Genomic DNA, 57,671 nt, shown 5'->3' with positions numbered 1-57,671 from the left:
GTTGAAAAAGACACGAAGAATGCAGCATTCAAAGGACAGTTCACGCTGGGCTTATGCAAAGAAATTTGTATTCCGGTCAATATTCCATTCGACTTTTCAGATGCAAGTGACAAAACGCCGCTTCCAGCGTCACTTCTCGCTTGGGCGACAGATAAATTACCGAAAAGCAAGCCTCGAAATCTGGAAATTTATGCGCGTGAAGACGGACAGTCTATGACCATAACTTTGAAACATTTAGATGACGAGACGATAAAAGCAATTTTTCTTGATGGAAACAGGGAAGAAATCGGACCTGCCGAAATTGTTAAAAAAAGTGCTCATGAAATGGTATTTTCAGCGCGTATTATTTCAAGAAATAGCAATGCCCCAATGCCTATCACCTATATCGTTGATGCAGAACCTATAGCCTTTACCGGTACATTGGTTGTTGAGAGAAAAAATTGAACAGTATCTAGCGATTTTCATCAACACCCTTACGAGCAAGTTCGTCACAACGTTCGTTTTCGGGGTGGCCTGCATGGCCTTTGACCCAATGCCAGCTTACTTTATGACGCGAACGCGCCTCATCCAATTGCTGCCAAAGCTCGGCATTTTTGACCGGTTTTTTTGCAGATGTTTTCCAATTATTCGCCTTCCAGCTATCTATCCAGCTTGAAATGCCATTCCGCACATAGACAGAATCGGTATAAAGGTCGACTTTACAGGACTCTTTCAATGCATAGAGTGCCTTTATTGCAGCCGTCAATTCCATACGATTATTCGTGGTATCGGCTTCGCCGCCGTAAAGTTCTTTTGTGACCCCGTTCCAACGCAAGAGCGCTCCCCAACCGCCGGGGCCCGGATTACCGGAACAAGCACCATCAGTGAATATTTCAACCTGTTTCAAAGAAAGATCCGCGATTTAGAGTCCGATTTCAGACGGTTTGATGACATCTCTGAAAAAATTCAATTTCCGCCAATATTCGAGTGGATCCTTTTTCACAACCAGACTATTTGCCGGTGTGTTGAACCAGTCATAAAGGCGGGTGAGGAAAAATCTGATCGCTGCCCCACGGGCGAGAACAAGTATATTGTCAATCTCGTTTTGCTGAAGCGGGCGAACAGCACAATATGCTTTGAGCATCGCCTCGCTTTTTGTGACATTATACGAATAATCGCGTTCGAAGCACCAAGCATTAAGGGCAATGACAAGATCATAGACAAGCATATCTGTACATGCAAAATAGAAATCTATAATGCCGGACATATGATCGTTCAGAAAGAAAACATTGTCGTTGAAGAGGTCGGCATGGATGACGCCTTGAGGTAGATCATGCGGCCAGTTGCTTTCGAGATAGTCGAGTTCCTTGTCAATTTCCTTGACAATACCCGATGCCAGTTCTTCCGCACGTCCGCGGCTCAAATTCCATAATGGGCGCCAGGCTTCAATCGAAAGGCTATTTTTTCGTTTAAGCGGAAAATCAAGCCCTGCCAGATGCATTTTTGCCATGCCTTTTCCGACTTCCCGACAATGCTCGACATTCGGTTTTCTGAGCCAGACACCTTCGAGAAAGGAAACAATGGTGGCCGGTCTTCCCACGAGTTTGCCAATCATTTTTCCGTCTTTACGTTTGACGGGTTTCGGGCAGGAAATTCCTTTTCCGGCAAGATGATTCATCAGTTCGAGGTAGAATGGCAGTTCCTCTTTCTTGACACGTTTTTCAAAGAGTGTGAGGATAAAACGTCCAGCTTCCGTATGGAGCATAAAATTCGAATTTTCGACACCTTCGGCAATACCTCTATAGGATTGCAGCGCACCAATCGAATAATCATTTAAAAATTCTGTTAATTCGTCTTCATTGATATCTGTATAAACAGCCATTATCCGCCCCTTGCGAGCAAGTTCATGCTTTCGTCACTTGTCTTTATCGGGAATTCCTTTGCCATTGACAAATTCCATATCTTCCGGCGTCAACACGACTTCCCGCAATTCCCTGTTGACCAAAAAGGTTTCATTTTCAACCGCAGTCTCTGCAATTTCTATAGTGACATCAAAACGTTTTCTGAATGCAGCAATGATTTCATCAACAATTATTTCCGGTGCCGATGCGCCGGCAGAAAGACTTACAGTATGGACATTATCCAAATGATCAAAATCTATTTCGGCTGCGCGTTGCACGAGCAAGGAACGTTTGGCGCCGAAGCGTTCGGCAACCTCTACCAGACGGCGGGAATTTGACGAATTCGGAGCACCGACAATCAAAAACAGGTCACTGCCGGGAGCGGCTGCCCTCACAGCCTCCTGACGATTGGTCGTTGCATAGCAAATCGATTCAGCAGCCGGTGGTTCAATATCGGGAAACCGCCGTTTTAATACAGCGATAATTTCAGCCGTATCTTCCACAGACAAAGTCGTCTGGCTAACAAAACCCAATTTTTGACCGGGCAATGGCTGATAATTTTCGGCATCTTCAACATTTTCAATCAAAGTCACAGTTCCCGGATCAACCTGTCCCATAGTTCCGATGACTTCGGGATGACCGGAATGGCCAATCAGAATGACATGACGCCCGTTGCGCTGGTGACGCATAGCCTGTTTATGCACTTTTGAAACCAGCGGACAGGTTGCATCAAGATAAAAAAGATTTTGCAACCGTGCGGTTTCAGGTACCGATTTCGGTACACCATGGGCTGAAAAAATAACCGGTTGGTTATGATGTTCGACTGGTATTTCATCAAGCTCTTCGACAAAAATTGCACCTCGCGCCTGTAATCCTTCTACAACATAACGATTATGCACAATTTCATGACGCACATAGACCGGCGCACCATATTTTTTCAAAGCGAGAATGACGATCTGTATTGCTCTGTCGACACCGGCACAAAAGCCGCGCGGTCCGCAGAGGCGAATTGTTAATGGTGGTTTCGATATCATAACCTGTCCTTGAGAAGCGCCCTTAACCTAAGGCTTGAAACTTTCAGGCACTCACATGCGCCATTGTGGCTGCATATACAAGAAGAACGAATAGGAAAAGTGCTATAGCCAAACCTTTTGCCCTATGGTGCTGAGCTTTTTTTTGAATTTCTGTAAGTGCTATCTGGTCAAGATGCTTTTGCTCGTCCATTGTCACGCTCCCAAATAGGATATTAGGCGAGTAGCCAGCGATTCTACGAGTAATATAGCAAAGAGAGCCGCGAGATAGATTAGCGAAAAGAAAAACAATTTCTTTGCCTTTGCTACTGTTTGCTCACGTTGTCCGGTTTTCCAAAGCTCGTAAGAATAATAGATAAAAATAACACCTAAAATCGTTGACAAAATTCCATAAGTGATGCCCGCAAAACCTATAAAATAAGGCGCAATACCGCAAAGAGCCATGAGAATTGCGTAAACCAATATCTGATTTTTGGTCGACCGTTCACCCTTCACATTAGGCATCATAGGGATATGCGCTTCCCCGTAATCGGTCGTGACAAAAAGCGAAAGTGCCCAGAAATGCGGCGGGGTCCACATAAATATGATGAGGAATAATATAACGCTCTCGATACTGATTGTGCCTGTTGCTGCTGCCCATCCGATCATAGGAGGAAAAGCACCGGCGGCACCGCCAATAACAATATTTTGCGGTGTCGAACGTTTAAGCCACATTGTATAAATCACAACATAAAAGAATATTGTAAAGGCAAGGAATGCGGCCGAAAACCAGTTGATGAAAATGCCCATTGTGAATACTGACAAGGCAGAAAGCACAAGCCCGAAAACCAGCACTTCTCCGCCAGTTACCTTGCCAGCAGGTATTGGACGTTTTCTGGTGCGTTTCATGATGGCATCAATGTCGGCATCATACCACATATTCAAAGCACCGGATGCTCCGCCGCCAACAGCAATACATAAAATCGCAACAAAGCCTAAAACCGGATTGATAGGTTCGGGGGCAACTATCATGCCGACAAGAGCTGTAAAGACCACAAGTGACATCACCCGCGGTTTTAACAGAATTATATAGTCATTCGCATCCGCCGGAGAAGCAATCGGCATATGCGGTTGAGGCGATTCTTGCTTTGATATAGACATATATAAACCGTTCTTCTACGCACCTTTTCAGGCTACACTTTGTAAATCAAGTTGCAGACCATCTGTTTTTTAACAGGCAAAACAAACCCATTCTATAGAAACTATATTAGCAAAAAAACCAACCGTAAATTTGTTTATTGATATATGGGCATAAATTTCTTCACGCCGTTATTCGCTCGCACTTTTGTGAACTAATCTGATAAATAACAAAAATACGATAAATTTTCGAAAATTCTTATTTGGAAATCATCATTTCAATAAAATAATTCATTGATTGACGGAGTGGCACTGAACGCGAAATTACTTATGGATATAATTTTAACGAGCGGATTTTACCCGCATTTGATACATTTGTTTAAACAGCACGATCAACCAGAATTGCAAGGGCATCACAACTCTCGTGGAGTAGTGACATCTCATGGGGTGGTGATAGTGTTCACTCTTTACCAAAAGCTACCCTTGTATCGGAATAGCAGCAATTGCCGGGATAGTAGACCGTACAAAAAAATTTCACTAATGATCTCGCTATATTATGATCTCGTTATTTTGTAATAACCGGCACTTTTTCCCAGACATCTTTGTTTGGCGGTGACGGCAATTGCCATTCCAATGTCAAAGCCCCCTCGCCCCATGGATTATCTTGTGCTTTCCGTTTCATAATGAAGGTTTCAGCCAAACCAAAAAGAAAAACAGCAACCGAGACAGCAGCGAGAAGTGCACCGAGAGACGAACAAACGCCTAGCGCATTCTGGTTAAAAATAATTCCACCGCTCAGTTGGTTGAGATGTTGAGGCAGGAAAATAGCATTAACGCCGATAAACAATGACCAGAAGTGCACTTGCATTGTGGATTTGCGGCAAATATAGCCCGTCATTTTTGGTAACCAGTAATACCAGCCGGCAAAAATGGCAAAGACTGCACTTAAAGAGAGAATGTAATGGAAATGGGCAACAAAGGCTGACTGGTTCCATTGGTTCGCAGCATTTCCAGTGGCTACAAGTTGCAGCGCTGAAATTTGCCCCATCAGGACGATGAAGACAAAGCCCATTGCCCAGAGCATCGGCGTTTCGAATTCAAACCGGCTTTTTAACAATGTGACCAGCCAGCTCAAGATGATAAACGCTGTTGGCAAAACGACAAAAGGCAGTGCAACCTTGAAATAATGCCCCATGATCTCGGGTTTTTCGAATTGAAAGAGATCGTTCATCCAGAGAACCAGACTGATCGCACCTATAAATATCATCGCCGCAATTACAACATTTTCCATCCACAGGCGACGCTTGCAGAAAGTAACCAGTATTTCACTGACAATTCCGAACGCTGGCAATAAAAGAACATAGATTTGCGGATGGCTGAAAAACCACACCATCATCGATAGCTGTCCGACAGTGGTAGAGCCGCTCATTATCAATTCGGTCAAAGCAGCAAGCATTGCCGGCACCGAAACCAGCCCCAGAAAAGAGGATACAAGTACAGACCATACAAATACCGGCAAACGTGAAAGTGTAAGGCCGGGGGCACGCATTGTAATAATTGTCGTAATAAAATTGACAAAACTGATTATGAATGAAATCGAACCGACAAAAACGCTTGCCAACATTAAAAATTTGAAGCGGCTTTCGTCGCCGATAGATAAAAGCGCCATAAAGCCCAAAACAATCGTGAGAGGCAAAAGTAAAAAAGCCAACAAATTTGCGCGGGGAAATGCGACATTATGAGTACCGATCATTAACGGGATAAACCAGTTGGCAAAACCGCCAACCAGAGCAGGCATAACCATAAAGAACACGAGAATCAGCGCGTGGGCGGTGTTCATGAACGACAACAGGACAGGGTCACTGGAAAAAGAAACCGGAAGGAAAGCCAAACCCGTACCGTTTAAAGCCAGACGCAAAACAAACGAAAATATCGCCCCGATAACACCGGCAACAATAGCAAGCACCAGATAGAGAGTGCCAATAGTTCTGCTATCCGGATTTAATATCGACGAAAAAAAACTTCTTTTTACGTGTTCAGACATCAATTTTGCCAAATAATATCAAGCAATCTGTTGATTGCGGAACCTCTTTTTCATTGCTTTAACAACATTTTCTTATCAAAACAATGCGACAAACAGCCCCAAATAGAAACAGCTTTACGACAATTTTGTCAAATTTTCGCGTTTTTGCCATGTTCTCGCCCAAGAATTGAACACTATGTTATTTCAGTTGTGTATGGTTTATAGTCTAGAGCTCTTGGGCACTTTTCACAAAGGCTGAAGCGCGATAACGTCATGATGATTCGAGCAGGAGTTTCCATGTCACTTCGTCAATTCTTCAAACGAGCTTGTGGCGTTGCCGCGTATTCAGTTTCCATAATGGGGCTTTGTCTTGCCTTAGCACAAGCACAAAACCAGCAGGCACCAAGCCAGCAGGATGTACCTGCTCCGAAAACTTTTGGAGCATGGACAAAAGTCTGTTCTTTGCCGCCGGGGACACCGAATGTTCAATGCGAAGTTGTACAAAATGTACGGGCGCAAAACCGGCCGGATATTGCTTTTCGTGTAACGCTTTATAAGCTGCCGAAGAATCAGGGGACACTTATGCGTGTCTTTGTTCCGATCCGAGTTGAACTGCGTCTGGGCGTGGGCATCAAGATTGATAATAAAGACATGGGCAAGATGGAATATCGGCGCTGCCTTGGCGATAATTGTGTGGCAGAAGCATTCCTGAAAGATGACGATCTCAAATCGTTTCTTGAAGGGAAAATGGCAACCTATTTCATATTCACAACACCTGAAGAGGGCGTTGGTGGTATGATTGATCTCAATGGTTTGAAAGATGCCTATAATTCATTACCCAAAGAATAATGAAGCCGATATTATTCAACCGGAACTTTTCCCGGTCAACAAAGCTTGAAGCAGCCTTTATAAACGCGTTTGTTGTTTTTATATAAACAATGCAAATGGCAGCTTGATAGACAGGAAAATTATATGAAACCGCTGATCGAACAATTCGACGTTGGAGCCAATGATGTCCAATCAATTGTAAAGGACACGTTGAAAAATGCTGATGACGGAGAACTGTTTCTTGAATATCGGGAAAGTGAATCACTCCTTTTCGACAATGGACGACTGAAAAATGGTTCCTTCGATCAGGATAAAGGCTTCGGTTTACGCGCTGTCGCGGGTGAGGCAACAGGTTACGCCCATTCCGGAGAGCTCACAAAAGCGGCATTAAAAAGAGCGTCTGATGCGGCAAAAGCTGTCACCAACGGTTACCAAGGAAATTATAGTGCAGCGCCACGTGGTACCAATAAAAAGCTTTATGACGAATTAAACCCGCTCTCTAAACCTTCGTTTCAAACTAAAGTTGCCCTCCTCCAAAAGATCGATTCCTATATTCGCAATAAAAATGATGCCGTACGGCAAGTCTCTGTATCGCTTGCCGGTTCTTTGCAACAGGTCGAGATTTTACGTGCCGATGGCGAGCTTGTACGCGATGTTCGCCCGCTTGTGCGCCTTGCCGTGTCTGTGGTTGCAGCTAAAGGTGACAGACTTGAAAACGGCTTTTATGGCTGTGGCGGTCGTGAAGCTTTCGACCGCTTTATTACCGAAGACAATTGGCAAATGGCTGCCGATGAAGCGCTCCGTATGGCTCTCATAAACCTTGAGGCCGAGCCTGCTCCGGCTGGCACATTCGACGTTGTTCTTGCAAGCGGGTGGCCGGGTGTCATGTTGCATGAAGCTGTCGGGCACGGGCTTGAAGGCGATTTTAACCGCAAAAAAACTTCCGCTTTTTCAGGTCTCATGGGCCAACAGGTTGCAGCAAAAGGTGTAACCGTTATTGATGACGGCTCGATTGCGGGGCGTCGTGGCTCGCTTACTGTTGATGACGAAGGAACACCTTCCGCACGTAATGTTCTCATCGAAGACGGAAAGCTTGTCGGCTATATGCAGGATCGGCTTAATGCACGTTTGATGGGTATGCGCCCGACCGGCAACGGACGGCGTGAATCCTATGCCTGTGCACCGATGCCCAGAATGACAAATACAATGATGCTAGGCGGGCAATACACACCTGAAGAAGTGCTCGGCTCCTTGAAGGATGGCATTTATGCCGTTTCCTTCGGTGGCGGTCAGGTTGACATCACTTCGGGAAAATTTGTGTTTGAATGTACAGAAGCTTACCGCGTTAAAAACGGTAAAATTGTTGCTCCGATCAAAGGGGCTACGCTTATCGGCAATGGTCCGGAAGCCATGAAACGCATCACAATGATCGGTAATGACCCGAAGCTTGACAATGGCATTGGTACATGTGGCAAGAATGGTCAAAGTGTTCCTGTCGGCGTTGGACTTCCGCATTTGCGTATTAATGCAATGACGATTGGTGGCACTGCCGTTTGAACGGCTTGGTGCAAGCTTGTTTGATAACCTATCGCATTTCTGAAATGCTGAACATTTACCCTGCATTCCGGTCGAATGACCGGTGCAGGGGCATTCAATCATGATGGAGTCGGTTAAATCTTTTAGACCCGCTGTAACCATTATGATTGAAATCCCGATAGCGGAGAGTGGTTTTTAACGGTACCCCCTTCCGGCGCCGGTCAACAAAAGGAAATGCTTATTTTCCACGTCACCCGAATAATCTCCCGCATCTATAACTTATAGCTCTATTTGCTCTTCAGATTTCAATTCAAAATAATTTCTTTTCATATGCAATGATTGCCCGATAACATTGGAGATGACACCCTACCGATCTAATTGCAAAGACCAGCCTTTTATCCAGTTAAAAAATAAATCGGAGAAATTTGTTTCCGTGACGGAATTATCTTGTTTTTTCTGTAGTTTGCGTTGAAAATGGGAAGCAAAATTTGTAGACAAAGTAATGAAATTGCCCCGTGAGGGTTTTCATCATTGAAAGGAATTTCCATGTACACGGTCGTGTCTGGTCAGCCTCAAAAGCTGTCTCGTCATTTTACACTTCCAAAAATTATCAGCGCTTTATTCATTGTGCTTGCCGCGATTTGGCTCTCGGTTGCCTATCGTGTTGAGCAAGGGCTTTTGCTTCTCGTCGGTGCAGCCCTTGGAATAACGCTTTACCATGCGTCATTCGGCTTTACATCGGCCTGGCGCAATTTCATCCTTGATGGTCGAGGGCGAGGTTTGCGCGTGCAGATGCTGATGCTGGCAATTGCCGTCCTGCTCTTTTTCCCGACTTTAAGCCTTGGCGAAGTTTTCGGACATCCCGTCAATGGCTCGCTCGCCCCATTAAGCCTTTCGGTTATCATTGGAGCCTTTATGTTCGGCGTGGGAATGCAACTTGCCGGTGGCTGCGCTTCCGGCGTACTATTTACTCTCGGTGGCGGTAATGCCCGTATGCTTCTGGTTCTCGCATTTTTTGTTCTTGGCGGTTTTGTTTCAACGGCACATGCGTCATTCTGGGCAAATATGCCGGCATTACAACCGGTTTCGCTGGTTAAAACCCTTGGCGCACCATTAGGCATTGTTGTTTCACTCGTGCTCTTTGCAATTATTGCCGCACTAACAGTCGTCATCGAAAAACATCGTCATGGTGCGCTTGAACAGGAAAAGTCGACAACTCATAAAGGTTTACAACGTTTTTTCCGTGGTCCTTGGCCAATGGTTTGGGGCGGCGTTGCTCTGGCACTCCTTAATTACCTGACACTGGTTATCTCTGGTAAGCCGTGGAGCATTGCCGGCGCCTTTCCGATTTGGGGAGCGAAGATCAGCACTGCTCTTGGTGTCGATGTCGCAAGTTGGCAGTTCTGGCAAAACCCCGGCAACGCCAAAAACCTGAGCTCAAGCATATTTTCCAATGTCACTTCGGTGATGGATTTCGGCATTATTGCCGGTGCAATGTTGGCCGCTGGTCTCGCTGGCCGCTTTGCGTTCAAGTTCCGTATGCCGATCGGCTCCGCATGTGCTGCCGTTATTGGTGGTCTGCTTCTCGGCTATGGTGCCCGCGTTGGCTTTGGCTGCAATATCGGTGCCTATTTTTCAGGTATCGCATCTGGCAGCTTGCATGGCTGGCTTTGGGTTGTGGCCGCGTTCTTCGGAAATACGGCCGGGGTTTACCTAAGACCGGTTTTTTATAAAAATCCTCAAACTGCGCCGCAGATCAAATCCTGCTAGAGATAAGCGCAGTTCACATTTCTTAAAGGCGCCAGCCCGGTTTGGGCTTGCGCTTTTTGAGTAAAGCAACTGCCTCGACATGGGGGGACCATAAAAACTGGTCTATTGGCACGAGCTTTTCAATTGTGTAGCCACCCTCAATCAAAATAGACAAATCACGCGCCATTGTGACCGGATTACAGGAAACTGCAACCACACGCGGAATATTTGTTTTGGCAATTTCGCGCGCTTGTTCTTCGGCACCTGCCCGTGGCGGGTCAAAAACAAGCCCATCAAAAGCTTCCAATTCACGCGGCAAAAGTGGACGACGGAATAAATCCCGCTTTTCATAAGTCACAGTCTTCAGCCCGACCGATTGTCGATAGGCGCGATCAAGGCTTTTCAAAGCGTCATCATCATTTTCAACGGCATGAACTTTCATTTTTTCGGCCATGCGGAATGTAAATGTGCCAGCACCGGAAAAAAGATCAGCCGCATTTTTTGTTTTTTTCAAGCCTTGCATGACAAGCTTGGACATAAACTCTTCTGCTTCTTTGGTTGCTTGTAAAAATCCGCCCGGAGCCAATTCGACAGCGGCCGAACCGAAATGGAGTTCCGGCCTTTCTTTTTCTATGATGATCTCGCCGTCAGCCGTCAAACGTATGAACGATTGCTTCAAGCCCTCTTCTACGAGCCGTTGGCGCAATTTCTCGTCATTGATTTTACAACCTTCCAATGCGACATCAATTCCGTTTTCCGCCAGTGTCACATTAATCCGTATTTCCTTCGCGTAGTTTGCCAATAAAGCAGCAACCGATCTGATTGCCCCAAGTGCATCAACAAGCTCCGGACGCGAGACGGGACATTCCTCAATGGCCACAACTTCATGGGATTGGTAGCGATTGAACCCGACAATTTGTCCTTTTGGCGTGACACGGGCAGTTAATATCATACGACGGCGTGTATGGGGCTCACATGGAATAACGGGATCCACATTGGTTGTTATGTTTCTCCCCTCCAATGCTTCGACAACCAGAGATCTTTTCCACATTTGATAGGGTTGATCAGCCCAATGCTGCAAGGCACAACCACCGCAGGCCTCAAAATGTCTGCATTTTGCTTCAACTCTTTCGGGCGAGCGTTTTTTCAAAGCAATAATAGTCCCGTGACCATTTTCGGCGGCGATATTGGCAACTTCTTGAGGAAGCGCAAACGGGACATAGACTGCGCCATGTTTCGTCTTTGCAACACCATCACCAGCGACGCCGACATGGTCGATTACGACCTCTTCAATCATTGCTTTTTTCTCCGAAAAGTAAATATTCGCGATTTCCGTCACCGCCTTCAATCGGTGAAGCAATCAGCCCTTTTGCATGCCACTTATCAAGCCCGTCAAGCCAATTAAAAAGCTCGTGAGCAACGCTTTCTGCACGGGATAGATCTTTGACAATGCCGCCCCGCCCTAAACCTTCGCGCCCGATTTCAAATTGTGGTTTGACAAGAAGCACTGCCTGGGCACCACTTTCAGCCAAACTTAATGCCGGTGGCAGAGCCAATTTTAGCGATATGAAACTCACATCCGAGACGACGAGTTGAACTTGACGATTTTTCAAGTGAGCTTTCTCAAGGTCACGAGCGTTCAACCCCTCGTAAAGGGTGATAGCTGGATGACCGATAAGCGAGGGGTGGAGTTGTCCGTGACCAACATCAACGGCTATGACGTGACTTGCCCCTTTTTCGAGTAAAACTTCGGTAAATCCCCCCGTTGAAGCGCCAATATCAAGCGCGGTTACACCCTCGGTTTTAACCGGAAAATATGAAAGTGCCGCAATAAGTTTCAAAGCGGCACGGGATACATAATGTTGCGCAGGGTCAAAAACGCCGATATCGGCGTTTTCCAAAACAGCTTGCCCTGCTTTTTTCACAACAACGCCGTTGATTGTGACAGTGCCCCGGGCAATGGCATCCCTTGCACGTGAACGTGTTGAAAAGAAATTTCTTTCAACGAGAAGCGTGTCCAATCTCAGCCGTTCCGGCATTTCAGGCCCGAATTTGTGGTGTCACCAATGCTTCGCGCCCGAGAGCGGCAAAGACTGTATTGACAATACCGGTTTTATCAAGCCCAATCTCGGAAAGAATTTTTGATTGCGGGCCATGATAGAGATATTTATCCGGCAATGTCATTGTGCGAATTTTTAGCCCTTTGTCGAGCAGTCCATCCCTTGCGAGGAATTGCAAGACTTGTGCACCGAAACCTCCGGCTGCCCCTTCTTCAATCGTGACAAGAACCTCGTGTTCGAGAGCAAGGCGACGGACAAGATCTTCGTCGAGCGGTTTTGCAAAACGGGCATCTGCAACCGTTGTCGAAAGTCCGGCGGCTCCCAGTTCATCGGCAGCAGCAAGCGCATCCTGCAAACGGGTACCAAAGCCCAATAATGCTACTTTATTCCCTTCGCGAAGAATGCGTCCCTTACCGATTTCGATCAGTTCGCCGCGTTCCGGCAATTTGAGACCTACGCCTTCACCACGTGGATAGCGGAAAGAAATCGGCCCCTGATCATAGGCAGCGGCCGTGCGCACCATATTCATCAATTCCAGTTCGTCTGAAGGTGCCATGACAACAAAGCCCGGAAGTGCCGACAAAAAGACCGTATCATAACTTCCTGCATGGGTTGAGCCATCGGCACCGACAAAACCGGCGCGGTCAATTGCAAATTTCACCGGCAATTGTTGTATGGAAACATCATGCACAATCTGGTCATAAGCACGCTGGAGAAATGTGGAATAAATCGCCACGAAAGGTTTGAGACCTTCACAAGACATACCGGCTGCAAAAGTGACTGCATGTTGCTCGGCAATGCCGACATCAAACATACGGTCAGGAAACTTTTCGGCAAATTTGTCGAGCCCTGTTCCGGAAGGCATTGCAGCAGTAACCGCAACAATCTTGTCGTCAAGTGTCGCTTCTTTAATCAAAGAATCGGCAAATACTTTGGTGTAGGAGGGAGCTTTGCTCTGAACTTTTATTTGTTCGCCGGTCACAACATTGAAACGGCTAACGCCATGATATTTGTCACTCGCTGCTTCAGCCGGTGCATAGCCCTTGCCTTTGCGTGTAACAACATGAACAAGAACCGGACCATTCGGATGTTCGCGGACATTTTTCAAAACCGGCAGGAGATGCTCGATATTGTGACCGTCGATCGGTCCGACATAGTAGAAACCCAACTCTTCAAAAAGCGTACCGCCGGTTAGAAAACCACGCGCAAATTCTTCCCCGCGACGGGCTTTATCCCAGAAAAATTTGGGAAGCTTTTTGCTCAAAGCTTTGGCGCGTTCACGCAGATTACGGTATGAAGGGCTTGAAACCAGCCGTGCAAGATAGGCACTCATCGCTCCGGTTGGCGGAGCAATCGACATATCGTTATCGTTGAGAATAACAATGAGACGTGCGTCAAGCGAACCGGCATTGTTCATTGCTTCATAAGCCATGCCAGCAGACATTGCGCCATCACCGATAACGGCAACAACATTACGCTTTTTTTCGTGCTTAAGTTCACTGGCAACAGCCATACCGAGGCCTGCAGAAATGGACGTTGAAGAATGCCCTGCCCCGAACGGATCATAAATGCTTTCGCTGCGTTTGGTAAAACCTGATAAGCCCCCTTCCTGACGAAGGGTACGAATACGATCCCGCCTGCCAGTCAGTATTTTATGAGGGTAAGCCTGATGACCGACATCCCAGATGATGCGGTCCTCGGGTGTGTTAAACACATAATGCAAAGCGACAGTAAGTTCTACCACGCCAAGCCCCGCGCCCAAATGTCCCCCTGTTACCGATACGGCATCAATTGTTTCAGCCCGCAATTCATTAGCGACTTCTGTCAAGGCGCTCTCCGGCAAGCGGCGCAGATCCTCCGGCAGATGTATCTTGTCCAACAATGGTGTTGATGGTCGCGACAAATTATTTTCCTTAGTTGTTTTCAACTGTTCCACATTTTCCTGATTGCCAAAGCTTTACAGCTTTTAACGAATATTTGCACCTCAAAACTCAAAAATTTTAATCATTTAACACCTGACGCCTATCAAATTGTGATGATTGTCTCCTCCTATCCGCTCAAAACCGTCGACAAGACATAATTTTCAAGCTTTATGATGCGCTTGATAACAAATAAAGATGCGCCATATGACCAAACCAAAGGCAGCTTTTTTTCACTGTGGTTATAAGATTAGCGTAAGTTAGATGATAGACAATGGTTGAAGAATATTTACAACATTGGATTTCGCAATATGGTGCGTTTGCCTATTTTTTCATCCTTTATTTCGAATCATTTGGCGCTCCTGTCCCGGGAGAAAGCGGCCTCATCGCCGGCTCTCTGCTTGCCGCTGCCGGAAAGCTCGATTTGTTGCCCATGTTGCTTTGTGCTTTTACAGGAAGTGTACTTGGCGATTGCACCGGTTATGCTATAGGCCATTTCGGCGGCGAAAAACTTCTATTGCGCTACGGACATTACGTAAAACTCACACCGGAACGGCTCGAAAAATTTCAAAATATGCTCGACAAAGGTGGCTTTTTCTTCGTTGCTACAGCCCGTTTCATTGTAATTTTGCGCCAATTGAACGGTCTTATTGCCGGTTCCGGAGGAATGGCTTTTCCAAAATTTCTGGTCGCCAATATCATCGGGGCAGCCGCTTGGACGCTTGTTTGGGGCGGCGGCCCCTATCTTGTAAAATTTTTATTCTAAATTCCGCTTATTGTTCGGCATCAAGCGGTTCCAGTCCTTCCGGCTCTCCCTCGCGCGACAAACGAATTTTATCAACCTTGTTTTCAGCTTCTTTCAAAAGCGTGTCACAATGTTTTTTCAAAGCTTCGCCACGCTCATATATACGAATTGTCTCATCAAGCGCGACATCGCCGCGCTCGAGTTTTTCAACAATTTCTTCCAACGCGCCGAGTGCTTTCTCGAAACTCATTTGAGAAACATCGGCATTATCTTTCTGTTCTGCCATTCGAGCCTCACAAAATATCTGTTTTTTCTATATGGATACCAAACCCTTCAAGGCCAACATAATGGCGCTCGCGCGAGGCATAAAGAATAACCGAGGTAATGCCAAGGCTTTTGAGAATTTGCGCGCCAAGACCGATCTGGCGCCATTCTTCCTCACGCTCGACAGCCTGTGCATGTGTCTCGAGCCCTTCCATAGCCATTTCGCGATCGCGATTCTCATCAGCAGAACCAACACCCACAGACCCGGCTCTGAGATAGACAAAAACACCGCGTTTTTCTTTTTCAGCCATAAGTCGCAGCACAGATTCAATTTCGTGTTTTTTACCAAAAACATCGGAGACAACATTTTCACGTTGCAAACGGACAGGAATGTTTTCGCCATCACGGATATCACCAAAAACAACGGCAACATGTTGCATCGGCTCCCACGGCAATTGATAGCTGTGGGCAACAGCCGGTCCGACAAGTGTATCAACTTTCATCTCGTCAACATGTTCGATGAGCGTTTCTTTACGTTGGCGATAGGCTATAAGATCGGCCACTGTCACGACATGAAGATTATGTTCTTCCGCAAATTTTCTTACCTCGGGACCGTGTTTGACAGTTCCGTCATCATTCATCAGTTCGCCAATCACGCCAACCGGAGGAAGATTTGCAAGTTTGCACAAATCGACAGCCGCTTCTGTGTGACCAGAACGCATCAACACACCACCTTCACGGGCAATAAGTGGAAATACGTGTCCCGGACGGCTGAAATCGGACGCACTGGCGTTCGGATTTGCGAGATTCCTCACTGTCAACGTCCGGTCTTCGGCAGAAATACCTGTTGTCGTACCATGCAGAAAATCAACCGTTACAGTAAAGGCTGTGTGATGAGCCGAATCATTATTTGAAACCATAGGGGCAAGATTGAGCCGTTTTGCTTCCTCACCGGTCATCGGCGCGCAGATAATTCCGGACGTATTCCGCACAATAAAGGCCATCTTTTCTGGTGTGCAATGAACGGCTGCAACAATAAGGTCACCTTCATTTTCACGGCCGTTATCATCTGTAACCGCAACAATTTCACCGCGCTCGAATGCTCTTATAGCGTCCACGACCGATTTCTGGTTGAATGTCATAATAGTCCTTTCAGATCCGGCCTGTTTGGCCGCGATGTCTAAGATAATGGTCGGCAATGGCACAAGCCACCATCGCTTCCCCTACTGGTACAGCCCTTATTCCAACACAAGGATCGTGCCGCCCTTTTGTCACTACATCAACATTATTGCCATCAACATCTACCGAACGGCGCGGTGTCAATATCGATGATGTCGGTTTGACTGCAAAACGCGCAATGACCGGTTCGCCATTGGAAATACCTCCCAGTATACCACCGGCATGATTGCTTAAAAAAACCGGTCTTCCATTTTCCCCATGGCGCATTTCGTCGGCATTTTCTTCCCCCGTCAAGCGGGCAGCGTTAAATCCTTCACCGATTTCAACGGCCTTGACTGCATTGATTGACATAAGGAAGGATGCAATATCCTGATCAAGTTTCCCGTAAATCGGTGCGCCAAGCCCGGCAGGTACATTGTCTGCAACAATTTCTACTATAGCACCGATTGACGAACCTTCTTTACGAATTTCATCAAGATAAGTTGCGAATTTTTCAGCAGCGATCTTATCGGGGGTAAAAAACGGATTATTATCAACCTCATTCCAATCCCAACGGGAACGGTCAATATCGATTGCGCCAATGGCAATCACTGCCCCACGCACACGAAGATTCGGAACAACTTTTCGGGCTATTGCGCCGGCAGCAACACGCGCTGCAGTCTCACGTGCCGAAGAACGCCCGCCACCACGATAATCGCGAATGCCATATTTGACATCATAAGTATAATCGGCATGTCCGGGACGATATTCGCGGGCAAGATTGCCATAATCTTTCGACCGCTGATCGGTGTTCTCGATCATCATCGAAATCGGCGTTCCGGTTGTGATCAATTCTTTCCCGTCATCACAAGGTAACACTCCCGACAATATCTTGACCTCATCAGCTTCACGGCGCTGGGTCGTATAACGGGATTGTCCGGGTTTGCGTTTATCAAGATAAGCTTGCACCTCCGCCACCGAGAACTTTATCCCCGGAGGGCAACCGTCAATAACGCAGCCCAATGCAGGCCCATGGCTTTCGCCCCATGTTGTAACGCGGAAGAGTTTACCGAATGTATTATATGACATAAAACGCCAACCCAACTTTTCACCATTGTTTGTTCTATTGAGCTTTTGGTTCGTGGTCAAACAGTGAAAACCAAGATTGAAGCAATTTTGATCAATAACGGGATTTTTTCCACATTTCCGGCCATTTACATTCAAAGAACCGCATATCAAGACAAAAATGCACACGTTTTACAGGAAAACCATTATGTGATTTTGTATATTCTATTTTTGATTGACCAATGGCTATGGTTTCGACACAATCACCTGACATTGATTTGCAATGATTTGGTTTTGCCAAGACTTGAGCTTGCAACGACTTGAATTTGCAATAACTGGCAGTTTTACAATTGACGATTTTGAAAGGGCTAATATGAGAAAACTGGTTTTTGCGGGGATACTAGCAACATTTCTTTTCCCAGCCTTAGCTTTTGCCGATGACGTCAAAGGAACAATAACAGCTATCAATCAGGATAATAATACAATCGAACTCGACAATGGGAAAACTTATAGTTTACCGGGTGAATTCGATTATTCTGTTTTGAGTGAAGGCATGAAAGTCATCGTATTTTATGACACCGAGGGAAATGATCGCTACATTACCGATATCGAGCCACAAGAAAGTTGATGATCGTTCCCGACCGGCAGTTATTTTATTAAATAAAACGCGCAAAACTCCGCAATTGCACACAAAATCCCGCAGTTACGCATAAATCCCACGGTTGCACACCAATTCCTTTTGACGAATTTGGTGTGCATATAATTGTTTTGTCATAAGGTCGGACGGTAATTTAAAGCCATTCCAGCCCGTTTTCATCAAAACGTAAAATGCGGTCCTGATCGACCATAAAATTGGCGGCTTCCGGTTCGCTCAACCCGCCGTAAATATGCATGATTGACCGTAAGCACCCGCCATGGGTGACACAGACCGTATTGCCTTCAACCTTTTCGACCCAGTCTTTTACACGTTTGGCAAGCATGGCATAGCTTTCCGCCTTTTCACCGGGGGGCAAAAAATTCCACTTGTCTGCAACACGGGCAGCAATGAGTTCAGGGTGGACTTTGGCAATATCATCCTCGGTTGTTCCCTGCCAGTCACCGAAATGCATCTCCATTAACTGTGGATCGGTGCGATAGCCGCGAATATCAAGCCCCATTTCACCACGAATGATTTCCATCGTTTCGCGTGTTCTACGCAAAGGGCTTGCAACAAAATCAAAGCCTTTGGCATCGCCCAATAATTCTTTTAATAAACGGCCATTACGGGCAGCCTGCTGGCGCCCATATTCGGTAATATCGCGATCTATCTGGCCTTGTATGCGTTTGGTAATATTCCAATCCGTCTGACCGTGACGGGAAAAATAAATAAGCGGACGCTTGGACACTTTATCAATCCTTTACAACAGAAATATCCGGTGCATCGACTGCTTTCATGCCGATAACATGATATCCGGCATCAACATGATGAACTTCGCCGGTTACCGAACGGGACAAATCCGAAAGAAGATAAAGCGCAGAATCGCCAACTTCATCAATCGTGACCGTCCGACGAAGGGGCGCATTGTATTCATTCCATTTGAGAATATACCGGAAGTCACCGATTCCCGAAGCAGCCAATGTTTTGATCGGGCCAGCCGAAACAGCATTGACACGAATTTTTTTAGGTCCGAGATCAACTGCAAGATATTTGACACTTGCTTCAAGAGCGGCCTTGGCAACGCCCATAACGTTATAGTTCGGCATAACTTTTTCCGAGCCATAATAGGTCAATGTCAAAATCGAACCGCCATCGGGCATCAATTTTTCTGCCCGCTGGGTAACTGCAGTGAGAGAATAAACAGAAATATTCATCGTCATGTTGAAGTTTGCTTCAGTTGTATCAACATAACGCCCCGTCAGTTCGTCCTTGTCGGAAAAGCCGATTGCATGAACGAGAAAGTCAATTTTTCCCCATTTCTGTTTTACCGCATCGAATGCTGCATCAATTGACGCTGCATCTGTGACATCACAATGGCCACAAACAAATCCCCCGACCTCTTCTGCAAGCGGTACAACACGTTTTTTCAGTGCTTCCCCCTGGTAGGTAAAAGCAAGCTCGGCACCCGCTTTGTGTGCAGCTTTTGCGATACCCCATGCAATTGAATGATTATTTGCAAGCCCGAGAATTAAACCGCGCTTGCCACGCAACAAACCGTTACTGTCACCCATTGGTATTGCCTCATAATTGCTTGATATCAGTTTTCGCTTTTTGCCCTATGACATAGCTCGCACTTTTCTTCAAGTAATTGGTGCAATTTGTTCGTGAAACCAACAATTATGCAACGCAAACGCAGAAAAACTTTAAAATTCGCTTTGTTTTTCGTTTTTGAAGACCGAAATCCGTTCATTCCTTCATCCATTTCGGTTGAAGAAAAGCGATCTTGAAAAATGTGAATGGGCACCTTGCAAAAACCGGTATGAACCGTTCAATTCAAGTGTTCCGGTTAAACAAGTAACAAGGAAGTCCCATTCATCAAACTGGAAAAGTGGCCGGTCTTTAAAGATTCCCTGACGTTGGTCTTATCATTTCTGTTCATTTGAGCAGAACAGCAGAAGTGAAGTGGTCAACCGGCTCCAGCTCATAAATAAGATAATTGTAGCGGGAAAGAACTACGGTAAAACGGCATTATCAAACATCGGGATCGGGCTATTCATCAATATGGCCCTGACCGATCGCCAAATATTATAATGGCTTAAAAAAATTGCAGAACTGCAACAATCAGGGATTATCCGGTTTATCGTCTTTAATTTCGATTGCGAAATTGATTTTGACATCGCCATTTTTTTCAAAGTGCAAAACAGCCGGAACGAACTCGCCATCGCGCAATTCATCCTGACAGTTGAAAAACATGAAATGATAATCACCGGGCTTCAATTCAAGATAGCCGTTCGGTTCAATGGTAAGAGGTTCCTTGAGCTTTTGCATCTTGACCTTACCATATTGTTTGATTGTTTCGTGAATAACCACATGATCGGAAATGTCGGAGGTTATTGACACCAAGCGATCTGCATTAAATCCGCCGTTATGAATGAGAGCGAAACCTTCTGCACGTTTTTCACCCGTATCGGACTTTTGCACCCACGGGCTTTCGACAGTAATATCGCCTTTCGTGAAATTTTCGGCCAAAGCTGATGAACAAAAAACCGTCAGCAGAAAAAAAGCGAGACAAAAATTGAACCTCATGACAATCCTCGTTCCCGCTTTTATTCCTATAGCTTACCCAATCAACCCGTTTTATGATCTTCAAGATTGCATTTTGATAAATTGTTCAAGTCCGGCATCTCCACCTTCCGGCAGCATAATACGGACATGAACATAAAGATCATCCCGGCCACCTGTTTTGAGAGGTAGTCCTCTTCCTTTCAAGCGCAAAACCTTGTCGGAGCTCGACCAGGCCGGTATCGTCAACATAATGCGGCCGTCAAGCGTATCAACCGGTTTTTTGGCACCCAGAACCGCATCTTTGAGAGAGACCGGCAAATCAAGATGCAGTGCTCTTCCTTCAATGTGGATGTGGGGATGGGGCTTGATGTGAATTGTCACCAATGCATCTCCGGCCTGACCATAAGGAACAGTTTCACCTTGCCCTTTCAGCCGGATTGTCTGGCCATCCTCGACATAATCGGGAAGTTTGATTTTAAGCTTTTTACCATTTGGAAAAATGGCTTCTACTTTCTCGGCTCCGACGAGCTGCTCTAAAGTTACATCCAGTCTTGCATGGATATCAGCGCCCTGTTGGCGCGCTTGCGCACGGCTGCGGCTGCCAAAACCGGAAAAACCTCCGCCTCTATTGGCTCCATTTCCTGCACCGAAAAGATCTCTGAAAATATCGCCGGCATCAAAGCCCGCCTTTCCGCCACCAGACCTGAATTCGAAATGACTGGCGCCGTTGCCGAACGGATTGCCGCGGCCGCCAAAGCCCTGTCCGCCGCCAAAGCCCTGTCCATTGCCAAACCCTTGACCACCACCGGCAAAGCCTTGAAAAACAGGCTTGCCTTCGGCATCAATCTCGCCACGATCAAATTTTTCTTTTTTGTCTTTATCGCCAAGAATTTCATAGGCTTGATTGACTTCGGCAAATTTATCCTGAGCAGTCTTGTCGCCTTTGTGAAGATCAGGGTGATATTGTTTTGCCAGTTTTCTGAATGCAGATTTAATCTCTTGCGGTTTGGCAGTGCGCGCCACACCCAGAACCGTATAGGGATCACGCATATTTATCCTCTTTCCAGCCGAAAAAGGGCCTTCCCTCAAGACGGCTTTATAAAAATCTGTTCCACCTCGAAGGGCAGAAAAATACCTCATTCTCTATATGCCTATGAAAGAGCGAAAATACCAGATCATTTCATGTTTTTTTAAGTGGTTTTTGAACAAGTCGAAGAAGGACATTAATGAGCCATATCGAAGCTGGTCATTGTCCAGACATCGGGAGCCATTTCACAGATTTCACCGTGATAGAGATTTTCTCCGTCATAAGCCGAACGGGTTGCCTTGAACTTGCGGCATTTACGGCCCTTATCTTTACTTTCGACAATCGAACTGATTGTTCCTTCGCTTCCCGTTATGGTATTATCCCACTTTACTTCTTTAGGAGAAGCGTTCACGTTTTCAATAGCCTTGATCTCGTCGCGAATAACAAGTTGGTCGGAAAGAATGATCGGGTCGCTCGTCAATGTTGTTTGTGAGGCCACCGAACCGGTCATCATCGAATAATCGACGGAATTTTCCGGCGTTGCAGTGGCGCCCATTTTATCAAGTTTGTCACCTGATATGATACAGCCTTGCAATAACCAAGTGATCGTGACAAAAATGACAAAACGACCAAGCCGGCTTATCAAATTAAAAAAAGCTTCCATAGTCCACTTTTTTCCGCGTCGGCCAGGTAGTTTGACAACACGCTATTATACAGAAAACACATAACTCGGGTGCATTATGACAGATGAAACGTTAACAAGTGGTGACTTTGTCGAGGCAAATGAACCTTTTGCACTTTTTAAAATTTGGATGGAAGATGCAACAAAAAGCGAAATTAACGACCCGAATGCTATGGCAGTTGCTACAGTGGACCCGACAGGCCTTCCAGATGTCCGTATGGTCCTTTTGAAAGCTTTCGGTTCGGATGGATTTGTCTTCTATACAAATTATGAAAGCAATAAGGGACGGGAAATTCTTTCATCTATGAAGGCAGCGTTATGTTTCCACTGGAAATCGTTGCGCAGGCAAGTGAGAGTACGCGGACTGGTTGAAAAGGTAAGCGACGAAGAAGCTGATGCCTATTATCAATCACGTGCACGTGGCAGCCGCATCGGTGCCTGGGCATCAAAACAATCCCGACCACTCGAAAGCCGCTTTGCTTTGGAAAAAGCTGTTGCCGAATACACGGCAAAATACGCCATCGGCAATATACCCCGTCCACCCTACTGGTCCGGCTTCAGAATCAAACCGCTTTCAATCGAATTCTGGCACGACAGACCGTTCAGGCTTCATGACCGTGTAGTTTTTTCCCGTCCTTCGCCTGATGCAAAATCGTGGGAAAAACACCGTTTATACCCTTAAGCATTCTCTTTAATCGGCAAAATTTTTCCGTTAAGCCGGACGGTTTAAATCCGGCTTTTAAAAAGCTCTGCTTCGCTTATCGGCGATAGTTATTCTTAGAAATAACGTACCGCTGCTCCAAGAACGAGGCCGAGGAAGATTAAACAGCCGACTGTCGAATTCGATTTGAACAGTCTCAGGCACTCGCTATTATTATCGATATCAATTGTGATAATTTGATAAAACATGTGGATAGCCGCAAGTAACAGGCCAAGATAGGCCAAAGTCGGCACACCAGCCAAAAGAAATGCAGCAAGGCTCAATAAAATAAATCCGCCATAAAGAACGATGAGTGCGGCTTTGGTTTTTTCACCAAAAAGTCTTGCAGTCGAGCGCACACCGACAATTGCATCATCTTCTTTATCCTGATGGGCATAGATTGTGTCATAGCCTATCGTCCATAAAACCGAGCCGAAATAAAGGCTCAAAGGTGCATAATCAAGACGGCCGTAAATCGTAGCCCATCCCATCAGAGCCCCCCAATTGAAAGCAAGGCCTAAAAAAAACTGCGGCCAGTATGTCACGCGTTTCATAAAGGGGTAGATTGCGACAATAACAAGCGATGAAACACCTAAAATAATGCTGAACAGATTGAATTGCACAAGCACGAGAAGCCCGACAAGACATTGCAGCCCCATAAAGATTTTCGCCTGAAGGCGGCTGACCTGCCCCGATGGCAAAGGCCTTGAGCGCGTGCGTTCCACTTTATTATCGATTTTCTGGTCAACAAGATCATTCCATGTGCACCCCGCGCCGCGCATGGCTACAGCACCAATAAAGAAAAGGAAAAGGTACCATATTGCCAAGGCAACCGGATAGGGATGCAGGTGAGAATCAAAACCTTTTGCATCCATTGCCAGAATTAACGACCAGAAACACGGCCACATAAGAAGTTTCCAACCGATTGGTCTGTCCCAACGTGATAACTGGGCATAAGGCCACAGAGACCGCGGCAACAAACGATAGACCCAATGCCCTGACGGCGCGTCAAAGACACGTCCTCTCACGCCCTGTTGCTGAAGTGCTTCATGAGTGCTCAAGCTTTCGGAAGCAATATTTTTGTTGTTTACCATTTATGACAGCACACCTTTTACCTTGAAGCTAAAGCATTTCGTTTCTATGACAAGAATAAGGGTTTTAACATCTTCTTCAACAGGAGCAAGTAATGAACGTTCTTCTCATCGGTTCAGGCGGACGCGAACATGCATTGGCATATAAAATTTCGTCTTCCCCGCTTCTTGGCAAACTTTTCTGTGCTCCTGGAAATCCCGGAACCCTTGCATTGGGCGATAATATCGAGCTTGATGTAAAAAACCATAAGGCTGTTGTCGAATTTTGCAAGAAAAATACTGTGGAACTTGTTGTCATCGGACCGGAAGCTCCACTCGTCGACGGCCTTGCAGATTCCCTTCGGGATAATGGACTTCTTGTTGTCGGGCCAAGTAAACTCGCCGCGCGGCTTGAAGGATCCAAAGGTTTTACCAAAGACTTGTGCGCAAAATACAATATTCCGACCGGCGCTTACCAACGCTTTAAAAATGCAAACGAGGCCAAGGATTATATCAGGAAAAAAGGCGCGCCGATCGTCATCAAAGCCGATGGTTTGGCTGCCGGTAAAGGTGTGACAGTCGCCTTAACAATAGGTGAAGCGCTTGATGCGGTTGATGCATGTTTCGATGGTGCCTTTGGAAAAGCCGGAATTGAAATTGTTGTAGAAGAATTTCTTGAAGGTGAAGAAGCGAGTTTCTTTTGCCTTTGTGACGGGAAAACAGCCATTCCTTTCGGCTCCGCACAAGATCATAAACGTGTTGGTGATGGCGATAAGGGAGCCAATACCGGAGGCATGGGAGCCTATTCACCGGCCCCTGTCATGACCGACGATATGACAAAGCGCGTTATGAATGAAATCGTAAAGCCCACCATTCGTGGCATGGCCGATCTTGGTTGCCCATTCAGCGGCGTATTGTTTGTGGGGTTGATGATTACAAAAAAAGGCCCTGAACTGATCGAATTCAATGTCCGCTTTGGCGACCCTGAATGTCAGGTTCTGCTGATGCGGCTAAAAAGCGATCTGCTCTCGGTACTCTATTCCGTTGCAAAAGGTCATCTCGAAGGTATCAAACTTGACTGGACAACCGATAAAGCTTTGACTGTGGTTATGGCAGCGAAAGGTTATCCGGAAGCACCCCAACGTGGCAGTATTATTTCCGGCATAGAAAAAGCGGATAAATTACCTGACGTCAAAGTTTTTCACGCTGGTACCGCTTTGAAAGACGGAAAAGTCATCGCCAATGGCGGTAGGGTTTTGAATGTTACTGCAACAGGAAAAACGGTAAAAGAGGCGCAACAGAAAGCCTATCAGGCAATAAAATTGATTGATTGGCCGGAAGGCTTTTATCGCCATGATATCGGCTGGCGTGCCATTGAACGGGAAGAATCTAAAGCAAACTGAAATTTCAGCACTGGGGAAACGATAAATCGAACGGTACTTCCTGCGGGCAGCGGTTTGTTTGGTCGTCCCTAAGCCGAATTCGAAAAATCGAATGCATCGCATCAAAACCGATAGTCAAGTTTTGTGCCGAATAGCTTTGTGGGATAATCATATCTGTCTGAAATTCAAAGCGAACCGGACGTTCATTTTATAATCAGCGAGAGGAGCGTTTTCCAAAAAACATCCAGAAAATTCGAGGGGGAGGATTTGTCCGAGACCGGCGAGATCTTAAAACGAATTTTTCGGACTTTTATACTTTTTCAGATTTTATAATTTGTTTTTGACAGGCACGTTTTTGCCGATAATCGGCAGAACATGCTCTTAATGCGCCGGTTCCTGACATTTTATACTATCTGTCAGTTGGCCTTTGAAACTTTTTAAAAAACCGAAAATCTATTTTTCTTCAGCCGCTATTTCGCGTTTAAAAATGTTGCGCAAATCTTCCAATTGCTCGTCATTTATGGGAGCTTTCGGCAATACGTTAAATTTCTTGGGCGAGATGTAAAGGGCAATAAAAGTCGGATATTCTCGCCAGCCGGAAAATAAACGGAACGGGTATGTCCCTCTGATATAGGAGCTCTTTATTGCTACTGCATGGTCATCCCATACCCATGTTTGTTCAAGCCCGATCTGCTTGTCATTTTTCACCAATTGTTGGACATGGTGGGGGATAAGCACAAAATAGTTCAATGCCCAGATAGCAATGATAATCGCAGCATAAATGGCTGAAATACGATAAAGTGAATGACCCCAATTCTGATACCAGTCGGCTCCGTCGATCATAACCAGAACCGCCGACATCAAAGCAACAGCGACAATCCACAGCAGCAGAAGCCGGATCAATGTCAGTCTTGATAGCGCATGATCGCGATAATAGGCTTTGAGCGCCTCAATCGCATCCTGCTTCTCAAGTATAAAAACAATCTGCCGCGTCATTCAATCCTCCGGACATATCTTGCTGGTAAGCTTAACACCGGTCCATTGTCAAATGGCAATAAAATTTGTTAGAGAAAATTTCGTTGGGGAAATTTATTCAGAAAAATTTCCATGTATTTTTTATTGGAATAGCCAACCGAATATTCTGAGCTATAACCGGCTTCTGTGGATAAGCTTGCAGGAAAAGAGCTTTTTCCCAAACGTGATTTTCGATTACGAATTCCGCGTTTTCCGCAAATGGTTCAAGCAAAGCAAAAAATGCGATTGCTTCTGGCTCTTACTCTAACAGTTACCGTTAGCCGCAAGAAGTGCCCCCCTCTTCCAAAAAAATATTGCAAGAATAGCCTTATCCAAGCATGACCTGATTATTGATAACCAGTCTTATTCCCAAAGAGTAGCCGCGGCATCTCAATAGAAAGTTTTTCCGCTTGTTCTCATGCGGCTTTTTGCCGAAAAAATGTTCGAGCGGCGACCGATCCTTGACGGGGATAACCGTTCCATCGTCATTAACCAGCAACATTGGAAGATCATAAATATCTGCCCAAAGGCGCCAATCGAGGAGCACATCATCAAGATCACGCGAAACCAGAAGCGGTATACAGGCTTCATGATTTCGATGCAAGAGTTCAAGTGAAACTGCTTTTTGCCCTGAAGAGGTCCTGACAGCGCGCGCTGCAACGCCTCTGAATTGATGGGCAAGTACCAGACGCGACACACGTGAAGTGCTGCTTCCATTTTCGATTTTTAATGCCGCACCACGCTCATTCAATGAACAAACAACAGTTTTGCCTTGCACATCGAAAGAAACATATTGTGGCAGATGGCAGGGATCCAGCCTGAGTTCAAGTCCTGCTTTTGCCTGATTAGCCCATTGAGTGGCCATAGAATTCGTCCCCAATATCCTCGTCAATTCAATCGGGAATCACCATAGCGGGGTTTGTTAATCGGTTTGTTAAAAGGTTAGGTTAAAAAATTATTGGTTTGTTTTTTGGTTATCGAATTACAAACAGCACTTTAAGTTATTATTCACCAAAACTTATAGCATTTTTCCCGGATTCATAATGTTTTTCGGGTCGAATAGCTGTTTGATCGACCGCATGAGAGAAAGCGCTACCGGAGATTTGAAGGCAACAAGTTCCTTGCGCTTTAATTGTCCAATCCCATGTTCGGCCGAAAATGAACCATTATAGTTCATAACCAATGTATGGATACGGTGATTCATTTCGCCCCAAAGGGAAAGATAGGCTTGTTTGTCGGCGCCAACCGGTTGCGACACGTTATAATGCAGGTTTCCATCGCCCATATGACCAAAGCAGACAATGCGGGCGCCGGGCGAAATCGTTTCAATAATTTTTGCCGCCTCGCTGATAAAATCCGGAATAGAGGCAATCGGAACCGAAATATCGTGTTTGATCGAACCGCCTTCCAATTTCTGCGCGGGTGACATATCTTCGCGAAGCCGCCAGAATTCTTTCTGCTGCCCCACCGATCGGGCAATGGATGCATCTTCTATAATTCCCTGTTGAAGTGCATCTGCAAGAATATCTTCCATCGTATTATTCGCTTCACCGTCACTATGGGAAGACGAAAGGTCAAGAAGCACATACCATTCACTTTCATGTTCGAGTGGTGCACGAGCTCCTTTGACATAGTTTAGAGACATTTCCATGCCGACCTTGGCCATAAGTTCAAAACCGGTCAACATGGAACCGGCTTTTTTCTGGGCAAGGAGCAGAAGCTCTAACGCTTTTTCCGGACTTTTCATGCCTGCATAGGCAACCGCTTTTCCTTGCGGTTTTGGAAAAAGCTTCATAACGGCAGCGGTGATAATACCAAGCGTTCCTTCTGCGCCGATAAACAGGTCTTTCAAATCATAGCCGCTATTATCTTTTTTGACATAGCGCAAATCGTCGAGAATGCGGCCATCCGGAAGGACAACTTCAAGCCCCAGACAGAGTTCGCGCGTGTTGCCGTAAGCAAGAACACCCGTGCCACCGGCATTGGAAGAAAGATTTCCGCCAATCTGGCAAGAGCCTTCCGAGCCAAGTGACAAAGGAAAAAAGCGCCCTTTCTCGTCAACTTTTTCCTGTAATGTATGGAGAACCACTCCGGCTTCGACCAATGCCAGATTACCTTCGACATCAATCGAGCGGATCCTGTTCAACCGCTCCATAGAAACAATAATCTCGTTAGCAGTTTCGTCCGGTTGTTGTGCTCCAACAAGACCGGTATTTCCCCCTTGTGGAACAATGGGCGTCCCGGTTGCGCTCGCAAGCTTCATAATTTCCGAAACTTCTTTTGGAGAGGATGGGCGCAATACAAGAGGGGTACGCCCATGATAAAGACCGCGTTGTTCGACCAGATAGGACGAAATCACATCCTGATCCACCAAAGCGTGATTGACACCGACAATTTCTATAAAACGTTCAATCAGCTTTTCGTCTATCATTTCTATTTCCTTGGTGCTGCCGCGCGTTGAAGCCGGTCATTGATAGCCTCGCCCAAGCCGGTAAAAGGTATCGGTTCGACAGCTATACATTTAACATCTTTTCTATCAAGTTCCTTTAAATAATGGAACAGATTGCTGGCCGCCTCCTCAAGATTGCCCTCTTCGCTCAAATTGAGCGTTGCCACAGCACTTCTGGCATTCAAGGTTTGTTGTTTTCCGAATGCTAAAAGTGCTTCTCCGTTTTTCACGTCTTTAGCGTCAAGTCTCACAAATGCATTGGGTGCATAATGGGATTTCAACATGCCCGGAGCTTCAATGGCCGCTCGCTGGTCTACCCTTTCAAGCTTGATCCCTGTTCGTTTTTCAATTTTCTCGGGCGCAAGCCCACCCGGACGAAGCAGATAAATATGGTCGCCCACGACCTTGATAATGGTGGATTCAACACCGACACGTGTCGGACCGCCATCAACGATAAGCGGCACTTTTTCGCCGAACATATCGGCAACATCCTTCGCAGATGTGCTACTCAAACGGCCGGAAATATTTGCGCTCGGGGCTGCAACCGGCCGGCCGAGTTCTTTTACTATTGTTGCGAATATACCGACAGGATTGCGAACGGCGAGCGTCTTCAAACCTGCACTGGTAAGAGGGTCTATCGAAGTTTTATTTTTGAGCGGTAAAACAAATGTTAAAGGCCCCGGCCAGAAAGCGTCCATCAGCTTTTTTGAAATATCATCAATCTCGACAATATCTTCCGCCATATCCATACCGCTGACATGCGCGATCAGCGGGTTGAACTGCGGGCGTCCTTTGGTTTTGAATATATTGGCAACCGCTTTTCCATTTGTAGCATCGGCCGCAAGCCCGTAGACAGTCTCGGTCGGTAGAGCCACGAGCTCCCCTTTATCAAGATAGGAAACAGCTTTTGAAACAGCGTCTTTTGACGAGGCAAGAATAATCATCATATCAACCCTCTAGAATGCGCCTTTAATCGGGGCAAAACTGAAGCGATGCAATCTTTTGACAGGCCCTTCATGTTCTATTGCCGCGCGGTGGAATGCTGTTGCATATCCGGCATGTTTTTCAAAACCGTAAGCAGGATAAACTTCCCCCACTTTTTCCATTAGCCGGTCACGCGTGACTTTTGCTATAATGGATGCCGCCGCAATAGATTGGGAGCGCCCGTCACCTTTTATCAGTGCCTGAGCGGGATAAACAAGTTTCGGGGGAATATCCCGCCCGTCAACCAGTACATAATCCGCTTTGACAGACAGACAGGAGACGGCTCGTCTCATGGCTTCAAGAGCAGCTTTTCTGATATCTGTGCGATCAATTTCACTTGCCGACAGGCTGCAAATGGATACGGCCAATGCCGAACGCAAAATCCTGTCATAAAGTGCTTCCCGTTTCTTTGCCGAAAGCTTTTTGGAATCATTTAAGCCTTCGGGTATGTTATTCCGGTCAAGAATGACTGCAGCTGTCACCACAGGACCGGCCAAGGGTCCCCGCCCGACTTCGTCCACTCCGGCTATATTCTGATAGCCTTTTGCAATAAGACGTTCCTCAATTGCATAATCGGGCATTGAAGGAATATCGTGGAATAGCAGCAAATCATTGTTTTTGTGAGACATGGACAATCTAATCGCATTACAAAGGTTTTTGCGCAAGTCTGGCAATTCGTAAACGTTCAGAAAAATGTTTATCAAATTTTGTCGTCAAAAAGAAATGACAACTGTTTTGCTACCTTCAACGGCGGTCTGAAAAGCCCGATCTCGAGCTTTTGGTGGCGTTCATGCAACCCCAGTCTCTGTCGTGCCAGACGAAAACGGTCGGCAACGAGTTTGGCAAACGGCCCCTCGCCGGACATACGCGTTTTCCAATCCGCATCATAATCCTTGCCACCGCGCATATCACGCAGAAGCTGCATAACCCGCCTGTAACGGTCGGGATATTCGCGCAATAACCAGTCTTTAAAGAGCGGAGCAACCTCATAAGGTAATCTGAGCATAACATAACCGGCGTCAATCGCACCGGCCTCTTTCGCTCTCGTCAAAACATTTTCTATTTCGTGGTCATTCAATCCGGGAATAACCGGCGCCATCATAACGCTTACGGGCACGCCCTTTTTTGTCAATTCCTTGATTGCCCATAAACGTCGCTCCGGTGTTGCAGCACGCGGTTCCATGAGGCGAGCAAGCTTTCTGTCCAATGTAGTGATGGATAAAGCCACACGGACAAGCTTTCGCTCAGTCATTCTTTCAAGAATATCGCAATCCCTTACAATAAGTGCCGATTTCGTTGTGATACAAACCGGATGGTTGCATTTATCCAATACATCAAGAATTTGTCGCATAATCTGCCATTTTTTTTCGACTGGCTGATAAGGGTCTGTATTGGTTCCGATAGCAATTGGCCGAACTTTATAATCAGGTTTTGATAATTCCCGTTCCAGAAGTTTTGCCGCGTCGGGTTTGGCAAATAATTTTGTTTCAAAATCAATTCCCGCAGAGAGCCCCATATAAGAATGGGTCGGGCGTGCAAAACAATAGATACAACCATGTTCGCACCCGCGATAAGGATTGATCGAACGATCGAAGAAAATATCGGGCGAATCATTGTGCGTAATAATCGTACGGGCTTTTTCAGTTTCCACAGACGTTTGAAGCGGAGAAAGCTGTTCATCCAAATCCCAACCGTCATAAAACCGTTCGCCTGACTGTTTCTCGAACCTTCCGGCAGGATTGAGCGCTGCTCCCCTTCCCCTTGTTTGTTGAGCCTCTGTACGAAGTAAAGATTGATCAAGCAACATTCTTCCACCATCGGTCGACATCGCGTTGAAAGCCAATTGGTCGGCCTTTGCCATGACATTTACCAGATGTTGATTGATCGCTGCTTTTCCCATCCTTCCCATCTATCATGTTAATAGGAACAAAACAAGAACATAAATTTGCGTGCTTTTGCAAGAATAATGCTTTAATTGAAACAATATGGTTAGTGTAATTATTCACGCGAATGAAGATATTGATCCTCTTGCCGATACACTAGCAATGCTTGTATCGGGGAGCGTTTTCGGTCTTGTTAGCGAGGTTATTCTTTGGTCTGAAAATCACAGCAATGTCTTGCAGACTGTTGCGAATGATACCGGCTGTCGCTATCTCCCCAAAAGCACACTAGGCGAAGCGATCATGGCGGCCAAAAGCAAATGGTTGCTTTTTCTCACACCAGGTGCACGGTTACTCGACCAATGGCGTGAAATTTTAAGCCGTTATGTCGAGAAGGAGACAAATCCTGCACGTTTCCGCTCTGTCGATTTATCAAAAACATCACTCCTGCCCAAATTTTTCAAAAAGACCCGTTTGATGGAATGCGGCTTAGTTGTGTTGAAAGAAAAGCTTATTGACAATGCCGACAATGAAACAGCATTAAAAAAAGCGATAAACAGTCTTAGACCAGTGGTTTTACCGATTCAGATTTCTGTCCCCACGAAACAAAAATAAACGGCTCTTCTGTTTTTTAAAAGAGCCGTTTTTCATCAATAGCTTACAAACAAAATCGTTCGTTTTCTTATCGTTCTGTCAAGCGCGGCATAAGCATCACCAGATTATGCGGGCGCTGGCGACTATCAAGCTCACCTTTCAATATATTATCCCACGCATCCTTGCAGGCACCTGTTGAACCGGGCAGGCAAAAAACAAATGTTCCATTGATAAGTCCTGCTGTTGCACGTGATTGGATTGTCACCATGCCGATTGTCTCATAGGAAACTTTATGGAACATAGCCGAAAATCCGTCCATCCGCTTGTCAAACAGTGGTTCTATTGCTTCCGGTGTAACATCGCGTCCGGTAAAACCAGTGCCGCCCGTTGTGATGATAATCTCAACGTCGGGATCAGCCGCCCAATCAACAATTTTTTTACGGATTTCAGGAATCTCGTCGCGAACGATATCGCGTTTTGCCAAATTATGGCCTGCGGATTTGATACGTTCTTCCAGAACATCTCCCGACCGGTCATCGCTAGAATTACGTGTATCCGACACTGATAAAACCGCAATATTGAGCGATTCCATCTTGGCTTTTTCATCAATATGACTCATGATTTTCATTCCTGATTATTCGTCTATTTTGCCCGTTGTCTCGACTGCTTTTACAAACCAGTCCGGTTTTTGTGATTTTATCTTTCTTGCCGCCTCTTCCGCTCTCTTGATATTTTCGTAAATGCCGAAACACGTTGCACCTGATCCTGACATGCGTGACAAAAGAGCGCCATTCCTATCAAGTAGCGCCAGCACATCATCGAGCTCTGGTGCAAGCGAGCGCGCGCATTCATAAAGATCGTTATGTGTTTTGTTGAGCTCATTCACAAGTGAATGAAGATTGGACAAATTTGAAACATCAATATCGAGCGCTGCGCTTTTCCTGTTACCCAAAAGTTTAAAAATTTCCGGTGTCGAAATGGACTGCCCGTGATTGACAAGCACCATCGGAATTCTACAACAATCAACCGGCTGAAGTTTTTCGCCGATACCCGACACACGAATCGATTGACGATTTAAAAAAGCCGACAGGCACATCGGCACATCGGCCCCCAATGACAAACCGAGTTCAAAAAGTTCTTGATCGGATGCTTCGATTTGCCATTGCTGTTTTAAAAGCGCAAAGACACCGGCAGCATCGCCGGAACCACCGCCGATACCGGAAGCAACAGGCAGATTTTTTTCAAGGATGAGCTGACAAGGTTCGGACTTCGACGGGAACTTTTTAACAAAAACATCGCGCGCTCTTGAAACCAGATTGTCCGCATCTACCGTGAGCGCGACAGATTGAGGCCCAATAATGGAAAAACTATTTGTTTTGGCAGGTTTATAAGAGAGAACATCACCTTCAAAGCTGAAACAGACCAGACTATCAAGAAGGTGATAACCATCGTTGCGCTCCCCCACCACATGGAGCGCCAGATTGATTTTAATTGGTGTTACAATTGTTGCGGATTTTGCAACCTTGAAAGGCACGTTTAATCCCGTTCAACGTAATATTCACCCGTTTCGGGATCTTTCACCAATGTACCATTTGCACCTGTCCGGCGTTCATCCTCGGCATGTTTTACACGCAAAGCGACGCGTTCAGATTCGCGCTTGAAAGCACGATAGGCATAAAGTGCTGCTGCACAAATCAGACCATAAATAACTAATCTCAACATTTTCACCTTTAGCTCCCATTTCATTATTTGATAATTAATGAGCGCAAATCAAGTCTTGAAACGACTATTGTTATATCTTCCTTTAAGAATTTGTCTTTTTAAAGTCCATAGCGCTGCCACAAAGCCCTCTCTTCTGCCGACTGGATAAGACCATCAACAGTTGACGAGACCAAACCCGCCGAAATTGCCGGAGTTTTGCGCCCTAACAAGCTTCTCGAAGCTGAAACAAGACGCATTTTGGCATCGTGCCCATAACGTTGTTTGATCAAAGAACGCAAATCGGAAAGTTCATCAACAAGGCCAAGCTCCTTGCCCTTTTTGCCCGTCCAGAACATGCCGGTAAACAAGTTGGGGTCATCGGCAAGTTTGGAACCCCGACTTTCCTTTACGAGATTGATGAAGGTTTCATGAATTTCGAGTTGCAGAGCTTTCAAGTGATCAACATCCGCCTTTTTTTCGGGCTGGAACGGGTCAAGCGAAACTTTGTTTTTGCCGGCTGTATAAACGCGGCGTTCGACACCGATTTTTTTGAGCAATTCAGGAAAACCGAAGGATGCCGAAACCACGCCGATCGAGCCAACGACCGAAGACGGATCTGCAAAAATTTCGTCTCCGGCACAAGCAATCATATAGCCACCGGATGCAGCAACATCTTCAACAAAAACCAGAACGCGTTTATGCTTTTCTTCCGCAAGGTCACGAATGCGACGGTAAATCAGGCGCGATTGAACAGGAGAGCCACCCGGAGAGTTGAGAGAAATAGCGACAGCCGGAGCTTCTTTGTCTGAGAATGCTTTTTCAAGAGCGTTTGCACAAGAACTCAGTGATAAAGTTTGACGCAAAGGGGAAGAAGCTTCCATAATCATCCCTTGCAGCCGCACAACCGGAATCTCGACAGCATTGGAACGAAAGCGGCGTGGAATAAAACGTTTGAAAAAGCCTGACAAAGTTTAAACTCCTGACAAAAATCTGCTTTAATGGCTTAAAAAAATGCACCATTGTCATTTAAGATGTAAATGGCAAAAGGCAATATTTTGTTAAAATTTCGCTCAAATACTCTGCCAAATACTCATTTTACCATTATTGATTGCATCGACGAGCGGCGAAAAAGCATGAAGATCATCATCATGAATGTAAAGTGCTGGCATCAGAGAAAGCGGTGCTTTGCTTGCTCTCTTGGCGTGAACGAGAATGCGAATTGCCGCGCCGTTTTTGCGCGAATGAACCGGAAATACCAGAACATCACCGAAGCGCCCCTCAAATGCTTTGAGAATTTCTGCCAAAGATTGTGGCCGCGCAATCAACCCCAAATAACCCGAAGGTCTTATGATTGCCGCAGCAGTGCGAATCCAGTCTTCAAACATATGATCAGACATAACATGCGCTTCGGCTTTCAAATTGTCGGGTGTTTTACGGTCAAAAGGTGAATTAAAAGGCGGATTCATGATTGCAAAATCGAAAGCATTGTCAGAAAGCCCCGCCTCTTGTCTTTGCTTGCCCCTTAAAGTTACATCGGCCAAAATAACATTGATCCGTGGCGCAATTGCCGCGTTTTCCGGAAGTGCAATGCTTTTTCGCGCAAAATCGACCATTTCCGCAGCGCGTTCAACGAGAGTAACCTCGACATTTTTACACCGGGAGGCAACAGCGAAACCGGCAGCACCGGCACCGGCGCCGAGATCGACAATTTTTCCCTTGAAATCGGTTGGCACGAGCCCGCCCAGCAACATTGCATCCATGCCTGAACGATGCCCGCCACTTTTGGGCTGAACCAAATAAAATCCGCCACGATGGAAAACATCGATTGTTTCGTTCAAGGACGAAGTATTTAATTTATTGTCTTTGTGATAGTTCATGGGCCAAGCCTGCATCTACCATAATTTGCCTTGCTTCTTCAGCATCTTCTTCGCCAACCAGAAATCGCCGTCTGATCGCTCCGAGAGACCCTTCTGCGACACTGGTATTCTGATCGGTCACAAAATAAAGTATGCCTGCCGATTTCATAAGACTTTCGACAAATGAAATGAGCACAATATCATTGGTGGCAAATAGTTCGATCATAAAGTCAAGTCACCTATTTTTTATCGGCATGACATGCAATTATACGAGAAAATGGTATTTTTCCTTAAATAATTTTTGAAACGCGCTATCTCAAGCAATATCACGCTTGAGTTGATGAGCTTGGTTTATTAAGGTGCAGGCAAAAATCAAAAGATTTTTCAGGAGAATGGGCATTGGTTGTTGAGAACAAAACAGGTCAAAAAGTCGAATATCAGGCGTCTATAAAGCCGCTTATCGATATTACAAAAGATGATATGCAAAAAGTAAATGAACTTATCATTGCTATGGCCGGTTCCGATGTGGAAATGATTCCTGAAGTTTCGAACCATCTTATTTCTTCCGGCGGCAAGAGATTGAGACCGATGTTGACCCTCGCTTCTGCACGCTTGTTCGGTTATCAGGGGTCGGGGCATATCAAGCTGGCAACAGCGGTTGAATTTATGCACACAGCAACTCTTCTTCATGACGATGTTGTCGATGATAGCGATATGCGTCGGGGAAAATCCACCGCCAGAATGATCTGGGGCAATGAGGCAAGTGTTCTCGTCGGCGATTTTTTGCTTGGGCAAGCATTCAAGATGATGGTTGAAGTCAATTCGATGGACGCTTTGTCGGTGCTCGCAAATGCTGCGGCAATTATTGCAGAAGGTGAAGTTATGCAGCTTGCGGCTGCAAAGCATCTGACGACAACAGAAGACGAGTATCTCAAAGTTATCAATGCCAAAACTGCCGCGCTTTTTTCTGCAGCAGCAGAAGTCGGCCCTATCATTGCGGGATGTGGGGAAAAAGAACGTCAGGCTTTGAGACATTACGGGACTTCGCTCGGACTTGCTTTTCAGCTTGTCGATGACGCACTTGACTATGGCGGCAATTCCAAAAATCTGGGTAAAAATACCGGAGATGATTTCCGCGAAGGCAAAATTACCATGCCGGTTATTCTTTCCTATATTCGTGGAGACGATGAAGAAAAAATCTTCTGGAAACAATCTCTCGAAGAGGGAAAAAATGACGATGATGCGCTAGCCCACGCGCTGAAACTCATGAAACAACATCATAGTCTTGAAGATACAATCAAAGCAGCGCGCCATCATGGCAATGAGGCATTGAAGGCTCTTGACGGGCTTAAACCCGGCAAGGAAAAAGCAGCATTATGCGAAGTGATCGAGTTTTGTATTTCCCGGGTGAATTAACTTCGCACAAAAACAGCGTTCTTATAAATTCTTATAAAAATGACGGGGAATTGATGGAATTTTTAAACAAATTGGCTGGATATATCCTATAAAGGTTGCCAACCTGTTTTATGTTGGAAAAAGGATCTTTTCTATGCAAGCCGCGAAAATGACTCGCCTGATTGCACTTTTGACTGCCGGCACAATTTTGATGACAGCCTCCGCTTTTGCAAAAAAGGAAGAACCTCTCAAAGCGGGGTCGTTTGCCGGAGCTTATTTGGCAGGTCGCATCGCAGCGAGCGACAACAATGTCGATCTTGCTATTTCCTATTTCAAACAGGCCCTCGGTTTTGAACCGGATAACGTATCCATGCAGCAGGATATGCTTTTAACCCTTTTATCTGCAGGCGAGTTCAAAGACGCTGTCAAACAGGCAAAACGGCTCAAAGGCAATGCTGATGTGGAACGCTATGTCAGGCTTACACTTGCAAGTGATGCCTTTATCAGAAAAAATTACATTGGCGCAAAAAGTGAGCTCGAATTTTCCGATCCCTCCGACATGGATAAACTTTCGTCCGGATTGATGGGAGCATGGGCAACATTCGGACGAGGAAATACAAAAGGCGCCATTCAAGAAGTCAAAGATCTTCTCGGACCGGTTTGGTATGATTTGTTCTTGAGTTATCATATGGCGCTGATGAACGATCTTGCCGGACATAAAGATGAGGCAGAGCGCTATTACAAGCAGGCGTTAAACGACCGCCAAGGTGGTGCAGCCGCACCTGACACCTATGAGCGCATCATTATTTCTTATGCATCGTTTCAATTGCGCAACGATAAACACGACGAAGCACTCGCCACCTTACGTGAAGGCGAAAAAATGCTTACCGGACGCGATGCATTGAAAAACATCCGTCAGCGGATTGAAGACGGAAGTTCTCTGGATATGGTGGTCAAAACGCCGCAAGAAGGTGCGAGCGAAGTGCTTTATGATCTCGGCACAGCCATTAACCGTGGGGGTGCCGAGGCGTTTGCACGTATTTTTCTTCAATTGTCTGAAGCGCTCCGTCCCCACAATGACGCAACACTTTTCCAGCTTGCCGATATTTCTTCCAAACTGGAAGAAAACAACCGCGCGATCGACATTTATCAGGAGATACCGGTTAAATCACCTTATTATCGGGATGCGGAGTTGAGACTTGCGCTTATTCTGGCTGATACGGGAAAGAGCGAAGAATCCATTCGTCACCTTTCGGCACTTGAAAAAGATTTTCCGGAAGACCAACGCATTTCAATGGCAATGACTGGCGTCTATATGCAAGACAAAGCTTATGACAAGGCCGCTGCTGTGATGGATCGTGCAATTTCCCGCATTCCCCATCTTGAACAAGAAAACTGGCTGATGCTCTATCAACGCGGCATGGCGGAAGAGCGGTTGAAAGAGTGGGATAAGGCCGAACCGGACTTTCGAAAAGCGCTGGAACTCTATCCTAACCAGCCGCAGGTATTGAACTATCTTGGCTATTCATTAATCGATCGCAATGAAAAACTTGATGAAGCTTTGAATATGGTCAAGAAAGCAGCCGAACTGCGGGCACAAGATGGTTATATCGTCGACTCTCTCGGATGGGCCTATTATAAACTCGGTCGCTATGACGAGGCCGTCAAAACATTGGAAAACGCGGTCAAATTACGCCCCGAAGACGCAACCATCAATGATCACCTTGGTGACGCTTATTGGATGGTCGGACGCAAACTTGAAGCCACATTCCAGTGGAATCATGCAATTGCCGGAAAACCCGAACCGGAAGAATTGACAAAAATTCAGGAAAAGCTGAAATCCGGTCTAAAAACACCTGCATTGGAAAAATCTGCTGAAAAAACCGATAGCAAACAAAATTAAACGGGCAAAGCTGTCGCTATATAACTGTTTTGATTTGTCTCGTCTCTTGACCATAGGGGCGTGAAAGCATAGACATTTTTCATGCCGGAATTTCCCTTTCCGGATATGTTTTTATCAATCTCAAAAGGGTAATATCGTGAGCCTGCCCGAATATCTTGATCCGAAATGCTCTTTTCAGGGTCTTATCCTGACGTTGCAGAATTATTGGGCGCAATATGGTTGCGCTGTTTTGCAGCCATATGACATGGAAGTGGGAGCTGGTACTTTTCATCCGGCGACAACCTTGCGGTCACTGGGACCTCGCCCATGGAAAGCTGCCTATGTACAACCTTCGCGCCGTCCGACCGATGGTCGCTATGGTGAAAATCCGAACCGTTTACAACATTATTATCAATTCCAGGTTTTGCTCAAACCTTCACCGGATGATTTACAGGACCTTTATCTCGGATCTTTGCGGGCTATCGGACTTGATACAAATCTCCATGATGTGCGATTTGTTGAAGATGACTGGGAAAGCCCGACCTTGGGGGCATGGGGGCTTGGCTGGGAATGCTGGTGCGACGGTATGGAAGTATCGCAATTCACTTACTTTCAGCAGATTTGCGGCATTGAATGTTCTCCCGTTTCGGGAGAGCTAACCTATGGTCTGGAACGGCTCGCAATGTACATCCAAGGCGTTGACAATGTTTATGATTTGAATTTCAACGGACGCGAAGGTGACGATAAAATAAGCTACGGAGATATATTCCTGCAAGCAGAGCAGGAATATTCGCGTTTCAATTTCGAATTTGCCGATACCGAACTTTTGCACCGCCATTTCATTGATGCAGAACGCGAATGCGCGGCTATTCTGGAAGCAGGAAAACCTCAAGAAAAAGGCGGACTTCATCTTTGTGTCATGCCGGCTTATGACCAATGTATCAAAGCCAGTCACGTCTTCAATCTTTTACAAGCGCGCGGTGTCATCTCCGTTACCGAAAGGCAAAGCTATATTTTGCGCGTGCGTGATCTCGCACGCCGTTGTGGCGAAGCTTTTCTGTTAACCGACGCCGGTGGCGCAAATTACAAAGGAGAAGCCTGATGCCCGACCTTCTTCTGGAACTTTTTAGTGAAGAAATCCCCGCCCGTATGCAGCGTAAAGCCGCAGGCGACCTGAAAAAACTCGTTACCAACGGACTTGTTGACAATGGTCTTGTTTACGAGGCAGCGCGCGAATATTGGACACCACGGCGCTTGACACTCGATATCAGAGGTTTGAGTGCCCGTTCGAAAGACGTTCATGAAGAACGCAAAGGCCCAAGCGTGAAAGCTCCCGAGCAAGCCATAAACGGTTTTTTACGCTCTGCCGGATTGAGCAATATAAGCGAGGCAGAAGTTAAAACCGACCCCAAGAAAGGGGATTTCTATATCGCCCGAATTACCAAAAAAGGGCGCAGTGCCGAAGAAATTATTGCCGATATCATGCCCGATATCATTCGCAGTTTTCCTTGGCCGAAATCCATGCGCTGGGGCAAGCAATCAACAAAACAGAATGCTTTGCGCTGGGTCCGTCCATTGAAAAACATTTTGTGCGTTTTCGGGCCTGAAAATGATGCAACGGAAGTCGTTCCTTTCGAGGTTGCAGGACTTAAGAGCAACAACATAACCTATGGCCACCGTTTTTTGAGTGATGGCAAGCCGATCGAAGTTCGTCGTTTTGAAGACTATGTAACGAAGCTCGAAAACGAGAAGGTCATTCTGGATGGCGACCGCCGCAAAGAAATCATCCTTGCTGATGCACGCAATCTTTGTTTTGCCAAGGGGCTTGATCTGGTCGAGGATGAGGGACTGGCCGAAGAAGTTTCAAACCTTGTTGAATGGCCGGTCGTTCTTATGGGTGAATTCGAGGAAAGCTTTTTGCAAATTCCTGCCGAAATCATCCGGCTCACCATCCGCATCAATCAAAAATGCTTTGTCACCCGCAAACAAGGGGAAGAGCAAAAACTATCCAATCACTTCATATTGGTATCCAATATTGCTGCACCTGATGGTGGCAAAGAAATAGCACGAGGCAATGCCAAAGTTGTGCGGGCGCGTTTGTCGGATGCCTTGTATTTCTGGCATACCGACCAGCACAACCTGCCCGATCTTTCCGTGCTCTCTCTATCGGCGGAAAAACTTGGCCTTGATTTGAAGAAGCCGCTTGACCAACGTATGGCGCGCCTTGACCATTTGAATGTAACCTTTCACGCAAAACTCGGCACACAAGGAGCAAGAGTCGAGCGCATTACCGCTCTTTCTTCAATCATCGCTCCGCTGGTTGGCGCCGATGCCAAACTTGCCAAACGCGCTGCACTCCTTGCAAAAGCCGATTTGCAAACAGAAGCCGTTGGAGAATTTCCCGAACTCCAAGGCGTCATGGGGCATAAATATGCTCTTCTTCAAGGCGAAGACCCAAGCGTTGCTGCAGCTATCGAAGAACATTATAAGCCTCAAGGACCAACGGACAGCGTTCCGCGTGCCCCTGTTTCAATTGCCGTTGCCCTTGCCGACAAGATTGACACTCTTGTAGGCTTCTGGCTTATCGACGAAAAGCCGACCGGTTCGAAAGATCCTTTTGCGCTGCGGCGTGCATGTCTCGGTGTCATCCGCCTGCTCCTTGCGCGCGATTGGACAATCCATCTTATGCCGATTTTCAAACAGGCAATCGGTCTTATTTCACGCCACACGATAGAGCGTGCTTTAAGCCTTTATGAATCCGGTTTGCGTCATGAAAACGCAAAAGAAACCGATGCCGCAGAAGATGTCGATAATGCACTTTCAATGGAGGAAAAGAAGCTCGAGAAGGAAGTGGCTGCAAAAACCGAGCCGGTACTCGCCGATCTTTTATCCTTCTTCCATGAGCGCCTCAATGTTTATCTCAAAGACGAAGGTGCCCGCTACGATGCTATCGATGCAGTCATGCAAGATGATGACGATGATCTCTTGCAGGTTACCCGTCGCGTCGAGGCCTTGATTTCCTTCATTAATACCGATGACGGAAATAATCTGATTGCCGGCTTCAAACGTGCTTTCAATATTCTGGAAGCCGAGATCAAGAAAAAAACCCGGATTGCTGAAAATGTTGATCCCGAGCTTTTCATTGAAGAAGAGGAAAAATCACTTTTCAAGGCTATCGTTGATGCCGAAAACAAGGTGAAATCCCACATTGCTTCCAATGATTTTTCGGGAGCTTTGCTCGTGCTTGCGGGATTACGTCAGCCTGTTGATGCATTTTTTGAAAAAGTACTCGTCAATGACAATAATGACGCAGTAAGGGCAAACCGGTTGTCGCTCTTGCAGCGCATCACAACAGTGACTGGAAAGGTGGCCGATTTTTCCAAACTTGCCGGTTGAAAGTTACAAGGGAATCCGCCTGATCAAGCCCCGATTTGAATTGTTTTCAAAATCGGGTTTGTCGGGCGGTGCCCGCACTTTATTGCCCTCAAACGGCCACAAAGAATATTATAAAATTTAAGAGTTGCCGGTGATTAGATATTGTTTTACCGGCAGCGGAGAATGAAATGATTATCCGTAAACGGCCGGGTTTTTTGCGGCTTTTTTTCGTATTACATGGCTCTATTCTTCCGGCCATTGCGCCACAACTTGTCGCAATTCTCATTCTTTCAACAGCCTTGGTATTAGCCCACCATTTTTATCCCCGCGTTATACCGACCTATAATAACGGCACCGCGTTCATGATGCTTGGCATTGCGCTGTCGACCTTTCTGGGCTTCCGCAACAATGCCTGTTATGACCGGTGGTGGGAAGGACGGAAAGTTTGGGGAAAAATTATTTCCGGCTCCCGCGATCTCATTCGCCAAACCGCTGTATTGACTGAACATGAAACCGAACGGAAAACTCTACTGGAGCTCACGTCCGCATTTTCCCACAGCCTTGTTGACCATTTGAAGGGTACGTCTTCTCTCCCCTCATTGGTTTCTAACTATCCGGAAGAATTTGTTAAAGCCTATCAGGAAAGTCATAATAAGCCTTCGTTCATCCTGAACGAGATTTCAAAGTGCCTTGCAACTTTGCATCGACAAAAAGCTCTGAGCGATATCCAATATCAAATGTTTGATAAAAGCTTGACCGAGCTCAACGAAAACCAGACTTCATGCGAGAGATTGAATAATACGCGCGTACCCTTCGCTTATACGCTTCTCCTCCATCGCACGGCTTATATATATTGTTTTCTCATTCCGTTCGGTTTTACCGATATACTCGGTTGGTGGACACCGGTTGCAAGCCTCCTTGTTGCTTATACGCTATTTGGCCTTGACGCGCTGAGCGACGAGTTGGAAAGACCATTCAGCAATATCGATAATGTCCTTCCGATTTATGCCATGGCAACAATCATCGAGCGTGACGTTTGCGCAGCTTTAGGCCTTCCTCTTCCAAAACCTGTTGAACCGGTCGATTTCATATTAAGATAGGAACACTATTCGAGGTCGGAACGCTATTGATTGGTAATCGGGCTAGTCCGGCCAAAAGTAATACGCGGGCTACAGGGATTTGATTTGCGACCGGCAAAACGATGTAAAATGATGTAAACCGACACAAGAAACGGGCGTATAAAATACCGCTTTAAAACGTAACGATTGCTTCAATCAAAAGAAGTTTCAAAGCGGTTTTGCAAAAATTCAAAACGGTTCTTTAACAAACCGGATACTTTTATCGGCATAAATCTAGACAGACTTCTTATCGGCTTTTTTTGCGGCCTTGAATGTGGCCATAGCCCTGCCATTTTCTTCAATTTTGATCTTGCTTTTATTCTTTGAAGATTTGCGCTTCTCTCCCTCGTCCACAAGCTCAAGCGTGTCTTTGCGGAAAATTGCCGTCTTCAAATGTTCATCTTTGAACCATACGCAAGAAATTTTGCTATTATTGACTTTATCGACAGTCATTTTAGGACCGCCGGATTTTAACCGAACAATATTGCCAGCTTTAAACATTTTATATCCCTCTAAACGCTCCAATTTTGACAACCAACGTCACAAAAGCTTCAAACTTTTAAAAAGGTTTTACTATATATAAGCTCTAACCAGAAGATATTTTAGCTTTGCTTTCCATAATTTGTCCATGAGGCAAAGAAAAATATTTAATTGTTCGAAAACGCCATGCAAATTTCCGGAAGCTTGGGGAAAAATAGAGATATAGCAATCGGGAGAGATGTCGTTCTACAAACTATCAACCACAATTGCGAAATTGCTTACCCCCGACTTGAAAATGATAGGAACGTGAAAAATAGAGTTCCTTGTACCTATTTTCACTTCCACTCGGGCATTTTCTCTTTCCGTTTCATTTCTAAAACTACCTCAGCTTGAAGTTTCCAAACCGGAGCTATCAAATGCAATTGAAAGAGATTTGATAACGGGCAGTCAATTACCGAAAATTGGATAGCCCCCCTTCAAGGCTTGAAACAAAAATTTCAATCATTTTCCGGCTCCTCGGTCTGGCATTATAGCGCAAACTATATTGCCGTTCCCGTTTCCGTTTTTCGCAGCTATCGGCTGCATTAAACGTCACGCTTCAGCAACGGTATTAAACTTCGTGCTTTATCGGCATCATTAAGCGTCACACTTTATCGCTGGCATTTAGCTTTGCTCGTTGTCCGCTCGCATTAAACTTGACGCTTTACCGCCAGCATTAAACTTTGGACTTCATCGCCAGCATTAAACCTTGCTCTTTATCACCAGCATTAGGCTTGGTGCTTTACCATCTGCATTAAACGTCACGCGTTATCATCGGCATCAAACACCCGCTCGGGTGTGCGTGCCGAAAACGCGAAAGGGCTCAACAAGAAAATGGATTACCGCGGAAAATGCGCTTCGCACGACTGCCGTCTTAAAACGAATAACAATGGAGCTATTTTTCCAAGCCTGAAAAACTTTGTTGTCAAAAGGCACAAAAAAACCACGCATTAAGCGTGGTTTTCAGTGATCTTTTCGCCCTGTATTCAAGACGGAATTTTAATTAAGGTGGGCTTTGACATCAGCTAGCGAGTCCTTAATAAGACTTGCCGATTTTTTATCGTCAATTTCCTTGACCAGCATTTCTTTTGCCGCAGCGACAGCAATATCAACGACTGATGCTTTAACGGCGTCGATTGCTTCCGATTCCGCATGGGCAATTTTTTGTTCTGCCATTTTGTTACGGCGGGCGACATAATCAGCCATTTTCTGGTGAGCATCTTTTGCAAGCAGTTCTGCTTCACGTTTTGCGGCTGCAATAATCTCTTTTGCTTCCTTTTCCGCCTGTTCACGTTTGGCCTGATAAACAGCCAGAAGTTCCTGAGCTTCTTCACGCGTGCGACGTGCTTCATCAAGTTCACTGCGAATGAGTTCGGCACGTTTATCCAGAAAACTATTAAGAAGTGCAGGCACTTTGTAATAGACAAGAACGGCGATAAAAAGCAGCAATCCTATCAGCGCCCAGAACGTATCTGTCATCATGACTTTTTACTCCAAACCGCTTACTGCCTTGACCGCTGCCGTTGCAGCCGAAGCACTGACCTTCTTTCCGATCAGTTCTTCAACAATCTCTGCTGCTGTCGTCTCGGCAATCTTGTTAACATTACCCATAGCGTTGTTTCGGATTTTTTTAATTCTCTCTTCGGATTCTGCCAGCTTTTTATCAAGCTCGGCTTCCGACTTTTTACGTTCTTCATCAACCTTGTTGCGAATTTCATCGGCGGAGCTTTGTGCAATTGCAATAGCACGAGAGCGCGCTTCAGAAAGCTCACGTTCATAGGAAGCAATGGCGCTTTCACGCTCCATATTCATACGTTCCGCTTTATCATGGTCGGAAGCAATTCTATCCCGTCGGATTTCAATTGTACCACCAATACGCGGAACAATGACCCTGGATATGAATATATAAAACAGGCCAAAACAAATAATGAGCCAGAATATATGCGATTCGTAGTATGAAAAATCAAAAGGCGGAAAAACACGCCCTGCATGTTGTGCAGCTTCGCCCGCATGTTCTACTGGCGTTTCGACAGTTTGCGCAAGTGCGCTAGATAGAAACATCCCGTTTTACCCTCTCACAAGCTCCAATGCTTTTGAAAAACAAATGGTAACAGCCTTGCGGCAGCTTAAGGTTTTTCTTTTTGCTTTTGGCTCTAGCTAAAGAGCGTGTGGCAGGCTTTACGCCTGCCTCGCCAAATGCAATAGCCAAAGGCATTTACTTATCAGACAGCGAAGAGAAGCAGAATAGCAACGAGCAACGAGAAAATGCCCAGAGCTTCTGTAACAGCAAAGCCGAAAACCAAACGTGCAAACTGACCATCGGCAGCAGACGGATTGCGAAGAGCACCCGAAAGATAGCTACCAAAAATGTTACCTAGGCCGAGAGCTGTACCTGCCATACCAAAGCAGGCGAGACCAGCGCCTATATATTTTGCTGCGAGTGCTAATTCCATATCATTCTCCTTTGAAGCAAAATCGCATTTAAAAGCGGTGGAAGCCCACCAGTTTCATCAATGTCCGGGATGCACCGCATCAGCAAGGTACATACAGGTTAGAATAGTAAAAACATAGGCTTGAAGAAACGCCACAAGAACCTCGAGTGCAGTGACTGCAACAGTCATTATAAGAGGCAGGATCGAGCCACCGATGCCGGCCGCCCCCAAGCCTATCATAGAGACAACAAAACCGGCAAACACTTTCAGTGTAATGTGTCCTGCCAACATGTTGGCAAAAAGACGAACGGATAGGCTAATCGGACGAGACAGAAACGAAATAACTTCGATTATTGTCACCAGTGGCAAGATGATAACCGGCACACCGGACGGAACAAACAATCTCAAAAATCCGAACCCGTTCTTGATAAAACCGTAAATAACCACGGTAAAAATGACCAGCATCGCAAGAGCAAATGTAATGGCGATCTGCGATGTGACGGTATAGAAATAAGGGAAAAGACCTAAAAAGTTGGCTACAAGCACAAATATGAATATCGAAAACACAAGCGGGAAAAACCGCATTCCTTGTGCCCCCGCCGAACCGCGCAACATATTGGCAACAAATTCATAGGTAATTTCCGAAATTGATTGCATTCGGGTCGGGACAATTCCACGACTTGAAGAAGATGCAAACAGGAACATTGAGGAAAAAACCACTGTTATTGCCATGAAGAGCGAAACATTGGTGAATGATAAATCCATATTTCCGAAAGAAATATTGATCAGCTTAGACATCTGAAACTGATGAATAGGATCTGGACCGCTCGCTGACACCTTAACCTCTTTTACTCGGGCTTATTAGGCCCCTCATCTTGGCGCGATGCGCCGTTTTTGCCAATTTGACTGGGAGCCACAGCCCCCACCGACCGTAATATATTCAATACTCCGGCAGAAAATCCAAGGAAAAGAAAAATAATCAATCCCCACGGCGATGTTCCTGCCAATTGATCAATACCTAACCCTAGTATAACACCAACCACAACACCAGCCAAAAATTCACTGGATAATCTGATTGCTTGTGCCATCCCCTTTGGCGGTCCAGATTCCCCCTCTTCATGATCCGGTTTTTTGGCCGAGTTATAACGCGCCAATTTTTCTTGCAGATTTCGCCTGCGTATTTCCAGATCCGAAGGTTCAGGACTACTCCCCTGCTCCGGTATTCGAGTACCTCTCTCAGGCTTATCAGGTTTATCACCTTTCGCCATATTTGGCCCCTTAATCCCAAATGCAAAGTAAAGGTCTGACCTCTAGAGTTTGGGCGCAACATATTGTTACGAGAGGCATTCGTCAAGCCGCCATTCCCCAAGATCAAAAGGAATTTTCTTTAAACGGGAAAGTAAAGGCTTCCGTTAACTTCATTTTGTTCGCAACGAAATCGGAAGAATATTCACAACTTATTGTTTTTTAATGTTTTTTCATGATAAAAGAATAAGTTTAATATCAAATCCAGCCGCCATAGCGGGTGCGATAAAAAATATGCAAGCCGATTTTGTCCACTTTTATCATTGTGCGTGCCCAGCGGGGGCGAACATAGACGGCATGATAGTGAGTAGCCGAACCTACTTCGGGAAACCATATCTGACCAGCCGAAACAGCACGCGCAACTTGCTGGGCAACAGTCCATTGCGCTATTTCGGTTACTCTGTGCTTGCGACCATCACAAGCAAATGAAAACTGGCAATGATTGATCCAGTTGGTGTTTTGGTAAACGACTCCACAAATCGTATTCGGATAGGCCGGATTTCTCACTCTGTTCAAAACAACCTGAGCCACAGCCGCTTGTCCCTTTATTGATTCTCCGCGGGACTCGAAATAAACAGCTTCTGCCAGACATTTCTGCTCTTTTGCCGAAAAAGCCTCGGGCGGCAAAGGTGTGGCAGCCCAGGCATGATCATTACGCCCGATCGGCGGAATAAAGCGACCATTACGGTCGATCTGGGAATGTTTTTCCGTTAGCACACTATCGAATGCGCTGGTATCGACCTTTGCGTTGGCAGGAGCATAGGCAAGAGCCATCACGTCAGGATTGTCGTTGGTAACAAGGTTCTTGAGAATCTTCGGAACCGGAAGTTTCGCGACCGGTTTTTTTTGAGGAATAACGAGAGCTATTTTTGCCCCGGATTTTTGATCGGCGTTATCTTTCTTCTCGACATCATTTTGTGACGCGTCATTTTCAGGGGCTGTTCTTTGAGCCATCTCGAATGAACCGACCTGTTGGAAACTTTCTGAAAACGGCGTAATTCTGCCGCTGTTCAAGAGCCATTCCGGTTCGTCACTATAGGATATATTGTAACTTTCGTCCTCTGCATGTTCTAAAGCTTTACTCTTTTCCCGTTTGACATCAGGATTGGAAGCATCATTGTCGGAAGCGAGGTCAATTTTTTTCTGGCTCAACGAATCTGGCCGGACATTTCCGGATAATTCGATACCGGAAGCCTTCATCGGCTCAACAAGCGAAGAGGCATTGATCGATTTATTTCTCGAATCATGAGCCAAAACCGATTTTTGAGATGAAAAGCCCCCATCCATATCAAGCTTGTGAATGGATGATGCTGCTAAAACCGAAAGGCTTGCTCCAAGAAAAAGCGGCAAAACACGGAATTTCCGTTTTTCTTGCTTCAGAATGACAGGCGCTTCGTAGAAACGCCCCTCTGGCATGTAATAAGAGGATGCGGTGCGAAGCACATCACTCCGCTTTCCTTTGTTACCATGACGGCGCAAAGACGGTATGAAAGATACTTCAAACACCACATCACTCCAACGCAAATACGCTTACGCAAAACAAAAAGAAAAACTTGTTTTCTGTGGGTGTGAAGATAGCCTGACCAACCTTTATTTATGGTTAACAAAAACCACCTTATTCGTTGATTTTATTGATTAATTTTTCATTAATTTACGAAAATGGTTAACGTCGAAATTGTGCGTTTATCGGCGTTTTCGAAAGTCACAAAGCCGATTTGTTAATATTCCTGAATAATGTGCAAACGAAATTTTTTTAAAAACGACTCAGCGTTTTTTAGCCCGTCCGGCAAACGGATTGTCAGAGGTGGTCATTGTCAGCCTTATCGGAACGCCCGGCATGTCAAAAGAATCACGCAAGCCGTTTACAAGATAGCGCAGATAGGACTGAGGCATAGCCTCCGGTCGCGAACACGAAACCACGAAGACAGGTGGACGGGTCTTGATCTGTGTAATATATTTCACCTTTAAACGCCGTCCGGAAACAGCCGGTGCCGGATGATAGGCTGTTATTTCCGCAAGCCACCTGTTGAGCTTACCGGTGGATATACGGCGATTCCAGATACGGTGAACCAGCTCGACGTTTTCCATGAGGCGGGCTATCCCATCACCTCTTTCGCCGGATACAGGAACAGCCCTCAAACCCCGCACTTGAGGTAAAAGCCGCGCACATTCCTCGTGTAATCGCGCTAGCGTTTCCTGCCTGTTTTCAATCAAATCCCATTTATTAAAAGCAATGACCGGCGCACGACCCTCGCGAATTACAAGATCGGCTATTTGCAAATCCTGTTTTTCAAACGGGATTGTCGCATCAAGGACAATGATAACAACCTCGGCAAAACGGATGGCGCGCAATGTTTCGGCTACAGAGAGCTTTTCGAGTTTTCCCTCGACTTTCGACTTCCTTCGCAAGCCGGCAGTATCATAAAGTTTGATCTCGCGATCTTTCCAGTGCCAATCGACTGAAATCGAATCACGGGTAATTCCTGCTTCGGGACCGGTCAACAAACGGTCTTGACCAAGCATTGTATTGATGAGCGTTGATTTTCCGGCATTCGGTCGGCCGACAATTGCAATACGCAAAGGTTTTGTCGAATCATAAGCCGGTTCATCCGCTTCAGGGTCGTCAATATCTTCGCCAAATGTCGTTTTGTCCTGACGAAGCTTTTCGTCTTCAAGAGTTCGAGCAAAGGCTTTTTCTTTCCCCACAGCTTCGACTATAGCGTCGCGCAAATCCGGAAGGCCGAGCCCATGTTCGGCAGAAATCGGACATGGCTCGCCAAGGCCGAGAGACCATGCTTCATAAAATCCTGCTGTTGCCTGTTTCGACTCCGCTTTATTGGCAACCAATACAATCGGCTTACCCGACTTGCGAACGAGTGAGGCAAAATTCAAATCATTGGACGTCATGCCACTTTTTGCATCAAGTACAAAAAGAACAAGATCAGCTTCATCAATGGCCGCTTTGGTCTGGGCACGCATACGCCCTTCCAGTGTATCGCTTTTGGCTTCTTCGAGGCCTGCGGTATCAATGACATCAAATCGTAAATCCATCAGGCGAGCAGCATGGCGCCGTCGATCTCTCGTCACACCTGGTGTGTCGTCAACAAGAGCCAATTTTTGTCCGACAAGACGATTAAACAGTGTCGATTTGCCTACATTGGGACGACCGACAATTGCAATGGTCAAACCCATTTTCTATTCCTTGGCTATAGCACCTGAGCTTTGCATAAGTTCAAGCATAAGACGCGAACGTTCTGTGGCTTTGAAGCCGTCCATGCCTTCATCGACAATCTTCTGGAAATAATAACGGGCATCGTCCATTTTTCCGGCTTTGTAAGCTGAAAGCCCGAGAGCTTCACGAGCCATAATGCGTGTTGAATCCACATCGGTTGCAAGATCTTTCACGCGTTTTTCGACATCTTCGAAAGAACCATTGTCGACAAGAATATAGGCTGCCCGAATTTTGGCAACTTTTTGTAAAATTTCGGGAGCGTTTTTATTACCGGCAACCTTGTCAAATTCGGCAACTGCTTTGGTAGCGTCGCCCTGTTTCATGAATATTGCCGCTTTTCTTAAAGCCGCCAAAAAAGGATAATCGCCAAAACCGGATTTCTCAACATCATCGAGTTTTGTCAATGCTTCATCAAAATTACGCTCGTCAGAAAGGTCGAAGCTTATGAGCAGTGTATCCCCGATACGTCCGGCTTTCGACGATTGCCAGTGGTCATAAATTTGATAAATGCCAGTACCGAGCACAAGAATAACAGCTGCCAGTATAAGATAAGGGCCATAATTCCCCCACAAGGCTTTCGCCTTCTCCTGACGGATCTCTTCATTCACCTCACGAATAAAACTTTCATTCGACATTATCTTTTCCTGTCAAAAACGGCGTTCTAGGGCTTTTAAGCATAATTTAACAAAGATGGTAGTCCTTATCATGAAAAAAGGTCACAATAAGATCACCCCCTTCTTTTTTACAACTTTTTATCTTTTTCTTCATCGGCAAGAAGAGCTTCGGCGCGTTTACGTTCAGCAATTTGCTCTCTCACGGCGTCAAGAATTTGCTTTTTCCGGTAAGCGGCAAGACGATTTCTCCTTGTCCTGCTTTTATAGAAACGTGCAAGTGTCGTTTCTACCATTTCAATGTCAATCACGCATTCGCGCCATGTCAATGAGGCTTCGGCTCTGCCTGAGCGATCCGGAAATACAAATTCTTGCCCCAATTTTGCTTCGCCAGCAATAAAATGACAATTTTCGACAATGAGTTTTAGCGCCTCTATCAGCCATTCGGGTGGCGCTTCCCGCCCTTTGCGTATCGCGTTTACCATGGCCTCACAAAAAAGAAGCGACGAAGCGTAAAGTCTGATGCCTGACTGATCGTAGCGGGCAGAAAGTGAAACGACTTCGCGTGACGATAATCGTCCGCGCAATGTCCAACGGGCATTCGAGCGCGCTACGTCAATTGCTCCGATTAGCCCGATCAGTGCCGAATGGGTACGGCTGCAACTCTTCATTGCTTTGATAGCATCCGAAACATCGTTTCTCTCAAGCGCATCGGCTGCGAGTGTGAAATTCAAAGCCACTTCTTTAAAAAACCGTTCCACTGCCAAATGCAGGGTTTTCAGTGGATCGGGCGTAAACAGGATTTGGCTGAAAATGAGACCTATCGACGTTCCGACAGCGACATCGATCGCGCGGGTCCAGCCGGCAACATCTGCTCCTAACGCAAAAACCATAACTGCCGAAATGCCTGCCTGAATAATAATGGCGGGAACAATGGAATAAGCCGATGCAATCGTCATCCCCGCAAATCCCACAATAGCAATACGCACTTCGGTCGGCATGGGAGGAAGGAGCAATGTCAATTCTCCGACTGCCACACCTGTCAACACGCCGATCAATACATAGATTGCCTGACGCCCATGGCTGGGGACCCCCGGAGCCAAGCAGATAAGTGCCGTCATTGCCGCATAGATCGGGTGTTCATGGTCAAGAAAATGGACCGAGATAAACCATGCAAGACCGGCAGCAAGGCCAGCACATAGAGCATCCTTCCAGCTCAACCTGACCTGATTGAGTGCTTGCTTAAACTTGAGCTTAAAACCGATGGTCATCATGTAAGCGGCCACACCCACATCAACATCGGAACTGAAACCACCGCTATGAGAAAACTTAAAGGCGCACCAAGCCGTGGATAATCGCTGAAATGATAACCACCCGGCCCCATAACGAGCATATTACACTGATGACCAATGGGGGTCAGAAAATCACATCCCGCACCAATGGCAACAGCCATTAAAAATGCTTCCGGTTTGAATTGAAGCGATTCGGCAAAGCTCGTTGCAATCGGTGCCATAACCATGACCGTTGCCGCATTATTAAGAAATGGAGTAACGAGCATTGCGGCAACGAGAATAACCGCGAGTGCACCTGAAGGCGGCAGCGATGATGCAAACATACTGAGCCAATGACCGATAATTTTTGTGCAGCCGGTTTTTTCCAATGTCTCGCTCACCGGTATCAGCGCTGCAAGCATAACCAATATCTGACCATCAAGTGCCTGATAAGCATCTCTTGCGGGTATGACCCGAAAAACGATCATGGCAACGGCTGCCGCAAAAAAAGCAAGTGCCACAGGAACAATTTGCAATGCTGTGGCCACAATTGCAATAAACAGGATAGTCAAGGGCACCAGACCATGCCGCAAACTGCCGAACATGATGTTACGCTTGGCGAGCGGAAGGCATTTCAATTCCTGCAACAGATCCGGAATAATATCATCACGTCCCTGCAAAACAATCACATCACCAAGCCTGAAAACAATATCTCCCAGTCTTTGCCTTACACGTTCCTGAGGGCGACTCAAGGCTAACAAATTGACATCGTAACGATCAAAGAGATTAAGTCTTTTTGCATTAATACCTATAAGGGGCGAATTGTCGGTGACAACTGCTTCGACAACATCTATCTGTCGCAATTTGTCCCCTGTCTGGACATCACGGCCTTTGGCAATATCAAGTTTTGCAGCATTGATGACCGAATCGAGACCACTATGCGTGCCTTCAAGAACAACTGTGTCTCCCTCGGCAAGCGCAAAATCCGGCAATGGAGAGATCAGTGTCTTGTTTCTGATGATTTGTAAAACCATGGCATCTCCTGCCGCCGGTTTGACGAGATCGGAGATTTGTTTACCGATCACTGTCGAGCCGCTAACGACACGGGCTTCCGAGATATAATCACGGCTTGCCGGACCATTGGCAGGCGAAGCGGATTTACGCGCGCGTGCAGGCACCAACCATGAGAAAAAAACGAGATAAAGGACACCGACAGCGGCAACAGTTGCCCCAACCGGAGTAAAGTCGAACATGGTAAAACTTTTTCCGACAAGATGCTCCCGCATGGCAGAAACGACAACATTGGGCGAGGTACCGATCTGCGTCATCAAGCCCCCGAGCAAAGCACCAAACGACATTGGCATAAGAAAAATCGAAGGCGAGACATTGGAGCGGCGGGCGAACTGGAATGCAATCGGCAGCATAATAGCAAGGGCACCGATATTTTTGACAAAAGCTGAAAGGACCGTGACCACAATAACCAGAAAACAAAGTTGCAGCCGAACAGATTTAACATCCGGCCATACGCGTTGGATGATAAGTTCCATTATTCCGGAACGAGCGACCCCTGCACTGACAAGTAAGGCACTTGCAACGATAATCACGATGTCGTCGCTAAATCCCTTAAAGGCCTCTTTCGGACTAACAATACCGACCGCACAGGCAAGCAATAACGTCAAGACTGCTACAACATCGTAACGAAAGCGATCCCATATGAAGACTGCCATCATGAGACCAATGATGGAAAAAGCCATAATCTGATCTGCTGTCATAATAAGATGCCACCCACCTCTTTTATTCATCTCCTCGGCCGACCTGTTCCCGAAAGTGGCCTATGGCTTTTTTAAAATCTAGCTCTTCACATGTCCGGCGACAAGATCTCCTGCATTGTGTTTCAAGCGTAACAATCCCCATAATGGCAGGAGGCTTATAAAAGCAACGATAAAAAATGCTAGTTTGAATGGTAGGAGGGACATTTCAAGTTCGGCACCGGTTATCTGAGCGGCGGCTCGCAAACATATTGCGCCTAAAGCAATTCCAAGACCTATGTTCAATTGGAAAATTGTTGAAAACAATGTGTTGGCACCGTTCATTTCCTCGGCTGGAACATCGGCAAATGCAATTGTATTCAAAGCCGTGAACTGGATAGAACGGAACACGCCACTCAACGTCAGCACGACCACCATCAATGAAACCGGCATTCCGCGTGAAAAGGTTCCACAAAGGGCAATAAATAACGCATTGAAAAGACAATTGACAACGAGTGTGCGCTTGAAACCGAAATAACGCATAAGCGGAGTTGTAAACGGTTTGATTGCAAGAGTACCGGCAAAAATCGGCATTAATAGAAACCCAGCCTCGGTCGATGTAAAACCCATCGCCAATTGGGCCATCAACGGCAGGATAAAGATCACAGCATTGGATGTCATCCTGAAACCTGTCCCGCCATATATCGAGACGGCAAATGTTTGATAAGACAGAGCTTTTAACGAAACAAGCGGTGCCTTGGCATGTTCAAGATGAAAAATACTCCATGAAAGCAGTGTTACACCAATAACAAAACAAGTGATAACAAGTGGTGTGAGACCATGGCTATCGCCCACTTTTTCTGCGGCAAAAAGCAGGGTCGCAAGTCCTATGCCCGTAAGCAGGAACCCCAAAAGATCGAAAGATCGCGGTGCTTCACTTTTTTCATCAGGGAAGATTTTTAAACTGAAAAGAAGGATAATAAAACCTAGCGGAATATTGAGATAAAAAATCAGGCTCCAGTGAAAATATTGGGCGATAAAACCACCGAGCGGCGGCCCCAAAATCGGTGCGACCAATCCCGGCCAGGTGAGAAGAGCAATTGCTTCGACAAGCTTGTTCTTCGGGGTTTGACGCAAAACAACGAGGCGACCGACCGGAACCATGAGTGCACCACCCATGCCTTGCAAGATGCGGGCACAAATGAAAAAAGTCAAATTGGGCGATAGTCCGCATAATAAAGACGCAAAGGTAAAGGTGAGAACGGCTAATGAAAACATGGAGCGCGAACCGAACCTGTCTGTCAGCCAACCGCTTGCAGGAATAAAGACACCGAGTGTGAGCATATAGGCACTCATGCCGGTGTTTATATTTACAGGATCTGTTGCAAATGTTTTGCCCATTGCAGGCAATGCCGTTGCAATAACGGTTGCATCAAGATTTTCCATGAAAAACGCAGCCGCAACGAGAACAGCGACCCAACGGGCTTGATGTGTCATTCCGGTTTCATGAGCTTGTTTTTCGGATATCCGCATGTGTTACACTTCCGTTGCATGCATTTTTCGCAAAAATAATAAATATGATATTATTTTCATACTGTGACGTGCCATAAACTTTATGTGAGTAAAGGTATTTTTGTCTAAATAAAGTAGATCGATAAAAACAACCGTGCTATGCATCAAGAAATACTTTTTCCCAAATCATTTTGTGTTAGATCATGGCGCGATCCAAAAAGGCTGTCGATACCTTATCCTTTAGCGAGCTTTTCCAGCCAAAGCTTGTAACAGTCTTCCGCGAAGGCTATCATCTTGCCGATTTTCGCGCCGATGCCATCGCCGGTCTTACCGTTGCGATCGTTGCTTTGCCTCTTTCAATTGCTATCGCCATTGCCTCCGGTGCTTCACCTGTACAAGGATTATATACATCCATCGTAGGTGGCTTTTTTATAGCTCTTCTTGGCGGAAGCCGTTTTCAAATCGGTGGCCCCGCCGGCGCCTTTATCATTGTCGTTTCGACAACCGTCGCCGAGCACGGGATGGACGGGTTATTTCTTGCGACAGTGATGTCTGGAATTATGCTGATGGCTGTCGGTTATCTGCGGCTTGGCACTTATATCAAGTTCATCCCCTATCCTGTTACTGTGGGGTTTACCGCGGGTATTGCTGTCATTATTTTTTTAAGCCAACTGATCAATATGCTGGGGCTTAATCTCACTGAAAAAGAGCCGGGGCCAATTTTAGAAAAACTCCCTTTCATCTGGCAAAATATCGAAACATGCAGCTTCCTTTCTATCGTTTTCTGCGCGGGGACAATCATTTTTATTACGGTTTTAAAAAAACTATTGCCGAATTGGCCCGGCATGGTGCTTTCAATCATTATTGGCGGCGCCATAACAGCTTTTTTCAATCTCGATATTGTCACCATAGGCTCGAAATTCGGTACTATGCCATCTGCTTTACCTCATCCGCATCTGCCCGATTTTACTTTTGAAAAAATCAAAGCCGTTTTCCCCGATGCGATGACATTTACATTACTCGGGGCAATTGAATCGCTTTTGTCGGCAGTTGTTGCCGATGGCATGACGGGGCGCCGCCATCGGTCGAATTGCGAGCTTGTCGCACAAGGCGTGGGAAATATAGCCTCTGCCCTATTTGCCGGTATTTGTGTAACGGGAGCTATTGCACGTACCGCCACCAATATTCGCGCAGGAGCAAGAAGCCCCATTTCCGGTATTTGTCATTCAATCTTTTTGCTGTTGTTTCTCGTTGCATTGGCACCTCTTGCCAATTTTATTCCGCTGGCATGTCTTGCGGGAATACTTGCTATTATTTCCTGGAATATGATTGACAAACGCGCAATTGCACTTCTTC

The 57,671-nt window shown here is 46.1% G+C and carries 56 protein-coding genes and 1 pseudogene (2 of these 57 running past the window's edge); 15 read left to right on the top strand and 42 right to left on the bottom strand.

Annotated elements, in window-relative coordinates:
- Window positions 1–444, top strand: partial view of a protein-disulfide reductase DsbD domain-containing protein gene (locus BBC0178_RS03605; protein ID WP_188317765.1) — the 3' portion only. The gene continues 366 nt to the left of window position 1, outside the view; 444 of the gene's 810 nt are visible here — the last part of the coding sequence; its start codon lies off the left edge, out of view; its stop codon occupies window positions 442–444.
- Window positions 445–451: 7 nt separating this feature from the next.
- Here the strand turns inward: BBC0178_RS03605 and rnhA are convergent, their stop codons facing one another.
- The 6 genes from rnhA to BBC0178_RS03580 all read right to left on the bottom strand — a co-directional run bounded on the left by rnhA (window position 452) and on the right by BBC0178_RS03580 (window position 6,071).
- Entirely contained in the window at window positions 452–886 is a 435-nt protein-coding gene (rnhA, locus tag BBC0178_RS03600) for a ribonuclease HI (RefSeq protein ID WP_078039239.1), read from the bottom strand.
- 15 nt (window positions 887–901) lie between these two features.
- Window positions 902–1,861: a homoserine kinase gene (gene thrB / locus BBC0178_RS03595; protein WP_078039238.1), complete on the bottom strand. Its 960-nt coding sequence runs from the start codon at window positions 1,859–1,861 to the stop codon at window positions 902–904.
- A gap of 33 nt (window positions 1,862–1,894) precedes the next feature.
- Window positions 1,895–2,914: a 4-hydroxy-3-methylbut-2-enyl diphosphate reductase gene (gene ispH / locus BBC0178_RS03590; RefSeq protein ID WP_078039237.1), complete on the bottom strand. Its 1,020-nt coding sequence runs from the start codon at window positions 2,912–2,914 to the stop codon at window positions 1,895–1,897.
- Window positions 2,915–2,957: 43 nt separating this feature from the next.
- Entirely contained in the window at window positions 2,958–3,104 is a 147-nt protein-coding gene (locus tag BBC0178_RS11815; protein WP_188317764.1) for a hypothetical protein, read from the bottom strand.
- Between the two features lie 2 nt (window positions 3,105–3,106).
- Window positions 3,107–4,051 carry a heme o synthase gene (locus tag BBC0178_RS03585; protein WP_078039236.1) on the bottom strand — a complete coding sequence of 315 codons (945 nt, stop codon included), beginning with the start codon at window positions 4,049–4,051 and terminating at the stop codon, window positions 3,107–3,109.
- A 541-nt stretch (window positions 4,052–4,592) separates the two neighbouring features.
- Window positions 4,593–6,071, bottom strand: a complete 1,479-nt coding sequence (locus BBC0178_RS03580) for a cbb3-type cytochrome c oxidase subunit I (RefSeq protein ID WP_078039235.1) — start codon at window positions 6,069–6,071, stop codon at window positions 4,593–4,595.
- Between the two features lie 276 nt (window positions 6,072–6,347).
- Here BBC0178_RS03580 and BBC0178_RS03575 point away from each other — a divergent pair, with 276 nt between their 5' ends.
- The 3 genes from BBC0178_RS03575 (at window position 6,348) to BBC0178_RS03565 (ending at window position 10,184) form a co-directional block, all read left to right on the top strand.
- Window positions 6,348–6,899: an invasion associated locus B family protein gene (locus tag BBC0178_RS03575; RefSeq protein WP_078039234.1), complete on the top strand. Its 552-nt coding sequence runs from the start codon at window positions 6,348–6,350 to the stop codon at window positions 6,897–6,899.
- Between the two features lie 123 nt (window positions 6,900–7,022).
- Entirely contained in the window at window positions 7,023–8,435 is a 1,413-nt protein-coding gene (gene tldD / locus BBC0178_RS03570; protein WP_078040343.1) for a metalloprotease TldD, read from the top strand.
- A 525-nt stretch (window positions 8,436–8,960) separates the two neighbouring features.
- Window positions 8,961–10,184 carry a YeeE/YedE family protein gene (locus BBC0178_RS03565; RefSeq protein WP_078039233.1) on the top strand — a complete coding sequence of 408 codons (1,224 nt, stop codon included), beginning with the start codon at window positions 8,961–8,963 and terminating at the stop codon, window positions 10,182–10,184.
- Between the two features lie 22 nt (window positions 10,185–10,206).
- Here BBC0178_RS03565 and BBC0178_RS03560 read toward each other — a convergent pair whose 3' ends face one another.
- From BBC0178_RS03560 to dxs, 3 genes are read right to left on the bottom strand one after another with little or no spacing between them, the layout of a single operon-like run.
- The gene (locus BBC0178_RS03560) at window positions 10,207–11,460 is read right to left on the bottom strand and encodes a class I SAM-dependent RNA methyltransferase (protein WP_078039232.1); all 1,254 of its coding nucleotides are present in this window, start codon (window positions 11,458–11,460) and stop codon (window positions 10,207–10,209) included.
- Window positions 11,453–12,202 carry a TlyA family RNA methyltransferase gene (locus tag BBC0178_RS03555; protein WP_078039231.1) on the bottom strand — a complete coding sequence of 250 codons (750 nt, stop codon included), beginning with the start codon at window positions 12,200–12,202 and terminating at the stop codon, window positions 11,453–11,455. Before BBC0178_RS03555 ends, BBC0178_RS03560 begins: the two co-directional genes overlap by 8 nt.
- Before the next feature lies 1 nt (window position 12,203).
- Complete coding sequence (gene dxs / locus BBC0178_RS03550) at window positions 12,204–14,126, bottom strand: 1-deoxy-D-xylulose-5-phosphate synthase (protein ID WP_078040342.1); 1,923 nt, start codon at window positions 14,124–14,126, stop codon at window positions 12,204–12,206.
- 290 nt (window positions 14,127–14,416) lie between these two features.
- On the opposite strand from dxs, the gene BBC0178_RS03545 reads away from it, so the two are divergent.
- Window positions 14,417–14,908 carry a DedA family protein gene (locus BBC0178_RS03545; protein ID WP_078039230.1) on the top strand — a complete coding sequence of 164 codons (492 nt, stop codon included), beginning with the start codon at window positions 14,417–14,419 and terminating at the stop codon, window positions 14,906–14,908.
- A 7-nt stretch (window positions 14,909–14,915) separates the two neighbouring features.
- Here the strand turns inward: BBC0178_RS03545 and BBC0178_RS03540 are convergent, their stop codons facing one another.
- Genes BBC0178_RS03540 through aroC form a run of 3 tightly spaced genes read right to left on the bottom strand, consistent with a single transcriptional unit; the run spans window position 14,916 to window position 17,398 of the window.
- Entirely contained in the window at window positions 14,916–15,173 is a 258-nt protein-coding gene (locus tag BBC0178_RS03540; protein WP_078039229.1) for an exodeoxyribonuclease VII small subunit, read from the bottom strand.
- Window positions 15,174–15,180: 7 nt separating this feature from the next.
- Window positions 15,181–16,293 carry a 3,4-dihydroxy-2-butanone-4-phosphate synthase gene (gene ribB, locus BBC0178_RS03535; RefSeq protein ID WP_078039228.1) on the bottom strand — a complete coding sequence of 371 codons (1,113 nt, stop codon included), beginning with the start codon at window positions 16,291–16,293 and terminating at the stop codon, window positions 15,181–15,183.
- Window positions 16,294–16,303: 10 nt separating this feature from the next.
- Entirely contained in the window at window positions 16,304–17,398 is a 1,095-nt protein-coding gene (gene aroC, locus BBC0178_RS03530) for a chorismate synthase (RefSeq protein WP_077973472.1), read from the bottom strand.
- 349 nt (window positions 17,399–17,747) lie between these two features.
- On the opposite strand from aroC, the gene BBC0178_RS03520 reads away from it, so the two are divergent.
- Complete coding sequence (locus tag BBC0178_RS03520; RefSeq protein ID WP_077970769.1) at window positions 17,748–18,002, top strand: DUF1344 domain-containing protein; 255 nt, start codon at window positions 17,748–17,750, stop codon at window positions 18,000–18,002.
- A 163-nt stretch (window positions 18,003–18,165) separates the two neighbouring features.
- Here BBC0178_RS03520 and BBC0178_RS03515 read toward each other — a convergent pair whose 3' ends face one another.
- The 5 genes from BBC0178_RS03515 to BBC0178_RS03490 all read right to left on the bottom strand — a co-directional run bounded on the left by BBC0178_RS03515 (window position 18,166) and on the right by BBC0178_RS03490 (window position 22,267).
- The gene (locus BBC0178_RS03515) at window positions 18,166–18,759 is read right to left on the bottom strand and encodes a histidine phosphatase family protein (RefSeq protein WP_077970767.1); all 594 of its coding nucleotides are present in this window, start codon (window positions 18,757–18,759) and stop codon (window positions 18,166–18,168) included.
- A gap of 4 nt (window positions 18,760–18,763) precedes the next feature.
- Window positions 18,764–19,582 (bottom strand): enoyl-ACP reductase FabI, encoded by an 819-nt coding sequence (gene fabI, locus BBC0178_RS03510; RefSeq protein ID WP_078039226.1) that lies wholly within the window; start codon window positions 19,580–19,582, stop codon window positions 18,764–18,766.
- 550 nt (window positions 19,583–20,132) lie between these two features.
- Window positions 20,133–20,597 carry a copper chaperone PCu(A)C gene (locus BBC0178_RS03500; protein ID WP_078039224.1) on the bottom strand — a complete coding sequence of 155 codons (465 nt, stop codon included), beginning with the start codon at window positions 20,595–20,597 and terminating at the stop codon, window positions 20,133–20,135.
- A 60-nt stretch (window positions 20,598–20,657) separates the two neighbouring features.
- Entirely contained in the window at window positions 20,658–21,626 is a 969-nt protein-coding gene (locus BBC0178_RS03495; RefSeq protein WP_078039223.1) for a DnaJ C-terminal domain-containing protein, read from the bottom strand.
- 173 nt (window positions 21,627–21,799) lie between these two features.
- Window positions 21,800–22,267 (bottom strand): RT0821/Lpp0805 family surface protein, encoded by a 468-nt coding sequence (locus BBC0178_RS03490; RefSeq protein WP_078039222.1) that lies wholly within the window; start codon window positions 22,265–22,267, stop codon window positions 21,800–21,802.
- Between the two features lie 76 nt (window positions 22,268–22,343).
- Here BBC0178_RS03490 and pdxH point away from each other — a divergent pair, with 76 nt between their 5' ends.
- A complete protein-coding gene (gene pdxH / locus BBC0178_RS03485) occupies window positions 22,344–22,967 on the top strand; it encodes a pyridoxamine 5'-phosphate oxidase (protein WP_078039221.1) in 624 nt (207 codons plus the stop codon).
- A gap of 95 nt (window positions 22,968–23,062) precedes the next feature.
- Here the strand turns inward: pdxH and ubiA are convergent, their stop codons facing one another.
- Window positions 23,063–24,079, bottom strand: a complete 1,017-nt coding sequence (gene ubiA / locus BBC0178_RS03480) for a 4-hydroxybenzoate octaprenyltransferase (protein WP_078039220.1) — start codon at window positions 24,077–24,079, stop codon at window positions 23,063–23,065.
- 92 nt (window positions 24,080–24,171) lie between these two features.
- Between ubiA and purD the strand changes: the two genes are divergently transcribed.
- Window positions 24,172–25,458, top strand: coding sequence for a phosphoribosylamine--glycine ligase (gene purD, locus BBC0178_RS03475; RefSeq protein ID WP_078039219.1), 1,287 nt, complete (start codon window positions 24,172–24,174; stop codon window positions 25,456–25,458).
- A 432-nt stretch (window positions 25,459–25,890) separates the two neighbouring features.
- Here the strand turns inward: purD and BBC0178_RS03470 are convergent, their stop codons facing one another.
- The 6 genes from BBC0178_RS03470 to BBC0178_RS03445 all read right to left on the bottom strand — a co-directional run bounded on the left by BBC0178_RS03470 (window position 25,891) and on the right by BBC0178_RS03445 (window position 31,784).
- Window positions 25,891–26,433 carry a YcxB family protein gene (locus BBC0178_RS03470; RefSeq protein ID WP_078039218.1) on the bottom strand — a complete coding sequence of 181 codons (543 nt, stop codon included), beginning with the start codon at window positions 26,431–26,433 and terminating at the stop codon, window positions 25,891–25,893.
- A gap of 346 nt (window positions 26,434–26,779) precedes the next feature.
- A complete protein-coding gene (locus BBC0178_RS03465; RefSeq protein WP_078039217.1) occupies window positions 26,780–27,316 on the bottom strand; it encodes a DUF6101 family protein in 537 nt (178 codons plus the stop codon).
- 153 nt (window positions 27,317–27,469) lie between these two features.
- The gene (locus BBC0178_RS03460) at window positions 27,470–28,879 is read right to left on the bottom strand and encodes an FAD-binding oxidoreductase (RefSeq protein ID WP_078040341.1); all 1,410 of its coding nucleotides are present in this window, start codon (window positions 28,877–28,879) and stop codon (window positions 27,470–27,472) included.
- Window positions 28,880–28,884: 5 nt separating this feature from the next.
- A complete protein-coding gene (locus BBC0178_RS03455) occupies window positions 28,885–29,844 on the bottom strand; it encodes an L-threonylcarbamoyladenylate synthase (protein WP_078040340.1) in 960 nt (319 codons plus the stop codon).
- 12 nt (window positions 29,845–29,856) lie between these two features.
- On the bottom strand, window positions 29,857–30,549 hold the full coding sequence (locus BBC0178_RS03450) for a ribonuclease HII (RefSeq protein WP_225868358.1): 693 nt from the start codon (window positions 30,547–30,549) through the stop codon (window positions 29,857–29,859).
- A 35-nt stretch (window positions 30,550–30,584) separates the two neighbouring features.
- Entirely contained in the window at window positions 30,585–31,784 is a 1,200-nt protein-coding gene (locus tag BBC0178_RS03445) for a PA0069 family radical SAM protein (protein ID WP_078039215.1), read from the bottom strand.
- Window positions 31,785–31,869: 85 nt separating this feature from the next.
- Between BBC0178_RS03445 and BBC0178_RS03440 the strand changes: the two genes are divergently transcribed.
- The gene (locus BBC0178_RS03440; RefSeq protein WP_077970740.1) at window positions 31,870–32,379 is read left to right on the top strand and encodes a hypothetical protein; all 510 of its coding nucleotides are present in this window, start codon (window positions 31,870–31,872) and stop codon (window positions 32,377–32,379) included.
- 67 nt (window positions 32,380–32,446) lie between these two features.
- Here the strand turns inward: BBC0178_RS03440 and moaB are convergent, their stop codons facing one another.
- The 6 genes from moaB to BBC0178_RS03410 form a co-directional block, all read right to left on the bottom strand.
- Window positions 32,447–32,977: a molybdenum cofactor biosynthesis protein B gene (moaB, locus tag BBC0178_RS03435; protein WP_078039214.1), complete on the bottom strand. Its 531-nt coding sequence runs from the start codon at window positions 32,975–32,977 to the stop codon at window positions 32,447–32,449.
- Window positions 32,978–32,992: 15 nt separating this feature from the next.
- On the bottom strand, window positions 32,993–33,892 hold the full coding sequence (locus tag BBC0178_RS03430) for a 4-(cytidine 5'-diphospho)-2-C-methyl-D-erythritol kinase (RefSeq protein WP_078039213.1): 900 nt from the start codon (window positions 33,890–33,892) through the stop codon (window positions 32,993–32,995).
- Window positions 33,893–33,894: 2 nt separating this feature from the next.
- Complete coding sequence (locus BBC0178_RS03425) at window positions 33,895–34,080, bottom strand: hypothetical protein (RefSeq protein WP_077970738.1); 186 nt, start codon at window positions 34,078–34,080, stop codon at window positions 33,895–33,897.
- Window positions 34,081–34,178: 98 nt separating this feature from the next.
- Complete coding sequence (locus BBC0178_RS03420) at window positions 34,179–35,027, bottom strand: S49 family peptidase (RefSeq protein WP_225868339.1); 849 nt, start codon at window positions 35,025–35,027, stop codon at window positions 34,179–34,181.
- 102 nt (window positions 35,028–35,129) lie between these two features.
- Complete coding sequence (locus tag BBC0178_RS03415) at window positions 35,130–35,936, bottom strand: tRNA1(Val) (adenine(37)-N6)-methyltransferase (RefSeq protein WP_078039212.1); 807 nt, start codon at window positions 35,934–35,936, stop codon at window positions 35,130–35,132.
- The gene (locus BBC0178_RS03410) at window positions 35,914–36,141 is read right to left on the bottom strand and encodes a putative signal transducing protein (protein ID WP_078039211.1); all 228 of its coding nucleotides are present in this window, start codon (window positions 36,139–36,141) and stop codon (window positions 35,914–35,916) included. The genes BBC0178_RS03415 and BBC0178_RS03410 overlap by 23 nt, the downstream gene beginning before the upstream one ends.
- 173 nt (window positions 36,142–36,314) lie before the next feature.
- On the opposite strand from BBC0178_RS03410, the gene BBC0178_RS03405 reads away from it, so the two are divergent.
- The 5 genes from BBC0178_RS03405 to BBC0178_RS03385 all read left to right on the top strand — a co-directional run bounded on the left by BBC0178_RS03405 (window position 36,315) and on the right by BBC0178_RS03385 (window position 43,667).
- Complete coding sequence (locus BBC0178_RS03405; RefSeq protein ID WP_225868338.1) at window positions 36,315–37,331, top strand: polyprenyl synthetase family protein; 1,017 nt, start codon at window positions 36,315–36,317, stop codon at window positions 37,329–37,331.
- Window positions 37,332–37,464: 133 nt separating this feature from the next.
- The gene (locus tag BBC0178_RS03400) at window positions 37,465–39,213 is read left to right on the top strand and encodes a tetratricopeptide repeat protein (protein ID WP_077970732.1); all 1,749 of its coding nucleotides are present in this window, start codon (window positions 37,465–37,467) and stop codon (window positions 39,211–39,213) included.
- 136 nt (window positions 39,214–39,349) lie between these two features.
- Window positions 39,350–40,294 (top strand): glycine--tRNA ligase subunit alpha, encoded by a 945-nt coding sequence (locus tag BBC0178_RS03395; RefSeq protein WP_078039210.1) that lies wholly within the window; start codon window positions 39,350–39,352, stop codon window positions 40,292–40,294.
- On the top strand, window positions 40,294–42,588 hold the full coding sequence (gene glyS / locus BBC0178_RS03390; RefSeq protein WP_078039209.1) for a glycine--tRNA ligase subunit beta: 2,295 nt from the start codon (window positions 40,294–40,296) through the stop codon (window positions 42,586–42,588). Before BBC0178_RS03395 ends, glyS begins: the two co-directional genes overlap by 1 nt.
- A 167-nt stretch (window positions 42,589–42,755) precedes the next feature.
- Window positions 42,756–43,667 (top strand): bestrophin family protein, encoded by a 912-nt coding sequence (locus BBC0178_RS03385; RefSeq protein ID WP_078039208.1) that lies wholly within the window; start codon window positions 42,756–42,758, stop codon window positions 43,665–43,667.
- 252 nt (window positions 43,668–43,919) lie between these two features.
- Here the strand turns inward: BBC0178_RS03385 and BBC0178_RS03380 are convergent, their stop codons facing one another.
- The 12 genes and pseudogenes from BBC0178_RS03380 to BBC0178_RS03320 all read right to left on the bottom strand — a co-directional run bounded on the left by BBC0178_RS03380 (window position 43,920) and on the right by BBC0178_RS03320 (window position 56,336).
- Window positions 43,920–44,186, bottom strand: coding sequence for a YodC family protein (locus BBC0178_RS03380; protein ID WP_078039207.1), 267 nt, complete (start codon window positions 44,184–44,186; stop codon window positions 43,920–43,922).
- 1,017 nt (window positions 44,187–45,203) lie between these two features.
- On the bottom strand, window positions 45,204–45,683 hold the full coding sequence (locus BBC0178_RS03375) for a F0F1 ATP synthase subunit B (protein ID WP_077973457.1): 480 nt from the start codon (window positions 45,681–45,683) through the stop codon (window positions 45,204–45,206).
- Between the two features lie 9 nt (window positions 45,684–45,692).
- A complete protein-coding gene (locus tag BBC0178_RS03370; protein WP_077970720.1) occupies window positions 45,693–46,265 on the bottom strand; it encodes a F0F1 ATP synthase subunit B in 573 nt (190 codons plus the stop codon).
- A gap of 161 nt (window positions 46,266–46,426) precedes the next feature.
- Window positions 46,427–46,657: a F0F1 ATP synthase subunit C gene (locus BBC0178_RS03365; protein ID WP_075870187.1), complete on the bottom strand. Its 231-nt coding sequence runs from the start codon at window positions 46,655–46,657 to the stop codon at window positions 46,427–46,429.
- Between the two features lie 57 nt (window positions 46,658–46,714).
- Window positions 46,715–47,473, bottom strand: a complete 759-nt coding sequence (locus BBC0178_RS03360; protein ID WP_077970718.1) for a F0F1 ATP synthase subunit A — start codon at window positions 47,471–47,473, stop codon at window positions 46,715–46,717.
- An 11-nt stretch (window positions 47,474–47,484) separates the two neighbouring features.
- Complete coding sequence (locus tag BBC0178_RS03355; RefSeq protein WP_078039206.1) at window positions 47,485–47,904, bottom strand: AtpZ/AtpI family protein; 420 nt, start codon at window positions 47,902–47,904, stop codon at window positions 47,485–47,487.
- A gap of 235 nt (window positions 47,905–48,139) precedes the next feature.
- Window positions 48,140–48,787, bottom strand: a pseudogene (locus BBC0178_RS12305) (cell wall hydrolase); the annotation flags it as partial.
- Between the two features lie 918 nt (window positions 48,788–49,705).
- On the bottom strand, window positions 49,706–51,133 hold the full coding sequence (gene der, locus BBC0178_RS03340) for a ribosome biogenesis GTPase Der (protein WP_078039204.1): 1,428 nt from the start codon (window positions 51,131–51,133) through the stop codon (window positions 49,706–49,708).
- Window positions 51,134–51,136: 3 nt separating this feature from the next.
- A complete protein-coding gene (locus tag BBC0178_RS03335; protein WP_078039203.1) occupies window positions 51,137–51,808 on the bottom strand; it encodes a tetratricopeptide repeat protein in 672 nt (223 codons plus the stop codon).
- Between the two features lie 107 nt (window positions 51,809–51,915).
- A complete protein-coding gene (locus BBC0178_RS03330; RefSeq protein WP_149867411.1) occupies window positions 51,916–53,058 on the bottom strand; it encodes an FUSC family protein in 1,143 nt (380 codons plus the stop codon).
- Window positions 53,055–54,827 (bottom strand): SLC13 family permease, encoded by a 1,773-nt coding sequence (locus BBC0178_RS03325; protein WP_078040336.1) that lies wholly within the window; start codon window positions 54,825–54,827, stop codon window positions 53,055–53,057. Before BBC0178_RS03325 ends, BBC0178_RS03330 begins: the two co-directional genes overlap by 4 nt.
- 78 nt (window positions 54,828–54,905) lie before the next feature.
- Window positions 54,906–56,336: an MFS transporter gene (locus tag BBC0178_RS03320; protein WP_210187169.1), complete on the bottom strand. Its 1,431-nt coding sequence runs from the start codon at window positions 56,334–56,336 to the stop codon at window positions 54,906–54,908.
- 182 nt (window positions 56,337–56,518) lie between these two features.
- Here BBC0178_RS03320 and BBC0178_RS03315 point away from each other — a divergent pair, with 182 nt between their 5' ends.
- Window positions 56,519–57,671 carry the 5' portion of a SulP family inorganic anion transporter gene (locus tag BBC0178_RS03315; protein ID WP_078039202.1) on the top strand. Its footprint extends 563 nt past the window's final position, so the window shows 1,153 of its 1,716 coding nt (coding positions 1–1,153); the start codon lies at window positions 56,519–56,521; the stop codon falls past the right edge of the window.

It is taken from the genome of Ditibartonella apihabitans (assembly GCF_002007485.1).
Lineage (GTDB): Bacteria > Pseudomonadota > Alphaproteobacteria > Rhizobiales > Rhizobiaceae > Bartonella > Bartonella apihabitans.
Note: the sequence above shows the minus strand (reverse complement) of the source record. Positions and strands in the feature narration are given on the sequence as shown.

What these genes read in the sequence shown, in the direction of transcription:
- BBC0178_RS03410 (WP_078039211.1), bottom strand. Translation starts at nt 36,141, where the DNA reads ATGATCGAACTATTTGCCACCAATGATATTGTGCTCATTTCATTTGTC.
- pdxH (WP_078039221.1), top strand. Translation starts at nt 22,344, where the DNA reads ATGACAGATGAAACGTTAACAAGTGGTGACTTTGTCGAGGCAAATGAA.
- BBC0178_RS03445 (WP_078039215.1), bottom strand. Translation starts at nt 31,784, where the DNA reads ATGGGAAAAGCAGCGATCAATCAACATCTGGTAAATGTCATGGCAAAG.
- BBC0178_RS11815 (WP_188317764.1), bottom strand. Translation starts at nt 3,104, where the DNA reads ATGGACGAGCAAAAGCATCTTGACCAGATAGCACTTACAGAAATTCAA.
- BBC0178_RS03370 (WP_077970720.1), bottom strand. Translation starts at nt 46,265, where the DNA reads ATGTTTCTATCTAGCGCACTTGCGCAAACTGTCGAAACGCCAGTAGAA.
- BBC0178_RS03415 (WP_078039212.1), bottom strand. Translation starts at nt 35,936, where the DNA reads ATGAACTATCACAAAGACAATAAATTAAATACTTCGTCCTTGAACGAA.
- ubiA (WP_078039220.1), bottom strand. Translation starts at nt 24,079, where the DNA reads ATGGTAAACAACAAAAATATTGCTTCCGAAAGCTTGAGCACTCATGAA.
- BBC0178_RS03470 (WP_078039218.1), bottom strand. Translation starts at nt 26,433, where the DNA reads ATGACGCGGCAGATTGTTTTTATACTTGAGAAGCAGGATGCGATTGAG.
- moaB (WP_078039214.1), bottom strand. Translation starts at nt 32,977, where the DNA reads ATGAGTCATATTGATGAAAAAGCCAAGATGGAATCGCTCAATATTGCG.
- BBC0178_RS03330 (WP_149867411.1), bottom strand. Translation starts at nt 53,058, where the DNA reads ATGATGACCATCGGTTTTAAGCTCAAGTTTAAGCAAGCACTCAATCAG.
- purD (WP_078039219.1), top strand. Translation starts at nt 24,172, where the DNA reads ATGAACGTTCTTCTCATCGGTTCAGGCGGACGCGAACATGCATTGGCA.
- BBC0178_RS03490 (WP_078039222.1), bottom strand. Translation starts at nt 22,267, where the DNA reads ATGGAAGCTTTTTTTAATTTGATAAGCCGGCTTGGTCGTTTTGTCATT.
- BBC0178_RS03540 (WP_078039229.1), bottom strand. Translation starts at nt 15,173, where the DNA reads ATGGCAGAACAGAAAGATAATGCCGATGTTTCTCAAATGAGTTTCGAG.
- BBC0178_RS03565 (WP_078039233.1), top strand. Translation starts at nt 8,961, where the DNA reads ATGTACACGGTCGTGTCTGGTCAGCCTCAAAAGCTGTCTCGTCATTTT.
- BBC0178_RS03560 (WP_078039232.1), bottom strand. Translation starts at nt 11,460, where the DNA reads ATGATTGAAGAGGTCGTAATCGACCATGTCGGCGTCGCTGGTGATGGT.
- BBC0178_RS03575 (WP_078039234.1), top strand. Translation starts at nt 6,348, where the DNA reads ATGTCACTTCGTCAATTCTTCAAACGAGCTTGTGGCGTTGCCGCGTAT.
- BBC0178_RS03555 (WP_078039231.1), bottom strand. Translation starts at nt 12,202, where the DNA reads ATGCCGGAACGGCTGAGATTGGACACGCTTCTCGTTGAAAGAAATTTC.
- thrB (WP_078039238.1), bottom strand. Translation starts at nt 1,861, where the DNA reads ATGGCTGTTTATACAGATATCAATGAAGACGAATTAACAGAATTTTTA.
- BBC0178_RS03455 (WP_078040340.1), bottom strand. Translation starts at nt 29,844, where the DNA reads ATGATTATTCTTGCCTCGTCAAAAGACGCTGTTTCAAAAGCTGTTTCC.
- fabI (WP_078039226.1), bottom strand. Translation starts at nt 19,582, where the DNA reads ATGGGTGACAGTAACGGTTTGTTGCGTGGCAAGCGCGGTTTAATTCTC.
- BBC0178_RS03585 (WP_078039236.1), bottom strand. Translation starts at nt 4,051, where the DNA reads ATGTCTATATCAAAGCAAGAATCGCCTCAACCGCATATGCCGATTGCT.
- BBC0178_RS03545 (WP_078039230.1), top strand. Translation starts at nt 14,417, where the DNA reads ATGGTTGAAGAATATTTACAACATTGGATTTCGCAATATGGTGCGTTT.
- BBC0178_RS03380 (WP_078039207.1), bottom strand. Translation starts at nt 44,186, where the DNA reads ATGTTTAAAGCTGGCAATATTGTTCGGTTAAAATCCGGCGGTCCTAAA.
- tldD (WP_078040343.1), top strand. Translation starts at nt 7,023, where the DNA reads ATGAAACCGCTGATCGAACAATTCGACGTTGGAGCCAATGATGTCCAA.
- BBC0178_RS03335 (WP_078039203.1), bottom strand. Translation starts at nt 51,808, where the DNA reads ATGTCGAATGAAAGTTTTATTCGTGAGGTGAATGAAGAGATCCGTCAG.
- BBC0178_RS03375 (WP_077973457.1), bottom strand. Translation starts at nt 45,683, where the DNA reads ATGACAGATACGTTCTGGGCGCTGATAGGATTGCTGCTTTTTATCGCC.
- BBC0178_RS03320 (WP_210187169.1), bottom strand. Translation starts at nt 56,336, where the DNA reads ATGCGGATATCCGAAAAACAAGCTCATGAAACCGGAATGACACATCAA.
- aroC (WP_077973472.1), bottom strand. Translation starts at nt 17,398, where the DNA reads ATGTCATATAATACATTCGGTAAACTCTTCCGCGTTACAACATGGGGC.
- BBC0178_RS03500 (WP_078039224.1), bottom strand. Translation starts at nt 20,597, where the DNA reads ATGAGGTTCAATTTTTGTCTCGCTTTTTTTCTGCTGACGGTTTTTTGT.
- BBC0178_RS03385 (WP_078039208.1), top strand. Translation starts at nt 42,756, where the DNA reads ATGATTATCCGTAAACGGCCGGGTTTTTTGCGGCTTTTTTTCGTATTA.
- ispH (WP_078039237.1), bottom strand. Translation starts at nt 2,914, where the DNA reads ATGATATCGAAACCACCATTAACAATTCGCCTCTGCGGACCGCGCGGC.
- BBC0178_RS03580 (WP_078039235.1), bottom strand. Translation starts at nt 6,071, where the DNA reads ATGTCTGAACACGTAAAAAGAAGTTTTTTTTCGTCGATATTAAATCCG.
- BBC0178_RS03440 (WP_077970740.1), top strand. Translation starts at nt 31,870, where the DNA reads ATGGTTAGTGTAATTATTCACGCGAATGAAGATATTGATCCTCTTGCC.
- BBC0178_RS03400 (WP_077970732.1), top strand. Translation starts at nt 37,465, where the DNA reads ATGCAAGCCGCGAAAATGACTCGCCTGATTGCACTTTTGACTGCCGGC.
- BBC0178_RS03355 (WP_078039206.1), bottom strand. Translation starts at nt 47,904, where the DNA reads ATGGCGAAAGGTGATAAACCTGATAAGCCTGAGAGAGGTACTCGAATA.
- BBC0178_RS03425 (WP_077970738.1), bottom strand. Translation starts at nt 34,080, where the DNA reads ATGTTGAGATTAGTTATTTATGGTCTGATTTGTGCAGCAGCACTTTAT.
- BBC0178_RS03520 (WP_077970769.1), top strand. Translation starts at nt 17,748, where the DNA reads ATGAGAAAACTGGTTTTTGCGGGGATACTAGCAACATTTCTTTTCCCA.
- der (WP_078039204.1), bottom strand. Translation starts at nt 51,133, where the DNA reads ATGGGTTTGACCATTGCAATTGTCGGTCGTCCCAATGTAGGCAAATCG.
- BBC0178_RS03325 (WP_078040336.1), bottom strand. Translation starts at nt 54,827, where the DNA reads ATGACAGCAGATCAGATTATGGCTTTTTCCATCATTGGTCTCATGATG.
- ribB (WP_078039228.1), bottom strand. Translation starts at nt 16,293, where the DNA reads ATGACATTCAACCAGAAATCGGTCGTGGACGCTATAAGAGCATTCGAG.
- BBC0178_RS03465 (WP_078039217.1), bottom strand. Translation starts at nt 27,316, where the DNA reads ATGGCCACTCAATGGGCTAATCAGGCAAAAGCAGGACTTGAACTCAGG.
- BBC0178_RS03365 (WP_075870187.1), bottom strand. Translation starts at nt 46,657, where the DNA reads ATGGAATTAGCACTCGCAGCAAAATATATAGGCGCTGGTCTCGCCTGC.
- BBC0178_RS03495 (WP_078039223.1), bottom strand. Translation starts at nt 21,626, where the DNA reads ATGCGTGATCCCTATACGGTTCTGGGTGTGGCGCGCACTGCCAAACCG.
- glyS (WP_078039209.1), top strand. Translation starts at nt 40,294, where the DNA reads ATGCCCGACCTTCTTCTGGAACTTTTTAGTGAAGAAATCCCCGCCCGT.